Origin of the sequence: Nocardia sp. NPDC052001 (assembly GCF_040680615.1) — a bacterium.
Classification (GTDB): Bacteria; Actinomycetota; Actinomycetes; order Mycobacteriales; family Mycobacteriaceae; genus Nocardia.
The window spans coordinates 172617-230287 of sequence record NZ_JBFAXC010000003.1 but is presented as its reverse complement, the minus strand read 5'-3'; the positions used below and the strand labels follow the sequence as shown (position 1 = coordinate 230287).

General features: G+C 67.0%; 54 protein-coding genes (2 of these 54 cut by a window edge). 22 read left to right on the top strand and 32 right to left on the bottom strand.

Features of this window, described 5'->3' with window-relative positions; genetic code table 11:
- Positions 1-95, bottom strand: partial view of an NADP-dependent oxidoreductase gene (locus AB0L82_RS16490; RefSeq protein WP_364636595.1) — the start only. Its footprint begins 811 nt before the window's first position; the window shows 95 of its 906 coding nt (coding positions 1-95); it begins with the start codon at positions 93-95; its stop codon lies off the left edge, out of view.
- Positions 96-161: 66 nt separating this feature from the next.
- On the opposite strand from AB0L82_RS16490, the gene AB0L82_RS16485 reads away from it, so the two are divergent.
- Positions 162-584, top strand: a complete 423-nt coding sequence (locus AB0L82_RS16485) for a helix-turn-helix domain-containing protein (RefSeq protein ID WP_364636593.1) — start codon at positions 162-164, stop codon at positions 582-584.
- Here the strand turns inward: AB0L82_RS16485 and AB0L82_RS16480 are convergent.
- Together AB0L82_RS16480 and AB0L82_RS16475 are read right to left on the bottom strand one after the other, a co-directional pair.
- Positions 574-1221 (bottom strand): class I SAM-dependent methyltransferase, encoded by a 648-nt coding sequence (locus tag AB0L82_RS16480; RefSeq protein ID WP_364636591.1) that lies wholly within the window; start codon positions 1219-1221, stop codon positions 574-576. The two genes, AB0L82_RS16485 and AB0L82_RS16480, sit on opposite strands and share 11 nt — an antisense overlap.
- Before the next feature lie 26 nt (positions 1222-1247).
- Complete coding sequence (locus AB0L82_RS16475) at positions 1248-3146, bottom strand: DUF6301 family protein (RefSeq protein WP_364636589.1); 1899 nt, start codon at positions 3144-3146, stop codon at positions 1248-1250.
- A gap of 274 nt (positions 3147-3420) precedes the next feature.
- Here AB0L82_RS16475 and AB0L82_RS16470 point away from each other — a divergent pair, with 274 nt between their 5' ends.
- Entirely contained in the window at positions 3421-5103 is a 1683-nt protein-coding gene (locus tag AB0L82_RS16470; RefSeq protein WP_364637930.1) for a penicillin-binding transpeptidase domain-containing protein, read from the top strand.
- A 148-nt stretch (positions 5104-5251) separates the two neighbouring features.
- Positions 5252-6916 carry a cutinase family protein gene (locus AB0L82_RS16465; RefSeq protein ID WP_364637928.1) on the top strand — a complete coding sequence of 555 codons (1665 nt, stop codon included), beginning with the start codon at positions 5252-5254 and terminating at the stop codon, positions 6914-6916.
- Positions 6917-7001: 85 nt separating this feature from the next.
- Here AB0L82_RS16465 and dnaB read toward each other — a convergent pair whose 3' ends face one another.
- The 5 genes from dnaB to rpsF form a co-directional block, all read right to left on the bottom strand.
- Positions 7002-9647: a replicative DNA helicase gene (gene dnaB, locus AB0L82_RS16460; RefSeq protein ID WP_364636587.1), complete on the bottom strand. Its 2646-nt coding sequence runs from the start codon at positions 9645-9647 to the stop codon at positions 7002-7004.
- 501 nt (positions 9648-10148) lie between these two features.
- Complete coding sequence (gene rplI, locus AB0L82_RS16455) at positions 10149-10604, bottom strand: 50S ribosomal protein L9 (protein WP_364636585.1); 456 nt, start codon at positions 10602-10604, stop codon at positions 10149-10151.
- Between the two features lie 17 nt (positions 10605-10621).
- Positions 10622-10873 carry a 30S ribosomal protein S18 gene (gene rpsR / locus AB0L82_RS16450; RefSeq protein WP_067567655.1) on the bottom strand — a complete coding sequence of 84 codons (252 nt, stop codon included), beginning with the start codon at positions 10871-10873 and terminating at the stop codon, positions 10622-10624.
- Positions 10874-10928: 55 nt separating this feature from the next.
- The gene (locus tag AB0L82_RS16445; RefSeq protein WP_364636583.1) at positions 10929-11495 is read right to left on the bottom strand and encodes a single-stranded DNA-binding protein; all 567 of its coding nucleotides are present in this window, start codon (positions 11493-11495) and stop codon (positions 10929-10931) included.
- A 104-nt stretch (positions 11496-11599) separates the two neighbouring features.
- The gene (gene rpsF / locus AB0L82_RS16440; protein ID WP_330185601.1) at positions 11600-11890 is read right to left on the bottom strand and encodes a 30S ribosomal protein S6; all 291 of its coding nucleotides are present in this window, start codon (positions 11888-11890) and stop codon (positions 11600-11602) included.
- A 232-nt stretch (positions 11891-12122) separates the two neighbouring features.
- Here rpsF and AB0L82_RS16435 point away from each other — a divergent pair, with 232 nt between their 5' ends.
- Complete coding sequence (locus AB0L82_RS16435; RefSeq protein WP_364637926.1) at positions 12123-13460, top strand: hypothetical protein; 1338 nt, start codon at positions 12123-12125, stop codon at positions 13458-13460.
- A gap of 4 nt (positions 13461-13464) precedes the next feature.
- On the opposite strand, the gene AB0L82_RS16430 is transcribed toward AB0L82_RS16435, so the two are convergent.
- Positions 13465-14022, bottom strand: coding sequence for an ABATE domain-containing protein (locus tag AB0L82_RS16430; protein ID WP_364636580.1), 558 nt, complete (start codon positions 14020-14022; stop codon positions 13465-13467).
- An 88-nt stretch (positions 14023-14110) separates the two neighbouring features.
- Between AB0L82_RS16430 and AB0L82_RS16425 the strand changes: the two genes are divergently transcribed.
- Both AB0L82_RS16425 and AB0L82_RS16420 read left to right on the top strand, forming a co-directional pair.
- Positions 14111-15016, top strand: coding sequence for a DMT family transporter (locus AB0L82_RS16425; RefSeq protein ID WP_364636578.1), 906 nt, complete (start codon positions 14111-14113; stop codon positions 15014-15016).
- Between the two features lie 21 nt (positions 15017-15037).
- Positions 15038-16000, top strand: a complete 963-nt coding sequence (locus AB0L82_RS16420) for a DUF389 domain-containing protein (RefSeq protein ID WP_364636576.1) — start codon at positions 15038-15040, stop codon at positions 15998-16000.
- A gap of 110 nt (positions 16001-16110) precedes the next feature.
- On the opposite strand, the gene AB0L82_RS16415 is transcribed toward AB0L82_RS16420, so the two are convergent.
- Together AB0L82_RS16415 and AB0L82_RS16410 are read right to left on the bottom strand one after the other, a co-directional pair.
- Entirely contained in the window at positions 16111-17223 is a 1113-nt protein-coding gene (locus AB0L82_RS16415; protein ID WP_364636574.1) for a DUF475 domain-containing protein, read from the bottom strand.
- Between the two features lie 107 nt (positions 17224-17330).
- On the bottom strand, positions 17331-17906 hold the full coding sequence (locus tag AB0L82_RS16410) for a TerD family protein (RefSeq protein WP_364636572.1): 576 nt from the start codon (positions 17904-17906) through the stop codon (positions 17331-17333).
- Between the two features lie 212 nt (positions 17907-18118).
- On the opposite strand from AB0L82_RS16410, the gene AB0L82_RS16405 reads away from it, so the two are divergent.
- From AB0L82_RS16405 to AB0L82_RS16390, 4 genes are all read left to right on the top strand, one after another.
- Positions 18119-19318: a hypothetical protein gene (locus tag AB0L82_RS16405; RefSeq protein WP_364636570.1), complete on the top strand. Its 1200-nt coding sequence runs from the start codon at positions 18119-18121 to the stop codon at positions 19316-19318.
- Positions 19319-19412: 94 nt separating this feature from the next.
- Positions 19413-20570 (top strand): HpcH/HpaI aldolase/citrate lyase family protein, encoded by a 1158-nt coding sequence (locus tag AB0L82_RS16400; protein ID WP_364637924.1) that lies wholly within the window; start codon positions 19413-19415, stop codon positions 20568-20570.
- The gene (locus AB0L82_RS16395; protein WP_364636568.1) at positions 20567-23107 is read left to right on the top strand and encodes a phosphoribosyltransferase; all 2541 of its coding nucleotides are present in this window, start codon (positions 20567-20569) and stop codon (positions 23105-23107) included. Before AB0L82_RS16400 ends, AB0L82_RS16395 begins: the two co-directional genes overlap by 4 nt.
- Before the next feature lie 59 nt (positions 23108-23166).
- Positions 23167-23982, top strand: coding sequence for an HAD family hydrolase (locus AB0L82_RS16390; protein ID WP_364637922.1), 816 nt, complete (start codon positions 23167-23169; stop codon positions 23980-23982).
- Here AB0L82_RS16390 and AB0L82_RS16385 read toward each other — a convergent pair.
- The 8 genes from AB0L82_RS16385 to AB0L82_RS16350 all read right to left on the bottom strand — a co-directional run bounded on the left by AB0L82_RS16385 (position 23979) and on the right by AB0L82_RS16350 (position 30197).
- Entirely contained in the window at positions 23979-24731 is a 753-nt protein-coding gene (locus AB0L82_RS16385) for an isocitrate lyase/phosphoenolpyruvate mutase family protein (protein WP_364636566.1), read from the bottom strand. The two genes, AB0L82_RS16390 and AB0L82_RS16385, sit on opposite strands and share 4 nt — an antisense overlap.
- 115 nt (positions 24732-24846) lie before the next feature.
- The gene (dhaM, locus tag AB0L82_RS16380) at positions 24847-25584 is read right to left on the bottom strand and encodes a dihydroxyacetone kinase phosphoryl donor subunit DhaM (protein WP_364636564.1); all 738 of its coding nucleotides are present in this window, start codon (positions 25582-25584) and stop codon (positions 24847-24849) included.
- Between the two features lie 8 nt (positions 25585-25592).
- Positions 25593-26225 carry a dihydroxyacetone kinase subunit DhaL gene (gene dhaL / locus AB0L82_RS16375; RefSeq protein ID WP_364636562.1) on the bottom strand — a complete coding sequence of 211 codons (633 nt, stop codon included), beginning with the start codon at positions 26223-26225 and terminating at the stop codon, positions 25593-25595.
- Positions 26225-27226 carry a dihydroxyacetone kinase subunit DhaK gene (gene dhaK / locus AB0L82_RS16370; protein WP_364636560.1) on the bottom strand — a complete coding sequence of 334 codons (1002 nt, stop codon included), beginning with the start codon at positions 27224-27226 and terminating at the stop codon, positions 26225-26227. The genes dhaL and dhaK overlap by 1 nt, the downstream gene beginning before the upstream one ends.
- A 29-nt stretch (positions 27227-27255) precedes the next feature.
- Positions 27256-27990, bottom strand: coding sequence for a hypothetical protein (locus AB0L82_RS16365; RefSeq protein ID WP_364636558.1), 735 nt, complete (start codon positions 27988-27990; stop codon positions 27256-27258).
- A gap of 99 nt (positions 27991-28089) precedes the next feature.
- Positions 28090-28851 carry an AIM24 family protein gene (locus tag AB0L82_RS16360; RefSeq protein WP_364636556.1) on the bottom strand — a complete coding sequence of 254 codons (762 nt, stop codon included), beginning with the start codon at positions 28849-28851 and terminating at the stop codon, positions 28090-28092.
- A 7-nt stretch (positions 28852-28858) separates the two neighbouring features.
- Positions 28859-29563 (bottom strand): AIM24 family protein, encoded by a 705-nt coding sequence (locus tag AB0L82_RS16355; protein ID WP_364636554.1) that lies wholly within the window; start codon positions 29561-29563, stop codon positions 28859-28861.
- A gap of 10 nt (positions 29564-29573) precedes the next feature.
- Positions 29574-30197 (bottom strand): AIM24 family protein, encoded by a 624-nt coding sequence (locus AB0L82_RS16350; RefSeq protein ID WP_364636552.1) that lies wholly within the window; start codon positions 30195-30197, stop codon positions 29574-29576.
- A gap of 113 nt (positions 30198-30310) precedes the next feature.
- Here AB0L82_RS16350 and AB0L82_RS16345 point away from each other — a divergent pair, with 113 nt between their 5' ends.
- Positions 30311-31585 carry a TerD family protein gene (locus AB0L82_RS16345; RefSeq protein ID WP_364636550.1) on the top strand — a complete coding sequence of 425 codons (1275 nt, stop codon included), beginning with the start codon at positions 30311-30313 and terminating at the stop codon, positions 31583-31585.
- 54 nt (positions 31586-31639) lie between these two features.
- On the opposite strand, the gene AB0L82_RS16340 is transcribed toward AB0L82_RS16345, so the two are convergent.
- From AB0L82_RS16340 to AB0L82_RS16330, 3 genes are all read right to left on the bottom strand, one after another.
- Positions 31640-33214 (bottom strand): glycosyltransferase 87 family protein, encoded by a 1575-nt coding sequence (locus AB0L82_RS16340; RefSeq protein WP_364637920.1) that lies wholly within the window; start codon positions 33212-33214, stop codon positions 31640-31642.
- A gap of 93 nt (positions 33215-33307) precedes the next feature.
- Complete coding sequence (locus AB0L82_RS16335; RefSeq protein ID WP_364637918.1) at positions 33308-35491, bottom strand: transglycosylase domain-containing protein; 2184 nt, start codon at positions 35489-35491, stop codon at positions 33308-33310.
- A gap of 756 nt (positions 35492-36247) precedes the next feature.
- Complete coding sequence (locus AB0L82_RS16330; RefSeq protein ID WP_364636548.1) at positions 36248-36658, bottom strand: DUF5318 domain-containing protein; 411 nt, start codon at positions 36656-36658, stop codon at positions 36248-36250.
- A gap of 262 nt (positions 36659-36920) precedes the next feature.
- Between AB0L82_RS16330 and AB0L82_RS16325 the strand changes: the two genes are divergently transcribed.
- Positions 36921-37478 carry a PadR family transcriptional regulator gene (locus AB0L82_RS16325; RefSeq protein WP_364636546.1) on the top strand — a complete coding sequence of 186 codons (558 nt, stop codon included), beginning with the start codon at positions 36921-36923 and terminating at the stop codon, positions 37476-37478.
- Positions 37471-38556 carry an inositol-3-phosphate synthase gene (locus AB0L82_RS16320; protein ID WP_364636544.1) on the top strand — a complete coding sequence of 362 codons (1086 nt, stop codon included), beginning with the start codon at positions 37471-37473 and terminating at the stop codon, positions 38554-38556. Before AB0L82_RS16325 ends, AB0L82_RS16320 begins: the two co-directional genes overlap by 8 nt.
- A gap of 81 nt (positions 38557-38637) precedes the next feature.
- Here AB0L82_RS16320 and AB0L82_RS16315 read toward each other — a convergent pair whose 3' ends face one another.
- From AB0L82_RS16315 to AB0L82_RS16290, 6 genes are all read right to left on the bottom strand, one after another.
- The gene (locus AB0L82_RS16315) at positions 38638-39063 is read right to left on the bottom strand and encodes a GyrI-like domain-containing protein (RefSeq protein WP_364636542.1); all 426 of its coding nucleotides are present in this window, start codon (positions 39061-39063) and stop codon (positions 38638-38640) included.
- A gap of 5 nt (positions 39064-39068) precedes the next feature.
- The gene (locus AB0L82_RS16310) at positions 39069-39524 is read right to left on the bottom strand and encodes a GyrI-like domain-containing protein (protein ID WP_364636540.1); all 456 of its coding nucleotides are present in this window, start codon (positions 39522-39524) and stop codon (positions 39069-39071) included.
- A 154-nt stretch (positions 39525-39678) separates the two neighbouring features.
- Positions 39679-41877: a transglycosylase domain-containing protein gene (locus AB0L82_RS16305; protein WP_364636538.1), complete on the bottom strand. Its 2199-nt coding sequence runs from the start codon at positions 41875-41877 to the stop codon at positions 39679-39681.
- 86 nt (positions 41878-41963) lie between these two features.
- Complete coding sequence (locus AB0L82_RS16300) at positions 41964-42863, bottom strand: carbohydrate ABC transporter permease (protein WP_364636536.1); 900 nt, start codon at positions 42861-42863, stop codon at positions 41964-41966.
- Positions 42863-43837 (bottom strand): sugar ABC transporter permease, encoded by a 975-nt coding sequence (locus AB0L82_RS16295; RefSeq protein WP_364637916.1) that lies wholly within the window; start codon positions 43835-43837, stop codon positions 42863-42865. The genes AB0L82_RS16300 and AB0L82_RS16295 overlap by 1 nt, the downstream gene beginning before the upstream one ends.
- Before the next feature lie 92 nt (positions 43838-43929).
- The gene (locus AB0L82_RS16290; RefSeq protein WP_364636534.1) at positions 43930-45231 is read right to left on the bottom strand and encodes an ABC transporter substrate-binding protein; all 1302 of its coding nucleotides are present in this window, start codon (positions 45229-45231) and stop codon (positions 43930-43932) included.
- A 170-nt stretch (positions 45232-45401) separates the two neighbouring features.
- Here AB0L82_RS16290 and AB0L82_RS16285 point away from each other — a divergent pair, with 170 nt between their 5' ends.
- The 4 genes from AB0L82_RS16285 (at position 45402) to AB0L82_RS16270 (ending at position 48551) form a co-directional block, all read left to right on the top strand.
- The gene (locus AB0L82_RS16285; protein ID WP_364636532.1) at positions 45402-46232 is read left to right on the top strand and encodes a DUF2786 domain-containing protein; all 831 of its coding nucleotides are present in this window, start codon (positions 45402-45404) and stop codon (positions 46230-46232) included.
- An 8-nt stretch (positions 46233-46240) separates the two neighbouring features.
- Positions 46241-46747 (top strand): TIGR04338 family metallohydrolase, encoded by a 507-nt coding sequence (locus tag AB0L82_RS16280; protein ID WP_364636530.1) that lies wholly within the window; start codon positions 46241-46243, stop codon positions 46745-46747.
- A 96-nt stretch (positions 46748-46843) separates the two neighbouring features.
- Entirely contained in the window at positions 46844-48079 is a 1236-nt protein-coding gene (locus tag AB0L82_RS16275; RefSeq protein ID WP_364636528.1) for a DUF6745 domain-containing protein, read from the top strand.
- Between the two features lie 25 nt (positions 48080-48104).
- Positions 48105-48551 carry a hypothetical protein gene (locus tag AB0L82_RS16270; RefSeq protein WP_364636526.1) on the top strand — a complete coding sequence of 149 codons (447 nt, stop codon included), beginning with the start codon at positions 48105-48107 and terminating at the stop codon, positions 48549-48551.
- A gap of 103 nt (positions 48552-48654) precedes the next feature.
- Here AB0L82_RS16270 and AB0L82_RS16265 read toward each other — a convergent pair whose 3' ends face one another.
- Positions 48655-49650, bottom strand: coding sequence for an o-succinylbenzoate synthase (locus AB0L82_RS16265; RefSeq protein ID WP_364636524.1), 996 nt, complete (start codon positions 49648-49650; stop codon positions 48655-48657).
- Between the two features lie 267 nt (positions 49651-49917).
- Here AB0L82_RS16265 and AB0L82_RS16260 point away from each other — a divergent pair, with 267 nt between their 5' ends.
- Both AB0L82_RS16260 and AB0L82_RS16255 read left to right on the top strand, forming a co-directional pair.
- Positions 49918-51132 (top strand): hypothetical protein, encoded by a 1215-nt coding sequence (locus AB0L82_RS16260; RefSeq protein WP_364636522.1) that lies wholly within the window; start codon positions 49918-49920, stop codon positions 51130-51132.
- A 22-nt stretch (positions 51133-51154) separates the two neighbouring features.
- Positions 51155-51490, top strand: coding sequence for a hypothetical protein (locus tag AB0L82_RS16255; protein ID WP_364636520.1), 336 nt, complete (start codon positions 51155-51157; stop codon positions 51488-51490).
- A 9-nt stretch (positions 51491-51499) separates the two neighbouring features.
- Here AB0L82_RS16255 and AB0L82_RS16250 read toward each other — a convergent pair whose 3' ends face one another.
- Entirely contained in the window at positions 51500-52669 is a 1170-nt protein-coding gene (locus tag AB0L82_RS16250) for a thiolase family protein (RefSeq protein ID WP_364636518.1), read from the bottom strand.
- Positions 52670-52753: 84 nt separating this feature from the next.
- On the opposite strand from AB0L82_RS16250, the gene AB0L82_RS16245 reads away from it, so the two are divergent.
- A complete protein-coding gene (locus AB0L82_RS16245) occupies positions 52754-53254 on the top strand; it encodes a helix-turn-helix domain-containing protein (RefSeq protein WP_364637914.1) in 501 nt (166 codons plus the stop codon).
- 31 nt (positions 53255-53285) lie between these two features.
- Here the strand turns inward: AB0L82_RS16245 and ugpC are convergent, their stop codons facing one another.
- Entirely contained in the window at positions 53286-54356 is a 1071-nt protein-coding gene (gene ugpC / locus AB0L82_RS16240; protein ID WP_364636516.1) for a sn-glycerol-3-phosphate ABC transporter ATP-binding protein UgpC, read from the bottom strand.
- 124 nt (positions 54357-54480) lie between these two features.
- Positions 54481-56538 (bottom strand): heavy metal translocating P-type ATPase, encoded by a 2058-nt coding sequence (locus AB0L82_RS16235; protein ID WP_364636514.1) that lies wholly within the window; start codon positions 56536-56538, stop codon positions 54481-54483.
- A gap of 147 nt (positions 56539-56685) precedes the next feature.
- Here AB0L82_RS16235 and AB0L82_RS16230 point away from each other — a divergent pair, with 147 nt between their 5' ends.
- Both AB0L82_RS16230 and AB0L82_RS16225 read left to right on the top strand, forming a co-directional pair.
- A complete protein-coding gene (locus AB0L82_RS16230; protein ID WP_364636512.1) occupies positions 56686-57459 on the top strand; it encodes an LLM class F420-dependent oxidoreductase in 774 nt (257 codons plus the stop codon).
- Between the two features lie 140 nt (positions 57460-57599).
- On the top strand, positions 57600-57671 hold the start of the coding sequence (locus tag AB0L82_RS16225) for an ABC transporter substrate-binding protein/permease (protein ID WP_364636510.1). Its footprint extends 1701 nt past the window's final position; only the first 72 of its 1773 coding nucleotides appear in the window; its start codon is at positions 57600-57602; its stop codon lies beyond the right edge, outside the window.

Here is a 57671-nt window from a genome sequence, read left to right as displayed (position 1 = left end):
ACCAGGACCTCACCCGCACCGGGAGCAGGCCGTTCGATCTCCACGGTCTCCAGTACTTCCGGTCCGCCGACTGTATTCTGACTGATCGCTTTCATGGTGACGATTCTTCGGCCGGTAGTATCTTCTGGGAAGAAGGCACTAAATAGATCCCGAGGTACCTGATGGATACCGTCTTCGACCTGGAAGAATCCACCAACCTGGTGGAGGACTACCTCAAACGCTGTCCGGCGCGCGATGTGCTGGCGGTGCTGGCCGACAAATGGGTACTGCTGGTGCTGGGCGTACTGCGCGCCGGCGACGGCCCGATCCGCTTCAACGAACTGCGCCGCCGCCTCGACGGCATCACCCAGAAGGTGCTCACCCGCACCCTGCGCGATCTGGAACGCGATGGACTCGTGCGCCGCGCGGTCTACCCCACCGTGCCGCCGCGGGTCGAATACTCGCTCACCCCGATCGGGGCCGACCTCGGGCGGCTCACGCATGCCATGGGGCAGTGGGCGCTGGCGCACGTGGACGAAATCACCAGCGCCCGAGCCGAATTCGACGAACGCGCGGCGCGCCCGGTGGAACCGATCAGTTCTTGACGGCCAGCAGATAGCCCTGCGGGGTGCGCTCATCCTCGCGGGCGATCCGGGACATGCGCGCGGTCACGGTGAAACCGAGTTCCTCCAGGGTCGCGGCGAGCGTATCGGGAGCCCAGCGGTAGGACGTGGTGACCTTGTGGTCGTACTCCTGGATGCCGCGCGAATCATCGGCGGCCTGGAAACCGAACAGGGCGTGACCGCCCGGGCGCAGCACGCGCGCGAATTCGCCCAGCAGCGCCGGGATTCGGTGCGGCGGAGTGTGAATGATGGAGTACCAGGCCACGATTCCGCTCAGCGACGCATCGGTGAGATCCAGGTTCTCCATGGAACCGATCTCGAACCGCAGATGCGGCAGCGCGGATTGCGCGCGGGCGATCATCTCGGGGGATAGGTCCAGGCCGAAGACATTGAGCCCCAGCACATCCAGATAGCGTGCGGCTCGGCCCGGCCCGCAGCCCAGATCCGCGATCAACCCCGGCTCGGCATCGGCGGCGCGCACCGAGGCGGCGAACATATCCAGCATGGCCCGATCGAAGGGATTCTCCTCGATGCCTTCCCGGAAAGTGTTCGTGTACAGCTCCGCTACCTCGTCATAGCTTTCTCTGGTAACCCGGACATCGTCGATCTCGGTGGTCATGGCTCAAACTCTATGGCCGCGCACGGTCAGAAGCCGGTAGCCCCCGTCGACGGGGTGCGCAGATCGTGATCTTCCGTGCCCGACCGCACCCGCAATACCGTGTACGGGCCCATGCGGGTGCGCAGCGGCCACAGCGCGAACTCCACGAAATGCCGGAAATCGCGGTACAGCGCGGGGCGATAGAGGCCACACCGCCATACCGGGCGCGCCGCCTCGGGGCGCTGCCAGCCGTTCGCGCGCATCAGGCCGGTGATGCGCGGATGCAGGCCCAGCCCGGCCTCGGCGTCCAGGCTCACCCGCAGACCGTCCGCGTCGCGGTGGAAATGCGCGGTACCGCGATCACCGGCATCGACGGTGGCCTCGGCGTTCTCCGGCAGCTCCGCGACCACCACCGCGAGATCGTCGAAGAACTGCCGCCATTCGCGTTCGGCGGCGCGGCGGGCGGTCTGCTGCTGTTCGATGATCAACTGGCGGCCGCGTTCGGCCGGATTCACCAGGTACAGCTCGACCGTATTCTCATCCGGCACAATGCCTATGACCAGATTCTTCGATGCCCACACCGGGCCGTGCGCATGCCGGAGCGTGCCGTGCACGGGTGCGCCCAATTCCGCGCGCAGACCCTCCACCGCGCGAGTCACCGCCGCCGTCAACTGGTCTCGTACCTCGGCGGGCGGACCCTCCTCGTACAGCTGGGATTCGATGCTGTCGCTCAGGGTGATGCACACCGCCTCCAGGCGGTCGCCGCCGTAGCAGTAGCGTGCGCGCGAATGATCGATCCGCAGTTCGGTTTTCGCGTGCACCACGCGATCCGACGGACCGGGGTCGCCCTCCAGCCGCCAGCCCAGGCGCTCGGTGAACGCGGCGATATCGGCGCGCGACCAAGACCAATCGAAATCCTTTGCGGCACGCGCTATTTCGATACCGCCGGGCACATCCACGCGCAACGGGCCGATATCGAAACCGTACGGGGCGTTGCTGCGCAGGAATTCCGCGCGCTGCGTGCGCGCGGTCGCGTGCGGCGGAATGCCGAGCAGGGTGACATCGAGGTCCTCACCGCCCTCCACCCAGGCGTCGGCCACCAGATCCGTCACCGCGCGCACCTTCAGAATGCGCAGCGCCTGCACGGTATCGGCCGCGAAATGACTGACGGCGGTACGCCCGGCATTGCGCGGCAGGGTGCGCCACCAGTTCGCGTCCTCGGAGGGCTTCCAGCCCTGCGCCATCAGCTGATCGTCCACCTCGACGCCGTATCGCCAAGTGGGATCGATGAATTCGCTGCGGCTGAGCTCACTGGTGAACTCACCCGGCTCCACCGCGAATTGCACATAGCGACCGCCGGGCGCGGTCACCACCATGCGCGCGTCGGTGGTCAGCGACTCCAGATATTCGGCCAGATCCTCGGTGAAGCGGCCCCAGCCGCCCAGGCCCGCACGCCTGCGCGCGCCGTCATGCCGCTTATCCATCCAGAAGCGCTGATCGAGCGGATTCACCAGCATCAGATCCACGGTTTCCGGGCCGATCGTCAAGCCCACCAGCAGATTCGGGAACACCCAGGACGGTCCCTCATCCGGTCCCACACCCGATTCGGGCTCACCCCACACCTCGGCGAACGCGGCGCGCACCCGGGCCAGCGCGTCATCGAGCAGATCCCGATGCGCGGTCGCGGGACAGTCCGAGACCGGCACCCGCACATACTGGAGCCGCCGACCACTGCCCCAGAACATGGCCGAATCCCACCAGATATTCAGGCCGGTCCGGGAGAACACCGCGCCGCGGCGCATGGTGCCCACCGGCTCCGGGGTATCCCACCCCACCCGGCGCGCGAAACTCCGGACATCGGTGGCATCCCAGCCCCAGACGAACCGCACCGCGGCCCGGACGATCTCGATAGCGCCCGCACTGTCCACCCGAACCTCGAAACCCACGTGGCGACAGTAGCTGTTCCGCCTCCCCGAGACTTTGGCGCCGGACTAAGAAACTCAACGGTCCCATTCGCGTGCAGCGGTTAGGTGCGACGAAAGTTCCGGGGGTACCCCGGGAGTTACCCCGAACTCACGAAATACGTTGGCAGGGTCCGTGCTCACCGCACGATCGGCAGGTACCGTCGGGCCAATGCGCACCGGAACCAGACTGTTCGGAATGGTCGTCGCAACCGGCCTCGCACTGACCGCCTGCTCCGGCGATAAGACCGCCGACCACATGCAGGACGCGGCCGGCGGGTTCGCCGATGCGCTCAGCCGCGACGATGTCACCGCCGCGGCGGCCGCCACCACCGACGGCAAAAAGGCCACCGGCACCCTCACCGGGCTCTACGACGCACTCGGCAAGGATGTGAAATTCCAGGTCGGCAACGTCGAGAAGACCGACGGGGGCGGAACTTTCACCCTCACCGGCACCTGGAAACTCGGAAAAGACGGCCACAACACGTGGACGTACACCACCAACGGACAGCTCGACGATACGAGCGACGGGTGGAAGATCCACTGGAATCCGGCCACCGTCGCACCCGGGCTGGATATCGGGCCGCTGTCCTACAGCGCCGTGGATCCCGCGCCCGCCGCGCGCATACTCGACAGCACCGGCGCGGAATTCATGACACAGCAGGTCGTCACCCTCGTGAACCTGTCACCCGGGGTGGACACCGCGGCCGTCGCGGCGCTGCTGCAACCGGTGGCCGCCGATATCACCGCGGCCTCGCTGAATACCGAACTCGCAGGTGCGCAGGGCAAATCGATCACGGCCGTCACGCTGCGCGCGGCCGATATCGCGCCGATTCAGGATGCGCTGGCCGCACTGCCGAATGTCACACTGGCACCGCAGAATCGGCTGCTGACCACCGACAAGGCCCTCACCTCACCGTCCTGGTCCGGGCTCAGCGACCTCTGGCAGCAGGAGAACGACGCCGCCGCGGGCTGGGCGGTCCGGGCACGGGGGACCGACGGGACACAGCGGGTCGGCGGACAGGACGCCAAGCCGGTCAATGACATTCGCACCACCCTGGACCCGGCGCTACTGCGCGCCGCCGAAGGCGCGCTCGCCCCGATCCCGCAGGCCGCGACCATCGTGGCACTGCGACCGTCCACCGGCGATGTGCTCGCCATCGCGCAGAACGCGCCCGCCGACGCACAGGGACCGATCGGACTCACCGGGCTCTACCCGCCCGGCTCCACCTTCAAAACGGTGACCGTCTCGGCCGCACTGCAATCGGGCGCCGTCACCCCCGACACCGTGCTGCCCTGCCCGGGCACCGAGAACATCGAAGGACGGCAGATCCCCAACGACAACAACTTCGACCTCGGCAGCGTGCCGCTGCACACGGCCTTCGCCAAGTCCTGCAACACCACCATGGGACGGCTCGCGGTGAACCTGCCGCCCGACGGACTCACCAACGCCGCCAACCAATTGGGCCTCGGCATCGACTATGTGACACCCGCGCTGACCACCGTCACCGGCAAGGTGCCCGTCGCCGACACCTCCGCGCTGCGCGTGGAAGAGGGCATCGGACAGGGCAAGGTCACCGCCACCCCCTTCGGCATGGCATTGGTCGCCGCCGCGCTCGCACACGGATCGCCGCCGAATCCGGTGCTGGTGCAAGGCCGTCCCGGCACCCCCGACCACGCCGCCGCACCACTGCCCGCGGGCATCGCGGACCAGATCAAAACCATGATGCGCGAGACCGTCACCTCCGGCACCGCCACCCAGTTGGCGGACATCCCCGGACTGCTCGGCAAGACCGGAACCGCCGAATTCATCGACGACAAACACGCGCACGGCTGGTTCGTCGGAATCTCCGGCGATCTCGCGTTCGCGGTATTCATCAATGACGCCGGATCATCAACTCCGGCGGTCGACGCGGCGGGCCGGATGTTGCGCGCGCACTGACCGCTAGCTGCATAAACGGTAGCCGTAGTAACGATTCCCTTCCCCATTCCGACGTCCCCGGTGAATCACGGCCCGTCGGGGGGCCTATCCATCCACCGGAATGGGAATGGGAACCGGGACATTGGCTCTTCGAACTTATTTTGCGCGCATTCGATCGTTCCTCGGAAAGAACCGCCGCACCGCGATACCCGTTGCGGCACTCGCCGCACTCGGGCTGGTCGCGGCCATCGCGGCCTCCTGGGGTATCACCTCGAAGCCAGGCACAACCGAGACGCAGCTCACCTCATCGGTCATGGACTGCCATGACATGGTGACCATTTCGGTGGCCGGACGCAACGACACCCCCGTCTCCGGCACCACCGCCATGCTGGTCGACCGCAACGGCAACGAACTGCCCGCCGCGCTGTCCGGAGACCACAAGAGCGAATGGCTGGACCCGGTCGTGAACGCGGGCAGCAATGCCGTCGGCTCCGATTCCAACGCCGCCATCTACATCGCCTACCCCGCCAACCTGAACTCGGAAGAGGCCGCCGTCACCGCCGGCGTCGCCAACACCGAGAAGGTCATGCGCGAAATCTCCTCGGTCTGCCCGAACACCAAGTACTCCATCGTCGGCTACAGCGAAGGCTCGGACGTGGTCCGCCGCGTCGCCATGCAGATCGGCAACTCGCAGACCGATATCGACCCCGACAAGGTGCTCGGCGTCGTCATCCTCGCCGACCCGGGCCGCAAGGCGGGCGACGGCACCTTCATCGGCGCCCAGGACCCCAACCACCCGGACAACTTCGACACCAACTACGGCGGTAAGGGCGCCGGCGGTCAGGGCGCACTGCCCGACACCGGCGGCGACTTCGGCAAACTGAACGGCAAGATCGCCTCCTTCTGCTCCGACGGCGACCTCACCTGCTCTGCGCCGCAGAACATTTCGCTGCTGCAGCTGGCCATCAACGTCGGCCGCCAGATCAATATCGACTCGCTGCAGAACGACGGCCTCACCCCCGCGACCGGTCAGGACGTCGCCGTCAAACTCGGTGATATCGCGCTCAAGGCGTTCCAGTACATCGGCAACAACCCGAACTGGATGAAGAGCGACGAAACCTTCCTGCAGGTGCTGCTCAAGGTGTCCGCCCCCAGCTACAAGCCCGGCGCCGCCGCCGTCACCGCCGGACCCGTCTCCGCCGGGGACAGCGTCGCCACCAACGACATGTCGCCGCTGGCCTACCTGCCGCAGAAGGTCTTCAACGAGATCGTCGGCCTGATCGTCACCAACACCAACACGATCCCCGTCATCCTCAGCGATCCGTACCAGCAGACCCTCGGCCCCGACCACACCGGTCACCACTTCGACTACTGGAAAGACGCCGACCAGGCCAACGGCAAACCCCTCACCTCCGCCGAATACGCCGCCGCCTGGCTCACCCACCTGGCACAGCAGGCACAGAAGGGCGAACCGGTGACCACCGCCGCCAAGCCCGAACCGGCAGACCTCGCCGCCGCCTACAAGGCCGCCAAGCCCACCGTCGAATCCGCCTCCACCACAACAACTTCCCCGACCAAGGCCTCGGGCACCACCACCCCGGGCTCAACCACCCCGGCCACCACAACGCCGGGCACGACAACCCCGGGCACCACTACCCCCGCCCCGGTGACAACCACGCCCACCACCCCGGCTCCGACCACCGTCGCCCCGACGACCACGGATTCCGTACTGGCCCAGGCCCCCGTCACCACCACCCCACCCGCAACCACGGCACCCACCACCACGACAACCGTGCCGCCGACCACCACGGTCACCACCACCCCCAACCGCTAACCCGAAGTCCTTACCGGACAATCGAATACGAACAGTGCCCTCCCCGGATTTCGAATCCGGAGAGGGCACTGTCCGTGATGGTCGATCAGCCTCGGGCCATGTCGACGAAGCGACTCAGGTGCAGCTGGTGGGCGACGGTGATGGTGGCGGTGGGACCGTTTCGGTGTTTACCGACGATGAGGTCTGCTTCGCCGCCGCGGGGGTCGTCCCGTTCGAAGGCATCGGGGCGATGCAGCAGGATGACCATATCCGCATCCTGCTCGAGCGATCCAGATTCACGCAAATCGGACACCATGGGGCGCTTGTCCGTTCGCTGTTCCGGACCACGGTTCAGCTGGCTGATCGCGATTACCGGGACTTCCAATTCCTTGGCCATCAGCTTGAGGCTTCGGGAGAAATCCGAGACTTCCTGCTGGCGGGATTCCACCTTCTTGCCGGAGCTCATCAGCTGGAGGTAGTCGACCACGATCAGGCGTAGGTCGTGACGTTGCTTGAGGCGGCGGGCCTTCGCCCGGATCTCCATCATCGTGAGGTTCGGCGAATCATCCACGAAGAGCGGGGCTTCGCTGATCTCGCTCATGCGGCGGGCCAGGCGGGTCCAGTCGTCATCGCTCATGCGGCCCGAGCGCATATCACCGAGTTTGATCTTGGCTTCGGCGGATAGGAGGCGCATGACGATTTCGGTACGGCTCATTTCCAGGGAGAAGATGACGCTCGCCATGCCGTGTTTGATGGAGCAGCTGCGCATGAAATCCATACCGAGCGTGGAGTTGTGGGTCGGAACCATGGCTCGGCCCGCGAGGTAGAGGTGGTCGATATTGGCGACCTCCACGCAACGTACGGGGACACTCGCGACGGGGCGAACGTCCACGATGAAGCGAGAACTCGAGCGCGCGGTGTTGACTGCGCCACGACGCTTCTTGTGCAGCAGTTCTTTTCGGCTCAGGCCGAAGACCTCGTCCTCGGTCTGGAAGGTCAGCGTGTAGGCCGTCGATGATTCCTCGGTGCGGCCTCGCACCCTCTTGGTTGAGAGCTGGCAGCGATATCCGAGGCTGACGATCAACTCTTCGACATCGCGGACCAGGCGTTCGCTGGTCACCGCGAACTGAACCGATCCGCCCTTGGTCACCGTGCCGTCGGTGTCGAGCAGCCCGGCCAGGAGCGCGCGCCGCTGGGTTTCCGAGGCACGCAGGTAATCGACGGGGATGTGCTTATTGCCGAGCACACCGATCGTGCGCAGCCGCGCTTGCACGGAACCCACTGTGCTGCGGCAGGTTTGGCACATGCGAAGTCCGATGGACGGGCCACCGCAAACGGCGCAGGTTGGCGCGGGTACCGCGGCCGACACGAATCGGGCCTTGCCGCCGCAGGACTGTCCGCAGGTGCGGACTTCGCTGGTGAAGGGGATGAACTCGATGCCACACACCACGCACTCGCGCGCCGGAATGGCATCCTCGGCCGGCAAGCGGAGCTGATAGCGCAGTGCCGCCGACTTCGACTGCACCGTGACGATGCCTTCATCCTCGATGCGACCGAGGATTTCGGGGTCTGCGGTGGTCAGCTGTGCCGCCGCGGAGGTTCCGTCACCGAGCCAGGCACCCAGCGTGTACGGGGGTACCAGCAGTTCGCGCTCCGGAAGTCGCAGAGGCGCGGCGTTATTGACGCTGTGATTCAGGCGGCGATCCGCGGTCTCGCAGCGCAGCGTGGCCGAGATATCCGCCGTGGTTCGAACCTCGGCGAAAGTCCGCTGATTACGCGTCCGGTTGTAGCCGGTCGCCGCAGCCTGCGCGGACTTCCGGGAGGCCCGGGTATCGGTCAGCCACTGGTGCTGCTCATCCGCGACAATGACTGTGCCATCGGAGAATTCGACTTCGTAGCAGGGTCGGCCGGACATGATCTCGGTGGCGGCGACCACGCGAGTCGGGTTGCCGTTGGCATCCAGCAATAGATCGCCGACCTGAACCTCACCCATGGTGGTCCAGCCGGTCGGTGTCGGCAGCGGGGTGTCGAGTGCGAGCGCCTTGCCGACACCGGGTCGAGCCGCGACGATGATCATCTGGCCGGCGTGCAGGCCGTTGGTTAGTTCGTCCAATTCGGTGAAGCCGGTGGGGACGCCGAGGGAAATGCCGCCGCGGCTGGCGATGGAGTCGATTTCGTCCATTGTTGGCTGCAACAGCTCTTCAAGAGGGAGGAAGTCTTCGCTGGAGCGGCGTTCGGTTACTTCGTAGAGTTCGGCCTGGGCTCGGTCCACGACTTCGGCTACGTCTTGGCCGTCGGCGCCCGCGTAGCCGTATTGGACGATGCGGGTGCCCGCTTCGACGAGGCGGCGCAGGACGGACTTCTCGGCGACGATTTCGGCGTAGTAGCCGGCGTTGGCGGCGGTGGGGACCGTTTGGGTCAGGGTGACCAGGTACGGGGGGCCGCCGATGCGCTTGAGTTCACCGCGGCGGTCGAGGGTCGCGGAGACGGTTACCGGGTCGGCGGGTTCGCCGCGGCTGTAGAGGTCCAGGATGGCGTCGTAGACGGCCTGGTGCGCGGGGCGGTAGAAGTCGCCGGGGCGAATGACCTCGATGACGTCGGCGATGGCGTCCTTGGACAGCAGCATGCCGCCCAGGACGGATTGTTCGGCGGCCATATCGTGCGGGGGCTGGCGGCCGAAATCCTCACCGGGGGCTTCGCGGTACTCGGAGGGTCCGTTATCGTCGTGGCCGCGATCGTCGATGACTGCCATCTCGACCGTCCTCTCTCCTCCGGCCCGGATTCGACATCCCTCACCGTTTCTACGCCTGCACACCGACAGATTCGGGCTGCCACGCGGCGGGCGAACGCGCGTGGTGATGAGGACAACGATGCGAACCTAGGCGACCGAACAGGTACTCGCCAAACCGACCTGTGGATACACCTGTGGATAAAGTGGGTGTTGTTCACCAACCGTTGTGCACCCCCTGTGGATTACTTGGGGACAACAGTCGGCGGGATCGTACAATCGCCAGGTAGTGGCCTATTTCTCACTGTCGGCGACTGTGGATCAAAACGTTCCGGCGTGTCGCTGGACGTCCACCTTCGGGCGTGTTCGGTGAACAGCGATGAACCAGTTTGTGACCCGTCACACAAAGCGGAAGGTTGGTTTGTTCAACCATCCACAAGCCGGCACACAGCGATGCGCAGAAAAGAATCGGAGACCGCCCTCGCACCCGGAAGTACGAAGGCGGCCTCCGTTCTGACGCCGAAATTACTCGGCGGCGTTGACCTGCAGGTCGAACTTGGCAGCCACATCGGGGTGCAGGTGCACCACGACGTTGTGCTTGCCGGTGCTCTTGATGTGAGCCTTCGGCAGCTCGATGCTGCGCTTGTCCACAACCGGACCGCCGGCGGCCTTGATGGCGCCCGCGACGTCGGCGGTGGTGACCGAACCGAACAGCTTGCCGGTGCCCGCGGTCTTGACGGACAGCGCCACGCCGGTCAGGCCCTCGAGGGCCTGCTTCAGCTCGTTGGCGTGATCCAGGTCGCGCACCTTGCGCGCGTCCTGGGCACGACGGATGCCGGCAACCTGCTTCTCGGCGCCACGGGTGGCGACGATCGCCAGGCCGCGGGGCAGCAGGAAGTTACGGCCGTAACCGTCCTTGACCTCAACGGTGTCGCCGGGCGCACCGAGGTGATCCACATCAGCAGTAAGGATCAACTTCATTGCTGTGTCTTCCCTTCTCAGCGAGCCGTGGAGACGTAAGGCAGCAGTGCCACCTCACGAGAGTTCTTGACGGCAACGGCGACGTCGCGCTGATGCTGCACGCAGTTGCCGGTCACCCGGCGCGCGCGGATCTTGCCGCGATCGGACACGTACTTGCGCAGCAGCGCGGTGTCCTTGTAGTCGATGTTGACGGTGCCGGTCTTGGCTTCTTTGCAGAATGCGCAAGCCTTCTTCTTCAGCACCTTCTCGCGTGCCGGTGCTTTGGCCATGGGTTTTACTCCGTAATTCTGGGGGAGCTCTCAGGCTCCCTGCGAAAGCCGTTGTCTAGAACGGCGGTTCATCGTCCATCTGCTGCCCGCCCCCGAAGGAGCCGGCCGCGGGCGCACTGCCCCACGGGTCGTCGCCGGCACTCTGGCCGCCACGACCTCCGCCACCACCACTGCTGCCACCGCCGGAGAAACCGCCGCCGCCTTGGCCGCCACCCTGACCGCCGCCGCCCGAGAAGCCTCCGCCGCCACCGCCACGGGTGGTTTTGTTGATCTTCGCGGTCGCGTACTTCAGGGAGGGACCGACCTCTTCGACCTCGAGCTCGACCACTGTGCGCTTCTCACCCTCGCGGGTTTCATAGGAGCGCTGCTTCAGTCGTCCGCTCACGATCACCCGAGATCCACGGGTCAGGCTCTCGGCGACATTCTCCGCAGCTTCTCGCCAGATGTTGCAGCGCAGGAAAAGCGCTTCGCCGTCTTTCCATTCATTGGTATTACGGTCGAACACACGGGGAGTCGACGCGACCGTGAAGTTCGCGACGGCCGCTCCCGCGGGCGTGAATCGAAGCTCGGGGTCAGCCGTCAAGTTTCCGATGACGGTGATGACCGTGTCGCCTGCTGCCATGGTTCCTCCTGCTATCCGGTGCAGTCCGCAGTGCACTCGCCTGTTGCGCTCAGCCTAGAGACACAGACCGACGCATTGTGAGCGCACATGCGGGAGGGCAGGACCTACTTCTTGCCGAGGCGCAGCACCTTGGTGCGCAGCACCGACTCGTTCAGTCCCAGCTGGCGATCGAGCTCGCTGACCGTGGCGGACTCGGCGGTCAGCTTGACCACCGCGTAGATGCCTTCGGCCTGCTTGGCGATCTCGTAAGCGAGACGACGCTTGCCCCAGATGTCGACGTTGTCGACCTTGCCGCCTTCTGAACCAACCACGCCGAGCATGGTGTTCAGGTTCGGGCCAACGGTGCGCTCGTCCAGACTCGGATCGAGGATAACCATCACTTCATAATGACGCACGGACCTCATCACCTCCTATGGGCTTAAACGGCCACGGACGATCCGTGGCAGGAGGGTTCGTTGCGTCAGCAACCCGCCAAGGCTACATGAGCGGCTGTGAGCAGCGAAATCGGGCCCGGACAAGGGTTTGCCGGGCCGGAACCCGGCCGAGCCGCTTAGGGTGGTGGCCATGTTGAACCGACCCGTCGGCAATGAGCCGGTCGCCGGCCGCGCGGTCGCGGACCGTTCATCGATGGGGTTGATCGCCGTACTGGTGTGCGCGGTCACACTTTTGGTGGCCTACTTCAACAAGGCGCGCTGTGCGGGCGCGCCCTTCAATGAGTTCGGCCGCAGCACCATCTTCGATTCGGTCAAGGATTCGAACGTCTGCTACTCGGACATCCAGTTCCTGTGGCTGGGCCGCGATATCAACGAGCACATCTTCCCGTACCTGACCGGCGGTATCACCCCGGACGGCGCGCTCACCGGCGGTGCGGTCGAATATCCGGTGCTGAGTGGGCTTTTCATGTGGCTGGGCGCGATCGGCGCGCACGATGACGCGGCGTTCCTGCTGCATTCGGCGCTGCTGCTGGCGCCGTTCGCGTTGTTGACCGCGTACATGCTGGGCCGGATGGGCGGGCGCGCGGCGCTGCTGTGGGCGGCCGGTCCGCCGCTGATCCTGTACGCCTTCCACAATTGGGAACTGCCGGTGGTGTGCACGGCGGTCGGCGCGGCCTACATCGTGTCCACGATGACGCGATATTCGTTGCGGGCGCGCGGAATCGCCGCCGCGGTACTGCTGGGCATCGGGTTCTGCCTGAAGCTGTATCCGGGAATCTTCGTGCTGCCCTTGCTTTTATACGTGCTGGTCGGTGAGCCGCGGCCGGGTGAGGACGCGCGGGTGCCGCGCCGCTTCGATGTGCGCGGCGCGCTGCTGGTGGCGGGGACCGCGATCGTGACCGTGATCGCGGTGAATCTGCCGTTCGCGCTGGCCGGCTATGAGGGCTGGCGGGCGTCGATCACCTTCCAGCAGTTGCGACAGGCCGATATCACCACCAATTCGATCTGGTACTGGGGTCTGCGCCCGGTGTTCGGCAATACCGCCGCCGATGAGGCCAACTTCCAGGATGTGGTGTCGGCGGCGTCTCCGTTGCTGATCGTGCTGGCGTTCGCGGTGGCGGGCTGGCTGGGCTGGCGGCAGTTCGCGATCACCGGGCTGTACCCGTGGATCGGGGTGAGCGGGGCCATGCTGTGCGGATTCCTGCTGTTCCACAAGGTGCATTCACCGCAGTACACGCTGTGGCTGATTCCGTTCCTGGTGCTGCTGGAGGTGCCGTGGACGCTGGTGGGGGTGTACCTGCTGGCCGATGCCGCGATCGGGATCGGGGTGTTCCGGTACTTCTACGCGCTGGGTTCCGGGCATGCGCCGGAGCTGGCCGAGAATGTGGTGCAGTTCGGGGTGTGGGGCCGGGCGGTGTTGCTGCTGGTGTTCTTCTTCCTGTTCATTCGGGCCAGGCCGCGCGTAAGGGATAGCGCGGCAACACGATTCGAGGAGAATCCGGCGCCGGTGCTGGCGTATTCGGCGCTCTGAGCGTCTAATGCGCTGCCGCGGTATCGGTTTCGGTGCCGCGGGCGCGAAAGGCCGCGCTCTTGGCGCGATTTCCGCACACGGTCATATCGCACCAGCGCCGCGATCCGGCGCGTGAGGTGTCGACGTAGAGGCGGGTGCAGTCCGCGCGCCCGCATTCGCGGACCCGGTTCCGGTCCGCGCCGCCGACCAGTTCGATGGCCGAGCGCGCGATCGCGGCGAGCACGGATTCGCTTGTGCCGCTGCGCTGTAGGCCCCCGGCGGGGGTGAGTTCGACGCCGGGCAGCGGGCCGTGCGCGATGTCGTTGACGAGTCGTCGATCGGCGTCGTCGATCGGCGCGCCGTCGATGATGGCCAGGGTCATGCGCCAGGTGGCTTCGCGCAGTGCGGTGGCGCGTTCGAGTTCGGTGGCGTCGGCGGTCGGCGCGCTGTCCAGCAGTTCGGCCGCGACGGCCCATGCGCCCAGGTCGTCCGGTGTTTCGAGGAGGTCCTCGAATCGGGCGCGCCGGGCTTTGACCGTGCCGATGAAGTCCAGTGCCAGATTGCCGCTGACGAAGGTGAACATATCTTCCACAATAACCCCCTTGACAGGTTACTGCTAGCGGGTGAAGTCTGATAACCGTCTTAAGGGGTTACGCCGACGGGAGATGGCCATGCCGGACCGATTCATGAACGGGGTCGTACAGCCACTGTTCGTCCTCATGTGGAGCAGCGCGTTCATCGTCGGAATCATCGGTGTGGGCGCGGCCCCGCCGATGGTGGTGCTGCTCGGTCGCTATGCCATCGCCGGACCACTGCTGCTGCTGTACGGCCTTGCGGTACACGCCGTCTGGCCGCGCGGACGACAGCTGCGGCACGTCATGATCGCCGGCCTGCTCATGCAGATCGTGCAGTTCGGCGCCTTCTACACCGCCATGGGCGAACACGTCTCGGCCGCCGTCATCTCCCTCATGCAGGGCCTGAATCCCGTTGTCATCGCGCTGTTCTCGGGCGTCCTGGGCGAGCATGTCAGCAAACGGCAGTGGCTCGGCTTCGGCATCGGCGGCGTCGGTGTGGCCTTCGCGGTCAGCGATCAATCCAATTTCTCCTGGCTGGGCCTGCTGCTGTGCGTGATCGGACTGCTCGGCCTGAGCCTGGGCACCGTCTACCAGAAGAAATTCACCCCCACCGTGGACTCGCGCGCCGCGACCGCCGTGCATCAGCTGGTCAGCGCGCCCTTCGCCGGACTGCTGGTGCTGGTGAGCGGCGACTTCCACATCAGCGATCCCGGCCGCTTCGGCATCGCCCTCACCTGGATGGTGCTGATCAACTCGATGGGCGCGTTCCTGCTGCTCAACGCCATGCTGCGCCGCTGGGACGCCACCCGGGTCGGCCGCCTGTTCTTCGCCACCCCGGTCACCACGGCCGTGCTGGCCTGGCTTTTCATCGCACAACCGTTGCACCCCTTGACGATCGCGGGTCTGGCCGTCGGCGTCCTCGGCATGATCCTGGCCGCGCGCAAGGCTCCCGCGTCCCGGCCGGAACCGATCGTCGCCGTGCCGGAGCCGGTGCGCGCCTAGAACACCCGGCAGACTGTGCGCATGCTGCACCTGCGGATCACGGCCCCCGCCACCCTGACCGATGACATCCTCGGCGCACTCGAGCACGACGACGCGGTGACCGGTCTCGCGGTCTTCCGCGGCGTCGCGCTCAAACCGCCGGGTGATGTGGTGACCGCCCAGGTGGCCCGCGAGGCCGCCAATGACATCGTCGACCGATTGCGCGCCTTGAAGGTGCATCGCGAGGGCAGTATCGAGATCGAACAGGTGGGAACTTGGATGTCCCGCAGCGGTTTCGACGCCGAGGTCCGCACCCCGGGCAGCAGCGCCGATTCGGTGGTGTGGGCCGAGGTGACGCAGCGGTCCTATGACGAGACCGAACTGAACTGGACGTTTCTGAGCTTCCTGACGCTGGCGACGGTCATCGCGAGCATCGCCATCATCACCGATTCACAGATTCTGACCGTCGGCGCGATGGTGCTCGGCCCGGAATTCGGTCCGATCGCCGCCCTGGGCGTCGCGCTGGTGCGCCGTCGATTCGTGCTGTTGCAGTTGGCGATTCGCACGCTGGTATCCGGTTTCGTGATCGCCATCGCGGCGACCATCGTGCTGGCGCTGCTGGGCCGGGCGCTGGGCTGGATCACCCTCGACGATGTGATCGGCCCGCGTCCCGGCACGGCGTTCATCTACACCCCGGACAAGTGGTCGTTCATTGTCGCGGTGGTCGCGGGCGCGGCCGGGGTGCTGTCCATGACATCGGCGAAATCGGTTGGGCTGGCCGGGGTTTTCATCTCGGTCACCACGGTGCCCGCCGCGGGCAATATCGCGCTCGGGGTGGCGTTCGGTGCTGGTTCGACGATCTGGGGCAGTGTGGCGCAGCTGTTCCTGAATGTCGCCGGTATGGCGCTGGCGGGCTGGGTGACCCTGGCGGTGCAGCAGTCGGTGTGGTCGCGCATATCGGTGCGGCGATCCCGGCGGCTGACCGCGCAGCGCCGCATGCTCTGACCTATTTGCTGCCCGCCTGCCATTTCATGCCCGAGCCGTAGGCGCGGTCGATACGACCGCGCCCGCCACGCGAATTCGCGTGCCGGGCGCGGGAAGTGGAGTTATGCGGTTCAGGCTACCGGGGTGGGTTCCTGGGTTGTCACGCTTTTGGAGTCGTCGTCATCGCCCAGCCGGCGATTGCGAATGATGCTGGTGATGAACGCCGCTCCGATGAACGCCACACCCACCAGACCGGTGATGACCTCGTTGATGTGCACGCCGATCGAGACCAGCAGGATGATCGCCAGCGCGCCGATGGCCCAGTGCGCGCCGTGCTCCAGGTACACGTACTCGGACAGCGTGCCCTTGCGGACCAGGAACACCGTGATGGACCGGACGAACATGGCGCCGATCAGGCCCAGGCCCAGGGCGATCAGGATCGGGTCCGAGGTGATGGCGAACGCGCCGATGACACCGTCGAAGGAGAACGAGGCGTCGAGCACTTCCAGGTACAGGAACAGGAAGAACGCGGCCTTACCGGTGGCCTTGACGACCCCGCTGGGCCCGGATTCGGCGCCCTCCTCGAGTTCGTCGGTGTGGAACATCGATCCGAGTCCGTCGACGAGTATGTACGTGACCACGCCCAGGATGCCGGACAGCAGTACGGTCCCGCGGTCGTCCGCGTCGGCAATCCATTCCGCGGCAATGACAATGGCGACCAGGGTGAGCACCACCGAGAGCATGTCGAGCTTGCCGAGTTTGGCCAGCGGCCGCTCGATCCAGCCCAGCCAGGTGATCTCATGCTCTTCGAGGATGAAGTTCAGGAACAGCAGCAGCAGGAACGCGCCACCGAAGGCGGCGATCTGCGGATGCGCGTCGGTGAGCAGCTTCTCGTAGGAGGGGCTGCCGTCCGGGAAGGTGAGCGCGTCGCCCTCGGGCGGGTTCATCGCGAGATCGAACGCGCGCTTGGGATCCAGGCCCGCGGTGACCCACACGATGGCGAGCGGGAAGACCAGGCGCATACCGAAGACGGCGATGACGACGCCGACGGTCAGGAAGATGCGCTGCCAGAAATCGCTCATCCGTTGCAGGACACTGGCATTGATCACGGCGTTGTCGAACGACAGCGACACCTCGAGGATGCCCAGGATGGCGCACAGTGCCAGCGCTGTCGGACCGCCGTACACGAATGCCGCGATGAGCGACACCACTGTGACGATGATGGAGAGGCCGAATATACGCACCGCTAGGGGGCCTTTCGTAGTGCCGGAACCGCTTTGAGGATCGGGTGATGCTCGCACGAGGAGGGGCTCATGCACCCGAGCCCCCCTGGCGCGTCGAAACTATGTGATTAGACGTTGACGCCGTAGTCGCGGGCGATACCGGACAGACCGGACGCGTAGCCCTGGCCGATGGCCCGGAACTTCCATTCGGCGCCATTGCGGTACAGCTCGCCGAAGACCATGGCGGTCTCGGTGGAGGCGTCCTCGGTGAGGTCGTAGCGGGCCAGTTCGGCGCCGTTGGCGCGGTCGACCACGCGGATGTAGGCGTTGCGGACCTGGCCGAAGCTCTGGCCGCGCTGATCCGCCTCGTAGATCGAGACCGGGAAGAAGATGGACTCGATGGTCGGCGGGGTGGCCGCGAGATCGATATTGATGATCTCGTCGTCGCCTTCGCCCTCACCGGTGAGGTTGTCGCCGGTGTGCACGATGGAGCCCTCGGGCGAGGTCAGGTTGTTGAAGAACACGAAGTGCTTGTCCGACACGACCTTCTTGTCGGCGCCGGTCGCGATGGCGCTGGCGTCCAGGTCGAAGTCGCTCCCGGTGGTGGTCCGCAGATCCCAGCCGAGGCCGACCGACACGGCGGTGAGGTTCGGGGCCTGCTTCGTCAGCGAAACATTGCCGCCCTTGGACAAACTGACACCCATGCGGGAATCCCTTCCGTTGGAAAGCGTTCAAACGTTCTTGTAGCGCGGCATGTCCGAATTGCCGGGGTCCGCAGGTACGACCCTAGTAGTTTTCCGCGAGCTTGTGCATGAACAAACCGAGGACATCCACCGGCACCAGCCTGTCACGCGACATGTCACCGGGTTCATCGTCACAGTCGCCCCGGGTGTGAACGGGCACTTAACATCGGGGCGTGGCAGGCCGTAGACGCGGATGGTTCCGCTCCGCACCCCCGAACACCGAATGGGTGGCGCAAGCCCGGACGGCGCTGACCGCGGCCTTCCTGGACATGGATACCCGGCAGAGCATCGCCGAGAACGCGGTCGCGGCATCGGCACAGGTGTTTCCCGAACGCGGGATGGCGGCGCAGTGGGATCGGGTGCGCGCCCGCTGCTATGACGCCGCGGGCTCCTATCTGGCCCTGAACGAGCGGCTGGACCAGGCCGAACGGGACGGCGGCATGATCCCGCAACCCGAGATCGAGGCGCAGGTGCGCAAGCTCGCGGATGCCGCGCGCGGGGTGGACGAGTTCTATCGCGGCAATCAGGCGCACCTCGAACACGCCGTCGCCATCTACGGTTCGGTGCCGCAATTGGTGGCGCAGGTGCGGTCGGCGGCACAGCAGGCGCGGCAGGCCGCGGACGCGTCGCCGTTCACCGGATATCCGTCGGTGCTGCTGTCCAAGGCGGCGGTGGATGAGGGTCTCGTCACATTGGAGGCGGCCGCCGCGGCCGGTGTCGGGGCCACCCGCGAGGCCGCGACGGAGCTGGACAATCGCACGCGCGCGTTGTCAAGGGCACTGGAAGACGCACCGGGCAAACAGCATTCGGCGACCACCGCATTGGCATCTGCGGGTACCCGGCTGGCGGCGGCCCAGCATCGCACCGAGCGACTCGCCCCGGCGCTGTCCGCCCTGCTCCGGGAGTTCAACGCTGCAAGTTCGGCGGATTTGGCGAACAATGAGCGGCAAGCCCACCGAGCCATCGACGCCGCAGCCGCGGAACTGTCCCGGGCCCGGGCCGCATTGCAGAACAACGACCCGGAGCAAACGCTTGAGTTGACCACATCCGCCCGCGGGCACCTCGCCTCCGCAGAGGAGCAGGCCGACGCTGTCACCGACCGGTTGACACTGTTGCGCGAGGTCCGCGAGAAGCCACAGGAGAAGGCCAAGACCGTACGGTTCAAACTGCGTGACGCGCAGATGCTGGCGGTGAACAACGGTCTCGTCCCCCAGTGGGGTTCGGTACTGGATGCCCAGTCCGAACGCCTGGATCGGGTGGTCGCCGGGCTCACCGGCCCGCATCCGGACTATTGGGCGTATATCTCCGAACTGGACGCCATCTCGGCGTTCCTTGCGGGTGTTGTCGAACGCATGCGAAATACCGATAGATAAACCGACCGAACAGTAGGAGGCACGGGGGACGATGACCGCGATTATCAGCACCTATCCGGAAGTCGCCCCCGTATCCCTGCACAAGCGCTTCCCCATGCGCCACTTCCCGCAGGTACCGGGGCCGGAACTGCGACTGCTCTTCCACTGCCTGCCCGAACCCTTCGGCGGCTCCAGCGACCGCGACCTGCTGTCGATGGCATTGGGCGCGACGCTCTACGTGCCCGCGACCCGCGACGACCTCACCGCCACCATCGTGCGCCGGGCCGAACGCGGGGTGTGCTCCATGGTCATCGACCTCGAGGACGCCGTCGCCGACCACGATCTGGAATTCGGGAAGAAACAGGCCGTCGCGACCCTGGACGAACTCGGCGCGGGCACCGCCACGCATCCGCTGCTGTTCGTGCGCGTGCGCGATGCCGAATCCGTCGGTGAGATCGTCGCCGCCCTGGGAACGGGCGCGCGGGCGCTCACCGGCTTCGTCTTCCCCAAATTCGACAGCACCTCCGGCGCGAAATACCTCGACGCCCTGGACCGGGCCTCGGAAGCGCTGGGGCGCACCGTCTTCGGCATGCCGGTGCTGGAATCGCCCGCGCTGGTGCACCGCCAGACCCGCGATCTGGAACTGCATCGCATCCAGGACATGCTCACCGCGCGCCGGGACAGCGTGCTCGCGGTGCGCATCGGGGCCACGGATATGTGCTCCACCTTCGGAATTCGGCGCGACCGCGATCTCACCATCTACGACGTGCGCGTGGTGGCCGACGTCATCGCGGACATCGTCAACTACCTCGGGCGAACGGACGGAACGGGATTCACCATCACCGGGCCGGTATGGGAGTACTTCGCGGACCACGAGCGGATGTTCCGTCCGCAGTTGCGCACCTCGCCCTTCTCCGAGGCCGACGCGGTGCCGTTCCGGCAATACCTGGTCAGCCGGGACCTGGACGGACTGCTGCGTGAGATAACCCTGGACCGTGCCAATGGAATTCAGGGCAAGACAGTTATTCACCCGTCCCATGTGGCGGTGGTGCACGCGCTGTCGGTGGTCACCCACGAGGAGTACTCCGACGCCCTCGACATCCTGCGCGAGGACTCCGGCGGCGTCGCGGCCTCGGAGTACCGCAACAAGATGAACGAGATGAAGCCGCACCGCAGCTGGGCTCGCCAAACCCTGCTGCGCGCCCGCGTATTCGGAGTCACCAATAAGGGCGTCTCCTTCGTAGACCTACTGAAAGTGCTGGTGGCATCGTGAGTGCGCGTCCCGAGGGCACAGTCACCACCGAGCCCGCGACGTCCGCCGCCACCGAACCGTGGGCCACCCGCGAACTCGGCCTGGGCCTGCGCCACGGCGACTCCCACGTCCCCGCCCCCGCCTGGGACATCCCCGACCTCATCGAACCCGGCCTGCGCCGCAACCCCCGCCGCGCCCACCTGCTGGTCTCCACCGTCCTGGGCAAACACCTCCCCACCGACCCGCACCGCGTCATCGACGCCGGAAACCGCCTTGGCGACTTGGTCTTGGAGACGCTGACGGCGCATGCAGGGCACGCCGCTGCGGCCGTCACGGCGAACAGTGTGGCCGCGGTTGTGCTCGGATTCGCCGAGACCGCGACGGGACTCGGGCACACGGTCGCGGCGCGCATCGGTGCGCGGTGCTATCTGCACTCCACTCGGCGTGATGTGCCCACCGCCGTAACCCTCACCGGGTTCGAAGAGGGGCATTCGCACGCCACCTCGCATCTGCTGCAGCCGATGCCCGCCGAGATCTTCCGCAATGAGCTACCCATGGTGCTCGTCGATGATGAGATCTCCACCGGCGCAACGGCGCTCGACGCCATTCGCGCGTTGCACGCGTTCACGCCGCGGCCGCACTACATTCTGGCGTCGCTGGTCGATATGCGGACCGATGCGGACAAGGCCGCGTTCGCCGCCACCGCCGCCGAACTCGGCGTCGAGATCGACGCGGTGTGCCTGGCGGCCGGGGAGACCCTCCTTCCCGCCGGGCTGGTCGAAGCCGTTGCCGCGCTGCCGGATCCGGAGTTGAACCCCGTCGCCGCGGTTCGCGGTGAGTTCTCGCGCCTCGAACTACCCTGGTCGCGAACGGTTCCCGAGGGTGGTCGGCATGGAATTCTCGACTCCGATACCCCTGCTTTCGATGCCGCCGTTTCGACCGCCACCGCCGCCCTGCGCGACCATCTGACCGAACTGCCCTGGGGCAGTGCTGAATCAGTGCTGCGACCGGTGATCGTGCTGGCGCACGAGGAGTTGATGTATCTGCCGCTGCGGTTGGCGGCGGCGCTGGCCGATGGGGGAGTGGCGGCGCGGTATCAGACCACCACGCGGTCACCGGCCTATGTGCTGGATGAGCCCGGGTATCCGCTGCGTCGTGGATTCCGTTTCACCGCACCGGAACTCGGTGAGGACGCGCCTCGCTTCGTGTACAACGCGCAGTGGCCCGAGCCGATCGCTATGGAGCCGATTCTGCTGGTTGTGATCGATGAGCCCGCCGATACCGAGCGTCTCACCGAGGCCGGTGGCCTGATCGATGTGCTGACCGCGTCCGGTGCGGATGTCGTGCTGGCCGTGCTGCCGGGTGTCGATCCGCAGGCGCTGCGGGCCACCCGCTCCGCCGGTGCGGTCGCGGGAGTCGCAGCGCCTTCCGGGGCCGAGCGGACGCTGCCGGAACCGTTGCGGGGACCCGAGTTCGGGTCGTATGCGGCCGATGAGGTCGTTTGGCTGTTGAAGGATTTGTCCGGGGCGGATCTGGAAGCCGATGTGGCGGAGCGGGAACGGCGGATTCAGGCCGGGGTCGCGCATTACGCGGAGTCGCTGCCGGTCGAGTATCAGCCGGATGCCGCCTATCGGGAGCTGTTCGACAAGGTGCTCGCCGAAAGCGCGGAGCGGTTGGCGCTGGCCGTGGCCACGGTGTCCGAAGTCGTGGTGGCCGAGCGCGGGAACGATATCGTGCTGGTGTCGCTGGCGCGGGCCGGAACTCCGGTCGGGGTGCTGATGCGGCGGTGGCTGGCCACCCGGGGGCTGGATGTGCCGCATTACGCGGTGTCGATCGTGCGTGATCGCGGTATCGACGCGGTGGCGCTGGATTATCTTGCCGCGCACCATGACCCGGCGAATATCGTGTTCGTGGACGGCTGGACCGGCAAGGGCGCGATCACACATGAGCTGGCCGAGGCGCTCGACGCGTACGCCGCCGCGGGTGGTGCGCGCTTCAATCCGGAACTGGTCGTGCTCGCCGATCCGGGCGCGTGCGTGCGCACCTACGGCACCCGCGACGACTTCCTGATCGCGTCGGCCTGCCTGAATTCCACGGTGTCCGGACTGGTTTCGCGCACGGTGCTCAATGACACGCTGATCGGCCCGGGCGATTTCCACGGTGCGAAGTTCTACGCCGAACTCGCCGCCGACGATGTGTCCGGCCGCCTGCTCGATGCCGTCACCGCGGCCTTCGATACGGTGCGCCCACAGGTCCCCGCGCAGGTCGAAGCCGTGCTGACCTCCGACCGCACCCCCACCTGGGCCGGGTGGGCCTCGGTGGAGAAGGTGCGCGAAGCGTACGGCGTCGCCAGCGTGAACTTCGTGAAACCCGGTGTGGGAGAGACGACCCGGGTGCTGCTGCGCCGCGTGCCCTGGCGGGTGCTGGTGCGCGAGGCGGACGCTCCCGAGCACGCGCATATCCGCATGCTGGCCGCCGCCCGCGATGTCCCCGTCGAAGTGGTGCCCGAACTCGCGTACGCGTGCATGGGCCTGATCAAGGATGTGGCCGAGCAGTGACCGGACGGAAGCCGCTGTCGCGCAGGGAAATCCTGATCGCGACCGATCTGGACCGCACCATGATCTACTCCCGCAACGCTTCCCGCGATGCTTCCGGCGCGACCCCGGACCTGCCCTCGGTGTGCGTCGAGCACTATCAGGGCGCCCCGCTGTCGTTCATGACGGTCATCGCGACCGAACGCCTGCGGGCCCTCGCCGAAGTGGCGGCGGTCATCCCGACCACCACGCGAACCATCAAGCAGTTCAAGCGAATCGGCCTCCCGGGTGCGCCGTGGCGCTTCGCCGTCACCACCAACGGCGGCAATATCCTCGACAACGGGGTCCCCGATACCCGCTGGCGCAGTTCACTGGACGCCGAGGTCCGCTCGGGCGGCGCCACCCTGTCTCAGGTGAATGCCGAATTGCTTTCTCGCATAGACGATTCCTGGGCGACCAAGTTCCGCGTGGCCGACCATCTCTTCAACTACCTGGTCGTGGACATGGCCCGGCAGCCCGCCGATTTCCTGGCCGAATGGGATGCCTGGTGCCGCGCACGCGGCTGGTCCGCTTCGCAGCAGGGCCGCAAGATCTACAGCATGCCCGATGCGGTCTGCAAGAGCCGCGCGGTCGCCGAAGTGCGCCGCCGCCTGCAGGATTCGGGTGAACTCGCCCCCGAGGCCCGGTTGCTGGCGGCCGGTGACGGCGCCCTCGACGCGGAAATGCTCCGCACCGCCGACGCCGCCATCCGTCCCCGGCACGGCGAACTCGAACAGCTCGGCTGGACCAGCCCCAACCTGACCCTCACCCCGTCGGCGGGCATTCTCGCCGGTGTGGAGATCCTGGACTGGTTCCTGGCCGGGGCCGCGTTCGCGACCCCGGAACCGGTGCTCTCCTAGCGCCAGATGCCGAACAGCCCGTTGGCGTATTCGGTGAGCGCGTTCTGCAGAAACGGCCCGAAACTCACTCGCGCCACCCCCAATTCGGCGAAGTAGGCGCGCCCGTCCTGCGCGGGAATGCCGATCGAGTTGACCGGCAGCGGCAGCTCACTGGTGAGCCGCCGCAGCACCTCGGGCTCATGCCGTCCGACCGGGTACAGCACATCGGCTCCGGCGGCAGCGGCCAGTTTCATCCGCTCCAGCGCGCTGTCCAGCCGTTCGGCCGGTGTCCCGGTATCGGGCCGCATGAAGACGTCGGTGCGCGCGTTCACGACCACGTGCACGCCCGCCGCGTCGGCGGCCTGCCGCAGTTCCCCGACCAGATCGGCGTGCTCCTGCGGCGCCCGCAGCCGCTTACCCTCGCTGTGCACGGTGTCCTCGATATTGAGTCCCACCGCCCCCGCCTCCAACAGCCCTTCGATCAGGGTGGCGGGCTTCTGCGCGTACCCGGACTCGATATCCACCGACACCGGAATGTCCACCGCCGCGGTGATCTCCTTGATCCGCGCGGTCACCTCGGTGAAGGTCATCCCCTCGTTATCCGCCCGCCCCAGCGAATTGGCGAGCGGATGACTGCCGACGGTGATCGCCGAGAACCCGGACTCCTGTACCAGTTTCGCGGACCAGGCATCCCACACGGTAGGCAGAATCACCGGATTCCCCGGCTGATGAAGTGCGAGAAACGTTTCGGCGTGCTCCTTCAATGTCATCCCCCGATCCTGCCCCTCCCCGCCACCGCGCGAAAGGCGGCCCACGTCACTCACGACTCCGGCCTGCCGCTCACCCTGGTGACGGCGATTCGGCTGGGCCGAATATGCGGCCGTCTCAGCGTCCGGTGACGGCGGCGCGCACCCGATCGATCGCCGCGGCCGCATCGGGGCCGAGCGCGGACACCTCGAGCCGGTGACCGGGTAGCACGCCCAGCGTCAGGAGTCTGGTGAGACTGTCGGCGGGGATGGGGCCGGTTCCGGTGCTGAGATTGCGGAGTTGCACATCGCCATCCAGATCGCGGAGTGCGGCGATGAGTTCGGCGGCGGGGCGGGCATGCAGGCCGTGTGGATCGGTGACCTCGAAGGCCGCCACCGTCCACGCGGTGGCGGCCGGTTGTGCGGAGGCTTGCGGTGGTCCGGCGGCCTCGGCGCCGGGTTCTTCGCTCGACCCGGGATGTGCGTCGCCGGCACCGAGTTGGGCGTGTTTGGCGTCGAGTGCCCCTTCCGCCTCCCGCGCGACCTGCTCCAGGTCCGCGCCGCCACCCGCTGTCGCCAATGCGGCGATCAGCCCTTCCACGAAGGGGGCTGCGCAGAGCCGCACGCGCACAGGCGATTCCAGCAGTTCGAGTGCGGTCTCGGCGGATAGTACGGCGCTGCCGAGATCCATGAGTACGAGGACGCCGTCGCCGGTGTCGGCGGCGCTGATCGCCTCCGCCACCGCGACCGCGTCGGTGCCGAGGGCGTTTTCGTATGTGCCCGCGGCGATTTCGATGCGGACGGGCTGGTGGGGGAGTAGTTCGGTGGCCAGGGCGACGGCGGCGCGGGCGAGCGGGCGGCTGTGCGACACGACCACCAGGCCGATCATCGCAGGGCCTGCCGGGCGGCGCGGACCAGCAGAGCGGCACTAGTCGCGCCTGGATCCTGGTGTCCCGCACTGCGTTCGCCGAGGTAGGAGGCGCGGCCCTTGCGGGCGGTGAGGGGTGTGGTCGCGTCCCGGCCGGATTCGGCGGCGGTGACCGCCGCGTCCAGGACCGCCTGTGGGGTGTCGGCGGTACTCGCTTGTTTCTCCAGCGCATCGGCGGCCGGGGCCAGGGCGTCGATCATGGTTTTGTCGCCGGGCTCGGCTTTGCCGCGGGCGATGACGCCGTCGAGAGCGGTTCGGAAGGCGCGGGCGAAATCGGTGATACCGGTGGTGGTTTCGAGCTCTGGGCCGTTGGCGAGGGCGGTCGCGAGGCGCAGGAAGAAGGTGCCGTACAGCGGGCCGCTGGCACCGCCGATGGTGCGGATCAACACCATGGCCGTCTGCTTGTAGATCTCGGCCGCCGTGGCGGGCGTCGAATCATCCAGTGCCGCAACGGCCGCCGTCATTCCTCGGCGCATATTGGTGCCGTGGTCGGCGTCGCCGATCGCGGCGTCGAGGGCGGTCAGTTCATCGGCGTGCTCGTCGATCAGCGCGGCGAAGGCTCGGATCCAGGCCGCCGCGTCGACCCGCATCAGATGCCCCACCGCAGTGCCGGGGTGCGAACCGGTGCGTCCCACAGTGTCGTGAGTTCCTCGTCGAGCCGGGTCAGGGTGACCGAGCATCCGGCCATATCGAGTGAGGTGATGTACGAACCGACCAGGGAGCGTTCGATTTCCACTCCCTGACCGCGCAGTAGTCGAGCCACTTCGTCGAACATGAGGTACAGCTCCAGCAGCGGTGTCCCGCCCATGCCGTTGACGAAGCACAGCACGCGATCACCCCGCTGAAACGGCAGATCGGTGAGAATCGGCTCGACCAGCATGGCGGCGATATCGCGCGCGGGAGCGAGCGGGACGCGCCGGCGGCCGGGTTCGCCGTGAATCCCGATGCCGATCTCCATCTCGTCATCGCCGAGTTCGAAGGTGGGATGCCCGACGGCGGGCACCGTGCCGGAGGTCAAAGCCATTCCCATACTGCGTGATTCGACGCTCACCCGGGTGGCGATACCCGCCACCTCGACCAGCGGCCGCCTCGCCGCCGCGGCGGCACCGGCCATTTTCTCCACGATGACGGTGGCCCCGACACCGCGCCGACCGGCGGTGTACAGGCTGTCCTGCACCGCCACATCGTCGTTCACCACGACGGAGATCACCTGCACCCCCGTCTCGGCGGCCGCGAGTTCGGCGGCCATCTCGAAATTCAGCACATCGCCGGTGTAGTTCTTCACGATGTGCAGCACCCCCGCCCCGGCGTCGGCGGCGGTGGTGGCGGCCAGGATCTGATCGGGCACGGGTGAGGTGAAGATCTCTCCTGCGCAGGCGGCGTCGAGCATGCCGTGGCCGACGAATCCGGCGTGCAGCGGTTCATGTCCGGAGCCGCCGCCGGACACCAGGCCCACCTTGCCGGGCACGGGTGCGTCGGCCCGGATGACCAGCCGCTGTTTCGCGTCGATGCGCAATTCCGGATGCGCGGCGGCCATTCCGGCCAGTGCCGCGTCGACCACATCGGCCGGATCATTGATGAGCTTCTTCACCGAATCGTTCTCCTCCGCAGCCAACGGCGTCAGGCGGTCGCGTCCTCTTCCAGTGTGCGCGCCAATTCGATATCGGTGACCAACTGCACCATCAGCTCCCGTAATTCGCAGTCGGGGAGATGGTGTGCCGCGAATTCGAACGGTTCGGACACGTCCAGGCCGCCCTTGGTGGCCTCCAGGATCACCCACGGGATGCCGACGTCGGCGACGCCGAGGCGGTCGCGCACCAGATCGGTGGTGTCCTCGATCAATCCGGTGCGCGCGGCGACGGCGGCGGTCATCTGCTCGTCGAGTTCCACCCGGCGCGCTTCGAGCGCACCCAGATCAGCCCCGATCTCCTGGGAGACGGTGGTGCGCACCGATCCGTCGTCGAAGACCTGGAAGCCCTCGTTCACAGCCGTTGTGCCGAGCGCGATCTCGGCCTCGGCGAGATCGGGCAGCGTGCGCAGGCAGTCCAGCACCGCGTCCAGCGCGACTACGAGCCGGTCTCGAATGTCACGGCGGTGCAACAATTCCTGCTCGGCTTGTTCACGTTCGGTGAGCACCTGCTCCACCGCGCGCCCGATCTGGAATGCCATGGCGGTGGATTCGGGCGCCCAGCCGCCCTGCGGCACGAATTCACCCTCGCCGGGAGTGATGGTGTCCAGGAAGCCGTTCACGGCGTCGAGGAGGTCCTCGAGCTGCGTCCGGGACACGGCGGGATGCCGGAAGGCGCGCAAATACTGTTCGTGCGCTTCCGCGGGTTCTACCTCACCGTCGCTCACGAAACCGATCCTGCCACGGGTGAGCGGCGCCGCGCAGTAATGGCAGCAAACCTCTGGCGTGCCCTGTTCAGTGTGCCCCGGGCGGTGTCGGTCACGCGCTCAGTAGCTCTGCTGGCCACCCAGTTGCTGAGTGACCACGCTCTGGATGCGCTGCAGGCCGGTCGGGGTGATGCCGCTCTGCAACTGACCCTCGATGGTGCGCACCAGATGCGAGTCGTCCATGATCTTCTCGCTGGACTGGATGAGCACCGTACCCGCGCCGGTGAAGTCGAATTGCCGTTCCTCACCTGAGTTCACGCCGAATCGCGCGGCCCCGGCGGCCAGGAAACTCGATACCCAGCGCTGGTCGTAATGATGACTCGGCGACGGGCAGTCGGCCCAGCCGACAAGCGCTTCCGGGTCCACCCGCAGCGGCGGTTCGGCGAACATGACCGGCCCGTTGGAGGACGCCAGGAACCTGCCGGTGCCGATGAGCGTGAGAAAACCGGGCACGATGGACTGATTCAGCGACAGACCGGGTTCGAATGCCAGCAAATTCGCCGCACGGATGGTGAGATTGCCCTCGTCCAGGTCATAGGAGTTGATGTTGTAACCGCGATCGCCGATGATCAATTTTCCGTGACCTTCGGCAATCACGTAGTCACCGGTGAATAATGGAGCTGAAAACTGTTGCGACACCATGTGTAGCAACCCGCCCTGCAGTCCATGAGTCAGCGCCCGGAACTCCATTTGCCCGTAGTAGGCGATCATCGCTCCCCGGCGCATGAACCACGGTTGGCGCAGATCAATGCTGTAGGCATAATCGTTGCCCGGAAGATTATCGCTTTCAACAAGATTCATCGGATTGAGAAGGGTGCTCATGGCAGTCTCACAGCTTCTGTTCGGAGGCTTGCACGTACACGACGCCCTGGCCGGCGCAGTGCAATTGCATAGCCTCACCGGACCCGCGGCCGACCGCGTCCCGCCAGCTCAACGCGGTTTTCAATTCCGTCTGCACATTCCCGTAGGCCGCTACGAAAGCCTGCGGGTCGACGACGACGGGGTACTGCCCGCCGACCGGTAGTTCGAAGAACCCACCGTGCGCGAGCAAGACGGCACTGCCCTGCCCGGACAGCTGGGTGGTGAACATGCCCGCGCCGGTGAGCATTCCGCTCGCCGCGCCGCGCAGCGCGCCCATCAGGCCGCCACCGCGACCGCCCGAGCCGCCGCCCGAACTCGCCACCGAGACAACCGAACTCTGTAATCCGGCGGTACTGGCGAGCAGCCGTGAGGCTTCCACGCGCAGCACCGCGCCCGGCTGCATCTGCACCACGTGGGTCTCCAAACCCGCGAAACCGTAATGCACTTCACCGTTGCCCTGCGCCAGCATGGTGCGTTCGTGCTCACCGGCCATCATGCGCCCGGCCATACCGGCGAGCCCGCTCATACCGCCCATCGCGCCCGCGCCGGGCACCTGATGCGGTGAGAACGACACATCGCCGGTGTAGAAGAGCATCGCCCCGGTGCGCGCGATCACGCCGCCGGACTGCGCGACATCGACCTTCACGACTTTCGCGTTGACCTGTTCGAACATGTTCTCGCCCCTACCGTTCGGCGGGCTGGATCAACACCACGCCCTGCCCGTCCCAGCGCAGCGAGAACGCCTCCCCGCCACCCTGACCCATCACATCGCGCCACGACACGTCGGTGACGAAGGACTGATTCAGATTGCCGCGCGCGGCCACGAACGCATCCGGATCGACCACCAGCGGGTACTGCGGCGACACCTCCAGATGAATCAGCGGGCCGCCGGCCGACAGCAGCGCCACCTGACCCTGACCGCTCACCGTGGTGGTGAACAGGCCCGCGCCCGTGGTCGCGCCGCGCAGACCCGCGAAACTCACATTGGTGCGCAGGTTTCCGGCGAACGCCAGCAACTGCTGCGACTCCACCTGCAAGGTCTCGTTATTGATATCCACCACGGTCACGTGCTGGCCGTTGACCGCGAAGAACACCCGGCCCTGCCCGGAACACTCCATGAGCGAGAGCGATTCGCCGGTCGCGCGGCGTTTGATGCCCGCGACCAGGCCGTCACCGCCACCGAAACCGGCGCTCTTGAACTGCACATTGCCCTCGTAGGCGACCATGGACCCGGAGATCGCCCGCAGGCTGGTGCCGGACAGGTGTGCCTCGATCACCTTTTTGGACTTCTCGAACAGCTGCGCCAATGGATTCCCCGTACTCGAAACTTGCGGGCAACCCTAACCGATCGGGTGGCCGCCCGTGGTCGTCTATTTCTCGTAGAGTGGCAGCGACAACACCGACAAGCGAAGGGTCGACCTTGTCCGCAGCATTGGTGAAGGGCCAGAACGGTCCTTTGAATGTGAACGATGTGGTGATCAGCGTGCAGATCGCCGCGCCCGCGGATCTGTCCGCACTCCTGGTCACCGAGCACGGCAAGGTCCGCTCGGACGCCGATTTCGTGTTCTTCAATCAGCCCAGCGGGCCGGGGGTGAACCTGCAACCGGGTTCGTCCGGCCAGCCTGCCGCGCTGATGATCTCACTGGGTGCGGTGCCCGCCGGGATCGAGCAGATTCGTGCCGTGATCACCCTGGACGAGGCGGGCAACAACTTCGGACGGCTGCCCGCGCCGGTCGCCGTGGTTTCGGATCTCAGCGGAAATCCGTTGTTCGAGTACCGGATCGAGGGTCTGGATACCGAATCCATCGTCATCGCGCTGGAAGTGTATCGGCGCCAGGGCGGTTGGAAGGTGCGCGCGGTCGGCCAGGGCTACGCGGGCGGATTCGCCGCGCTGGTCACCGATCACGGCGTGCAGGTGAATCAGGCGCAGTCCCAGCCCGCCCCGGCGGCCGCGCCCACGGGCGGGTATCCCGAGCAGGCCGCGGGCGGGTATCCGCCGCCCGCCGGGGGCTATCCGCCTCCGGCCCAGGGTTATCCGCCGCAGGGCGGCGGTGCGCCACCCGCCTACAGTCCCGCCACCGATCCGAGCGCGGATCGCGATCTGCCCAAGGGCCAGTCGGTGAGCCTGGTCAAGGGTCAGCGCATCAATCTGCGCAAGGAGGGCGGCGGCGCCCTCACCTACGTGAAGATGGGGCTGGGCTGGGATCCGGTCAAGCGCGGCGGCATGTTCGGAAACCGCGCGCCCGATATCGATCTGGACGCCTCGGTGGTGCTGTTCGCCGATATGAGCCCGGTCGATGTCGTCTACTACGGCAGCCTGGCCTCCAAGGACGGTTCGATCCGGCATCAGGGCGATAACCTCACCGGTGAGGGCGAGGGCGACGACGAGGTGATCGTGGTCGACCTGACCCGCATCCCGACGCACGTCACCACGCTGCTGTTCATCGTCACCTCGTACAAGGGTCACACCTTCGAACAGGTGGCGAATGCCTTCTGCCGCATGGTGGACGGCACCAACAACGCCGAATTGGCGCGCTACACGATGACGGGCGGCATGTCCTTCACCGGTATGGCGATGGCCAAGGTCTACCGCCAGGGCGGCACCCAGGACTGGAAACTGGAAGCGCTCGGCGAGGGCTTCCAGGCCAAGCACCCGGGCGAGGCCGTACCCCAGCTCGGACGCTTCCTGCACTGAAGGCCGATACGAGAATCCCCGCTCTCGGATGAGGGCGGGGGTTCTGTTGTCGCGCTAGGTGATGACGGCCGGCCGTGGCCTCAGCAGCGGCGGCAGCCAGGGGTGGTCGGGGTCGGGGGCGCGGTCGAGGATGCCTCCGGCCGGATCGTCAACGCCGTCGCGGCGGATCGGGTCGTCCTCCGGGTGATAGATCTGCCGGATTATCAAGCCGCACAGGATGATCACCGCGATATCGCGGATGGCGACGGTGCCCGTGAACCATTGTTCGGGTATGCCCTTGTGGTCGGTGCCGAGGTAGTAATACATCCGCGGCACCCAGACCAGAGCGTCGATCGTCATCCACGCCAACAGGATTCGGCGCTGCGGCAGTGCGAGCACGGCCAGCGGCACCAGCCACAGCGAATACTGCGGACTCCACACCTTATTGGTGAGCAGGAACGCCGCCACCACCAGAAACGCCAACTGCGCCAGCCGCGGCCGCCGCGCGGCGGTCAAGCCGATCCAGCCGATGCCCGCGCAGGCGGCGATGAACAGCAGCAGCGAGACGCTGTTCAGCATGGTCGGGGTCGCCCCGGAATCCAGCGCGCCGTCGAATCCCTTCCAGCCGGTGAACGAGGTGATGACGTTGTACACCGAATCCGGATCGGCGTGCCGTTCGGTATTGAGCCGGAAGAACTCTCGCCACCCCTTGCCGTAGAGCACCGCGATCGGCGCGTTCACCGCCAGCCAGGTGATCACGGCCCCGGCGACGGCGGACAGGCCCGCCCGCAGCGGACGCATTCCGCCCCAGACGTTTTCGCCCTCGTGCCAGCGTTCGGCGCGCAGGCACAGCACCAGGATCGGGCCGAGCAGCAGCAGCGGATACAGCTTCGCCGCCCCGCCGAGCCCGAGCAGTATGCCCGCCAGCCACGGTCGCCGCCGCCCCCACGCCAGCAGTCCACCGGCCGCGAAAGCCGTTGCGAGGGTGTCGAAATTGGTGAACGCGTGCACCAGCACCAGCGGTGACAGCGCGACCAGCGCGGCATCCCACACCCGCCGCCCCGCCAATTGCGCGGAGGCCCAGATGGTCACCAGCCACGCCAGCGCGAGTCCGACCGCGACCACATTGAAGTAGATGACCACTTCCAGCGCGCCGGGCAGATGAGATTGCTTCCACGCCTTGGCGATTCCCATGGCGCCGTACTGGTAGAGCCCGGACAGCACCGGATACTCCATGTAGCGCGTCTGCGGTTTACCGTCGGAGCCGAAGTCGGTCCACTGCTTCTTGTACGGGAACGCGCCCTCGTTCAAATGTTCCGCGCCGTACAGCGGCACCGTGTCCGAGTAGCACATGGCCACGTATTGGCGGCCGTTGTTCCAGTCCAGGCCGATACCGCCGGAGCCGTCGGGGGCCTGCTGGATACAGCCCGCCTTGCCGAACCAGCTGAGTGCCAGGAACAGCACCGCGAAGGCGAACAGCACCCGCGTGGGCGTCCAGAATCGCACCCGTCCGATGAGCGCGTGATCGCCGACCGGTCCGCCGATCAGATCGCACAGCTGCGCGGTCAGGGTATCGGTGCGGCTGGGCTTGTCGCGGTCGTCGGCCGACCGCAGATCGGCTGCCAGCGGTGCGGGGGAGACGTATCGCACCGGTTCGGACGGGCCGGGTTCCGGTGCGGCACCGGCCGGCTCGCCGAGGGCGGCCGACCGGTGTGTCACTTCCTGCTCGATCACGCCTCGAGGCTACCGACCGCGTGGCGCCCCGTTGCCATTGCCGTTCCCATTGCCGTTGCCGTTCCCATTACCGTTCCCGCCGCCCGTACTGGGTGTGGTGGTCAGTGGTGAACCGTCTGCCGGTGCGACGGGTTGACCGGACATCGGACCCGCCCCCGGATCCTGCGTCGGCTGCGATTGCGCTCGCTGCTGATTCTGCGGATTCGGGGCCAGTCCCGGCACCGGAATCGTGATACCCGGCAGGATTTCCACCTGGCTCTGGGTGATCACCGGCGGCAGCACCGGCGAATCGGTGGTGGAGGGCGCGGTGTACGGCGCCGACCAGGACGGCACGCCGGCCTGTCCGGCGATGGTGCCCGGCTTGGGGAACTTGCTGTTCGGCACGCCCTTGAGCGCCCCGTCCATGGTGCCCTTCCAGATATCGGCGGGCAGGCCGGAGCCGTAGATCATGCCGCCGTTGGCATTTCGCAGTTTCACGCCCTGTTCGGTGCCCATCCAGACCGCGGTGGACAGCTCGGGGGTGTACCCGACCATCCAGGAGTCGCGGTTCTCGCCGGTGTCGCCGAGCTGGTTGGTACCGGTCTTGGTGGCCGAATCCCGGCCGCCCGCCAGGTTGTGATTACGCGACCAGGCCGCGATGGGCTTCATGGCATCGGTGACGTTATCCGCCACGGCCGCCGAAACCCGCTGCTCGCCGGCGGTTTCGCCGCGATCGAGCAGGACGGTGCCGTCCGAGGTGACGACCTTCTGCACGAAGTGCGGCGCGCGGTACATGCCCGAGGCGGCCAGGGTGGCGTACGCGGAGGCCATATCCAGCGGGCGCACCTGGTACTGACCCAGTACGACACCGTTATTGGGGCCGCTGCCGTCCGGTTCGGTGAGGGTCTTGCCGACGCCCGGAATGGTGTCCGGGATGCCGAGCTTATGCGCCATATCGGCGATCTTCTGCGGGCCGTTGCCCGGCATATCCAGCATCATGCGGTAGAAGCTGGTGTTCAGCGACCGCTTGAGCGCCTCGGCGATGGTGCACATACCGCACTGCTCGCCCTCGACGTTCGTGATCTTGATGCCGTTCACCGTCACCGGCGAGGAGTCGTACAGCGTCGACAGCGGCTTGCCCATCTCCAGGTTCTCGGCCAGGCCGAACACCTTGAACGACGAGCCCGGCGGCAGACCGGCATTGGCGAAGTCGTAGCCCTGACCGTCGGTGCCGCCGTAGTACGCGCGCACCGCACCGGTCTTGGGATCCACCGAAACCACCGCGGTGCGCAGGATGTCCGGCTCACCGTCCATGGTCTTGTTCACCGAATCGACCGCCGCCTGCTGCGCCTTCTGATCGATGGTGGTGGTGATCTGCAGACCCTCGGTGTTCAGCTCGTGCTCGCTGATGCCCGCGGCCTCGAGTTCCTTGAGCACCTGGGTCTTGATCAGGCCCTCCGGACCGCTGTCCATGGTCTTGTCACCGGCGGCCTGCGCGGCCGGAATCACCTGCGGGTACTGCATTCCCGCGCGCTGCGCGGCGGGCAGATTACCGCCGGAGACCATGCCGTCGAGCACATAGTTCCAGCGCGTCTGCGCGCCCTTGGGGTTCTTCTCCGGATCCAGGTTGGACGGCTGCTGAATCGTCGCCGCCAGCATCGCGCCCTCGGAGGGATCGAGTTCGGAGACCTTCTTGCCGAAGTACGCCTTGGCCGCCGCGTCGATGCCGTACGCGCCGCGACCGAAGTAAATGGTGTTCAGGTACGCGGTGAGAATGTCGTCCTTGGACCACTGTCGCGCCATCTTGGCCGAGATGACCAACTCGTGCAGCTTACGGCTGAGCGAGCGTTCATCACCGACCAGCGCGTTCTTCACGTACTGCTGCGTAATGGTGGAACCACCGCCGGCGCTGGCCTTGCCCATGACATTGTCACGCGCGGCGCGCACGAAGCCGGAGATGGAGAAGCCCGGATTGGTGTAGAAATCCCGGTCCTCGGCCGCGATCACCGCGTTGCGCACGTGCGGCGGGATCTGGTCGATGGTCACATCGGTCCGGTTGCCTTCCGGCGGAACCACTTTGGACAGCACCGAGGTGCCGTCCGCCATGAACATGGTGGCCACCTGATTGGTCTTCAGGTCACCGGCCTTGGGCACGTCCACGGTCGAATAGGCGATCAGGAAGATGGTGCTCGGCGTGACCAGGAACAGCGCCATCAGCACGTACGCCACGCGGCGGACGATCTTCCACGGCGACCTGCGCTTCGGACGACGGCTGCCGCCCCCGCTGCCGCCGGGGCCCTCACCGCCGGGACGCCGCGGCGGCGGACCGCCCGCGGTGCCACCCTGCGGTCGCCGGGCGGCCGCGGGGTTCGGGCCCGACGGCGGCCGGGTGCGGTCGTCATTGCGGGTGCGGTCGGCGACGCCCGCGCCGGCGCGAGCCTGCACGCGCGGATTGCGATCGGAAACCCGTTCGGCGCGATCGGAAGTCGCGGCCCGCTGCAGATGCGGGGGCACGGCCTGGCGACTGCCGGTATTCACCTTCTGGGTGGCGTCGGGTGCGGGCAGCTTGCGCGTCGCGTCCGGATTGGGCCGGCCCTGCGGCGGCGGACCCGGACGGCGCGGGGGCTGCTGGCCCTGCGGTACCGGACCGCGCATCGGCTGACCCTGCGGTCCGCGCGGGGGCTGCCCGCCGGGAGCCGGGCGGCCCGGCTGACCCGGGCCCATACCCGGCTGGCGCGCTCCTGGCGGCGGACCCTGCGGTCGCGGCGGCGGATATCCGCCGGGGCCGGGTTGCGAACCGCCACGCTGGGGGCGGCCGCCGTGCGGTCCGTCGTCATAGGGCGATGTCACAGCCTGGCTCTCCAATAGCTACTCGATACTTACGGTCCTAGCCCGGGGTGGTGGGTCCTTGCGGCAGTTGGCCGCTGCGGGCACGCGTGTACCCGCGTATTCAGCAGTCGGTGCGGCCTTTCACTCGGCCGCGCGACGGCGGGCGCCGGAACGACGGCGGCCCGGCGCGGGGGCCTGGCCCGCCACATAGGACTGCACCAGATGGTTCCAACTGCAGGTCCGGCACACCTCGACCACGTGCACCGAGAACTCCTCGCGCGTCTCGGCCAGCCGGATCAGCTCTTCCGGCGTGCGCGCGGAGCCGGCGGCCGGTCCCAGAGCGTCACCGTAGACCCACGATACGAGAGTCAACTGCTCTTTCCGGCAGATGGGGCATGTGACCTCGCTCCCGCGCCCATGGAATTTCGCCGCACGCAACAGGTACGGATTCGCATCGCACACCGACGAGACGTCCACGCGGCCCGCGTAGACGTCGGCCAGCAGCGACCGGCGCCGGAGCGCATAGTCCACTACCTGCCGCTGTATTCGCACGCGACCCAGAGTACTTGCGGCGGCACGCCCCCCGCACTCCTCTGTTCCGCCTCTCCGAATATTTAGCGCCCGGCTGAGAGCCGTCAACCGGCTCGCATGCGTGCTCGCGGTGGGTGCCGACCCGATTTCGGGGGTGCCCCAGGAGTTACCCGGATCTCACGAAATCAGTGCATCGGTTAGCAAAATATATCGGCGCGATATAGTTTGTAACTGCATCCATCGGTTAGGTCTGAAGACAACAGTCAGGAGGGGGTGAGGCCCGGTGCTCGAGTTGGCAATCCTCGGGCTGCTCCTCGAATCTCCGATGCACGGCTATGAGTTGCGTAAGCGGCTCACCGGTCTGCTCGGCCCGTTCCGGGCCTTCTCGTACGGGTCGCTGTATCCGACCCTCAAGCGCATGCAGACCGATCGCCTTATCGCGGAAGAGATTCCACCGGGGTTGACCACGCGGCGTGCGCGGCGGGTCTACCAGCTGACCGATCTCGGGCGGGAGCGGTTCGCCGAACTCCTGGCCGATACCGGACCACAGAACTACACCGACGACGGCTTCGGCGTTCACCTGGCTTTCTTCAGTCGCACCCCCGCGGAAGCGAGGATGCGGATTCTGGAAGGCCGGCGACGGCAGGTCGAAGAGCGCCGAGAAGGACTGCGGGAGGCGATCAAACGAGCCAGCGGGCAACTCGATCGCTACACCCGCCAGCTCCATCAGCTCGGTCTCGAATCAAGCGAGCGCGAAGTGCGCTGGCTCAACGAGTTGATTGCTGCGGAGCAATCGACGAAGGCGGCACCACAGAAAGAGGGAAATAGCGGCCATGAGTGAGAACAACACCGAAGTTCGGGTGGCCATCGTAGGTGTGGGTAACTGCGCGTCTTCCCTGGTTCAGGGTGTGCAGTACTACAAGGACGCTGACGAGACCGCGACCGTTCCAGGTCTCATGCACGTCAAGTTCGGCCCCTACCATGTCCGCGATGTGAAGTTCGTCGCCGCGTTCGATGTCGACGCGAAGAAGGTCGGCTTCGACCTCTCTGACGCGATCTTCGCCAGCGAGAACAACACCATCAAGATTTCCGATGTGCCGCCGGCCGATGTGCCCGTGCTGCGCGGTCCGACCCTGGACGGCATCGGCAAGTACTACGCCGAGACCATCGAGCTGTCCGAGGCCGAGCCGGTCGACGTGGTCAAGGCGCTCAAGGATGCCAAGGTCGACGTCCTCGTCTCCTACCTTCCGGTCGGTTCGGAAGAGGCCGACAAGTTCTACGCGCAGTGCGCCATCGACGCGGGCGTGGCCTTCGTCAACGCGCTGCCGGTCTTCATCGCCTCGGATCCGGTGTGGGCGCAGAAGTTCGTCGACGCGGGCATCCCGATCGTCGGCGACGACATCAAGTCCCAGGTCGGCGCGACCATCACGCACCGCGTGATGGCCAAGCTGTTCGAGGACCGCGGTGTGCAGCTGGACCGCACCATGCAGCTGAACGTCGGCGGCAACATGGACTTCAAGAACATGCTCGAGCGGGAGCGCCTGGAGTCCAAGAAGATCTCCAAGACCCAGGCCGTCACCAGCAACCTGAAGAAGGATCTGGGCGAGGGCAACGTGCACATCGGCCCGTCCGATCACGTGGGCTGGCTGGACGACCGCAAGTGGGCGTACGTGCGCCTCGAGGGCCGCGCCTTCGGTGACGTCCCGCTGAACCTGGAGTACAAGCTCGAGGTGTGGGACTCGCCGAACTCGGCCGGCATCATCATCGACGCCGTCCGCGCCGCCAAGATCGCCCTCGATCGCGGCATCGGCGGACCGGTCATCCCGGCCTCGGCCTACCTGATGAAGTCCCCGCCGAAGCAGCTCGCCGACGATGTCGCCCGTGAGCAGCTCGAAGCGTTCATCATCGGTGCGGAGTAAGTAGCGATCACCACCGGGTGAGGGAAGGGCGGGACCGCGATTCGCGGTCCCGCCCTTGGCTTTTGGAAGCTTGTGCCGGCGTCAGTCGAGGGAGACGTAAACCTCTACCGAGGTCGGGCCGGTGTAGCGCTCGATCTCGGCGGTGTGGGATCGGGTGATGGTGCCCGCGTTCTCGGCCTTGGCGACCTTGGCCCACGCGGTGCGGAGCAGGTCGTAGGGCTTGTCCGAGACCACGAATTTGGCGTAGCGACCGGTGGGGATTCGGGTCAGGACGTCACCGGTGTCGAGATCGTCCAGGCCCGAGAGTTCATAGCCGAGAACCGCCACGGCGTGATCGTTCTGCCCGATATAGGCCGCGACGCGCTCGGCCTTCTTCTCGCGGGCGAGATAGCGGTCCCAGGTGAAGTTCACCAGATCCAGATCCCGCGCGGTGACCTCGCGGCCCGCGAGCGGGATGGTCAGCCCGCCGACGAGAAACCCGTCGAGGGTGATGATTTCGAAATCCACAGCCCCTACCCCTCCGCGCCGGCGTGCAGCGCGACGAAAACCTCCACGGTCCGGGGATCCGGATACCGTTCGAAATCCCCGGTATACGCGCGGGTCAACGTGCCCGAGGCTTCCAGATCCCATACCGTGCGCCAGATGGAGGCGATGGTGTCGCCCAGGTTGTCGCCGGAGCGGGTGAAGCGCGCGAAGGTGCCCGCGGGAATCCGGGCGAGCACATCGCCAGGCAGCAGGTCGTTCAGGCTTTCACAGCGGTAGCCGACGATATGGGTCAGATAGGAGCCGATCTCGGGCGCGTGATCGACATACGCGGTCGCGGGTGGCCCGGGCAGGCTGCGGGCGAGGTTCTGTTTCCAGGCTTCCTCGACCTTGGCGCGGCGCGGTCCCTCGACCGCCAGCGCCGGGCTGCGTAGCACCGTTCCGGCCACCAGCGTCTCGTGGCGTTCAACTACATTGAAATCCACCGGCGTCGCCCCTAAGTCTCGTGCTGTCTCCGACCCCACCCTGCTCCCAACCCGCATCCTGCCACCGATGTCCGGAGTCGATGGCACCGGTGGCCGTTTCCACAATATCCGTGGCCGGGGGCGGATGGGTCCGGTAGTCGGGATTCATGATCAACTAGCCCGGAACCGGGATGCTGAGGCCGGGAAATATCTCCACCTGGCGTGGCTCCGGCGCGGGCGGAATGATCACCACCGGTTCCTGCTGCGGACCCGGACCCGGATTGAGAATGTCGTAATTGCCATTGCCGGGCGGCGCGCCGGGCAGGTCGGCCGGATTCGGGAACTGCTCCACCGGTGAGCCGTCCAACGCGCCGTCCATGGTCTGCTTCCAGATATCGGACGGCAGTCCGGAACCGTAGATGGCGGCGCCGCGCGCGGTCCGAATCGGTTGCGACTGTTCGGTTCCCACCCAGACCGCGGTGCACAGCGACGGGGTGAACCCGACCATCCAGGCATCCTTGTTCTGCCCGGTGTCGCCGAGCTGGGTGGTGCCGGTCTTGGCCGCGGACGGCCGCCCGGCGAGATTGTGATTGTTCGAGTACGCCGCGATGGGCAGCATGGCCTGGCTGACGGTATCGGCCACCGTGGCCTGGATGCGCTGTTCACCCTTCTGCGGATCGGGGCCGCGATCCAGCAGCACCCGGCCGTCCCCGGTCACCACCTTCTGCACGAAATACGGTGCGCGATAGGCACCCGAGGCGGCGATGGTCGCGTACGCCGAGGCCATATCAATCGGCCGCACCGAATACGCGCCGAGCACGATGGACGGCAGCGGCTGCCCGCCGTCCTCGGTCAGCGTCTTGCCCGCGACGCCCGGGATCTGATCGGGGATACCGGCCTGATGTGCCGCGTTCGCAATGGCTTTCGGCCCTTCGAACAGCGTCTGGGTGAGCCGGTAGAAGCTGGTGTTGAGTGAGCGTTTGAACGCCTCGCCGAGCGAGCAGGTGCCGCAGGATTCACCGCCGACGTTCTGGATCTTCTCGCCGTTGACGGTGAGCGGTGCGCTGTCGAGCTTGTAGGACAGTGAGATTCCCTGCTGGAGTGCGGCCAGTACCGCGAAAGTCTTGAAGGCGGAACCGGTTTGCAGCGGGGCCTGGGCGAAGTCGAAGCCGATGCCGTCCGGTCCGCCGTAGTAGGCGCGCACCGCACCCGAGCGCGGATCGATCGAGACCACCGCGCTGCGTAACTCGCCGGGCTGTCCGCCCATGGTGTTTCCGACCGCTCCGAGTGCGGCCTGCTGCGCCCGCGCGTCGATGGTCGTGAAGATCTGCAGCGCACCGGTATTGAGCTCTTGCTCGCTGATCCCGGAGGCGCGCAGTTCGCGCAGCACCTGCGCGCGGATCAGCCCCTCGGGCCCGCGCGGGATATTGTCGCCGACCTCGGTGGCGGGGACGATCTCCGGGAATTGCACGGCGGCCCGGTCGGTGCGGCTGAGCACTCCCATATCGACCATGCCGTCGAGCACGTATGCCCAGCGCGCCCGCAGCTGTGGCAGATGGGTTTCCGGATCCAGGATGGACGGGGTGCGCACCACCGATGCCAGCACCGCGCTCTCACCGAGGTTCAGTTCCGGAACCGGTTTGCCGAAATAGGCTTTCGCGGCCGCGGAGATGCCGTACGCGCCGCGACCGTAGTAAATGGTGTTCAGGTAGGCCGCGAGAATATCGTCCTTGCTCCACTGCCGGGACATCTTGGCGGCGATGATGAGCTCGCGCATTTTCCGGCTCAGGGTGCGTTCGGAGGTCAGGAAGGCGTTCTTCACATATTGCTGGGTGATGGTGGAGCCGCCGCCCGCATCGTCCTTACCGGTCAGATTGTCGCGGGCCGCGCGCAGGAACGCCGTGGTAGAGAATCCGGGATTGGTATAGAAATTGCGGTCCTCGGCCGAGAGCATCGCCAGCCGCATCGGCTGCGGCACATCGCTGAGCGGTATCGGGGTCCGATTGCCCTCGGGCGGAATGACCTTCGCGATGACGGTATTGCCGTCCGAGGTCAGGATGGTGGCGATCTGATTGGTCTGCACCGCCGACGGATCCGGGATCTCCGCGCTCCAATACGCGAGTCCGAGCAGCATGGCGGGCAGCACCAGGAAGATGACGACCAGCGTGGCGATCACCCGGCGGATGCGCTGACCGCGGGTGCGCGGCGGGCGCGTGGCCGATTCGGGCCGGCTCGGCGGCTTCGCGCGCCGGCGCGGTTTGCTGTGCGACGGTTGCCGCTGCAGCGGCACGGTCGGGAGCTCGTTCCACCCTGCCATGGTGGCGTACGGGGCCGGTTCGTTTCGGCGCCGTTTGCGGGACGAGCTCACGATCATCTCCTTCCGGAGCGTCGAAAAAGCTTGTGTACGTCAGAGCGCCGCAGGCGCGGCGCGACCCATGCTAATCGACGCTACCGTCAGGATCAGGACTTCACACCGCCCGCGGTGAGACCGGAAATGATGCGGCGCTGGAAGAGCAACACCATGATCACCAGCGGAATGGTGACGATGGTGCCCGCCGCCATGATGGCGGCATAGGGCTGCACCAGCGGATTATTACCGGAGAAACGCGCCACCGCGACGGTGACCGGTTCGGTCTTATCGCTGGAAAGCAGTCGCGCCAGCAGATATTCGTTCACCGCGGCGATGAAAGCCAGGATGGCCGTGGTGAATACGGCGGGCGCGGCCAGCGGCAGCATGATCAGCCGGAACGCCTGGAAGCGGGACGCGCCGTCGATGCGCGCGGCCTCTTCGAGTTCCCAGGGCAGTTCGGTGAAGAACGAGGCCAGGATGTACACGGTCATGGGCAGCACGAACGAGATGTTCGGGATGATCATGGCCTGGTAGTGCCCGATCCAGCCCAGGTCGGTGAACAGCTGGAACAGCGGTGTCACCAGCACCACGACCGGGAACATGGACGCGCTCAGGATGAGCCCGGAGACCACGTACTGGCCGCGGAAGGTCAAGCGCGCCAGGGCGTAAGCGGCCATGACACCGAGCACCAGTGCGATGACCGTGGTCACCGATCCGATGATCACGCTGTTCAGCAGTGCGCGCCCGAAGTCGTTGCCGCGGTTGGTGCTGAACGCGTCGCGGAAGTTGTCCAGGGTGACGTGCGTCGGCCAGGGCGTGTTGTCGAAGGTGTAGGCCGGATCGCGCAGTGCGGTGACGACCATCCAGTAGAACGGGCCCAGGCCCCACACCAGCACGATCAGCGCGCCGAGGTAGACGCGGCCGGAGGCGAGTCGCTTGGTCCACGGGACCGATTGCGCCACCGGCTTTTTCACGGGGGCGGCGGGCGCTTTACTCATATCGATGCTCATCAGTGCGCCTCCCGCTGTGCTTCCTGGGTGCGAACCGCGTTGGCGCCCAGCACCTTCACCAGCAGGAACGCCACCGCGAAGATGAGGAAGAAGGTGATCACCGACAGCGCCGAGGCGCTGTTGGGACCCTGGCGCACCTGATCGACCACCAGCATCGAGATGGTGCGGGTGTTCGGATTGGACTGGGTCAGGATCGCGGGCAGGTCGTACATGCGCAGCGCGTCCATGGTGCGGAACAGCACCGCCACCAGCAGGGCGGGCTTGAGCAGCGGCAGCGTGATCTGGGTGAAGCGCTGCCAGGCGGAGGCGCCGTCGACCTTGGCGGCCTCGTACACATCGGCCGGAATGACCTGCAGCCCGGCCAGAATCAGCAGCGCCATGAACGGGGTGGTCTTCCACACGTCGGCGATGATGACCGCGAAGCGGGAGGGCCACTGGTCGGCGGTCCACAGGATATGGGTGCCGAACACCCGGTTCACCACGCCGTCGTACTGGAACATGAACTCCCACAGGCGCGCCGTGACGGCGGTGGGGATGGCCCACGGAATCAGCACGGCGGCGCGCAGCAGGGCGCGGCCCTTGAACGTCTTGCCCATGATGACGGCCATGCCCAGGCCGATGGTGGCCTCCAGGGTCACGGTCACCACGGTGAAGAACAGCGTGACGCCGATGGCCAGCCAGAACTGCGAGCCGAGATTGCCGGTGGGGCAGTCGACCGTCTCGCCGAGCGAATTGGTGCACTGCTGCAGCAGCCAATGCGTGTAATTGTCGAACCCGGCGCTGCCGCCCTTGGTGAACATGCCGGTGGACTTGTCCAGTCCGGCGTCCTTCTGGAAGGACATGTACACCGCGCGGACCACCGGATACCCGACCACGACGGCCAGGGCGAGCAACACGGGCGTGACGAACAGCCACGGTTTGGCCGATCCGCCCGGGGCGAATCGGCGTTTACCTTGCGGCGGTGCGGGTTTCACGGGCTTGCCAGGCAGGTCGGGCGTCGCGACATCGGTCGCTCCCGAAGGACGTGACACCGTTTATCTTCTCCTACGGGGACGGACTCGTCGTACTACGAACCGGCGGTCTCGATGCCCTTCTGCATTCCGACAATGGCGTCGTCGACGGACTTCGTACCGGTCAGCGCAGCATATGCGTTGTCCTGGATGGCCTTCGACACCGCCGGGTAGAACGGGGTGACCGGACGCGGCACGGCGGAGGCGATGGAATCCTTCAGCGCGGGCAGGTACGGCATCTTGGCGATCAGCGCCGGATCGTCGTAGACCGAGGCGCGCACGGACGGCAGTGCGCCCTGGGCGATGATGTGCTGGGCGTCCTCGCTGATCAGGTAGCGCAGGAAGTCCAGCGCGGTGGCCTTGTTCTTGGAGAACGTGGAGATGGCCGCGTTGTAGCCACCGAGGGTGGAGGCGCCGATGCCGTCCTTACCGGGCAGCGGGGCGACACCGAACTTGTCCTTGACCGCGGAGGCGTCCGAGCCCGCGTCACCGAAGGACGACGGCCAGCCGCGCATGAACATGAGCTTGCCGGTGACGAACGCGTTCTGCGATTCCGGCTCCTTGAAGGAAATGCCTTCCTTCGGGATATCGCCGTTCTTGTACGAGTCCACCAGCACCTGCAGGCCGGCCTTGGCCTGCGGGGTGTTCACGGTGGGGGTTTTGCCGTCCGGGCCGACGAAGCTGCCGCCGAAGGCGTTGATGACCTCGGCGGTGTTCACGGTCAGGCCCTCGTAGGGCGCGAACTGCCCGGCATAGCAGCCGATTCCGGCTTCCTTGGCCTTGGGGCACTGGGCCAGCAGCTCGGTCCAGGTCTTGGGCGGTTCGGGGGACAGGTCCTTGCGGTAGAACAGCAGGCCGCCGTTGGTGTTTCGCGGTGCGGCGTACAGGGTGCCGTTGTAGGTGGCCGAGGCGACCGGCGGCGACAGCAGGGTGGAGGTGTCGATCGCGAAGGAGTCCTTCAGCGGCTGGATCCAGCCCTGCGCGGCGAATTCGGCGGTCCACGGCACGTCGAGCGCGACCACGTCGTAGTCCGAGGACTTGGCCTGCAGGTGCTGCTTCAGATCGTCGTACTGCTGGGAGGCGTCGTTGGATTGCTCCTTGAACGTCACCTTCTCATCCGGGTGCGCGGTGTTCCACCGGTCGATGAGTTGTTTGACCGCACCGGTTTCGGTGGTGTCCTTGCCCTCGACATAGGTGATCGGGCCGCGCCCGGTCAGGTTCTGCGAGGCGGCGTTACTCCCCGAGTCGCTCGAGCAACCCGCGGCGAATGTCGCGGTCAACAGCGCGGCCGAGGTGACAGCCACCGCGGCGCGCGGGACGAGCGACGATCGTAGGGACGACACCTTCTTCAAAACCATCGCGGATACTCCAGGGTCGAGACGTGAGCGGCAGCACACTCAGCCGGTTGCACAAGGGAAGATACATGGTGGATCTTCCCCGTGCCCGGACTACCTCGGTCTTCGCACCCCCGCCCGGTAGCTCCCCGCACCGAGTCATCGGATCATCCGCCCAGCTAGGCTGGGTGCCGATGTCTTCTCAGGACAAGTTACTCACACGTATCGGCGGGCTGCTGCGGCAGGCCGAGTCGACCGATAACGAGCACGAGGCCGAGGCGTTCCTGGCGGCCGCACAGAAGCTCGCCACCCGGTCCTCGGTGGATCTGACTGTCGCGCGGGCGCATATCGCGAGCCGGGAGCGGCGGCCGACGCCGATTCAGCGGGTGATCCCGATCGGTGAGCCGGGCAAGAAGGGATTGCGCACCTACGTACAGCTGTTCGTGGCGATCGCCGCGGCCAATGATGTGCGCTGCGATGTGGCGCGGTCCTCGACGACGGTCTACGCGTACGGGTTCGACTCCGATATCGACACCTGCGAGGCGCTGTACGGCAGTCTGCTGGTGCAGATGGTGCGGGCGTCGGATCAGTACATCAAATCCGGGGCGTACAAGAGCGCCACCACCGAGAAGATCGTCGCCGAAACCCGCTGGGGCCGAACGATCCAGAAGCGCGTACAGGCTCCGGTCGCGGCGGTGACCGCGCGCCTGAATTTCCAGATGGCCTTCGCGGCGCGTATCGGCCGCCGCCTGGCCGAGGTCAAAACCGAGGTGGAGGCGGAGGCGGTACGGACCGAAACCCTCTCCACCGGAACGGCTCTCGCGCTGCGCAATAAGGAGCTGGAGCTCACGGACTTCTACTCCAGCACCTCCGAGGCGCGCGGAACCTGGCGCGGGCCGCAGGCGTCGGCGGGCTACTCGGCCGCCGCCCGGCGCGCCGGTGACCGTGCCGGTCGGGCCGCGCGTCTGGGCACCGCGCCCGAATTGGGTGCGGGCCGTGGGCAATTACCGCGCGGTGAGGGCTGACATCCGCCGTGCGTGACGCGCAGCGGTCACGGGTGTACGACGCGGAAATGCTGGTGCGCGGCGTTTTTGAGCGTGCCGAGGAGTTCGGGGTGCGCACCGTGGAGGTGCTCGGCTCGCAGGTGACATTGCCGGTGGAACGAAAGTTCGCCTCGGTGGAATCCGTGCAGAACTATGTGGATCGCGTGCTCGCACTGAATTGGGTTGCCGCCCAGTGGAAACGGGCCGATGTGCCGGTCACGGTGCGGGCGCGGTCCGGAACGCGGGCCGCGCACTACGAGGCCGATGTCGCGGTGCTCGCGGTACCCCTGCACGTGCACGGAAAAGCCTGGGCGCTGCGGGAATTGGTGATTCTGCACGAGCTCGCGCACCACCTGGACGCCGATCACGCCCTGACCGCGCCGCACGGGCCGGAATTCTGCGGCCGCTATATCGAGCTCGTCGACGGTGTCGTCGGACCGGAAGCCGCGCTGTTGCTGCGCACCACCATGTATTCCTGTGGCGTGCGCGTACTTTGAGCGCCCGGCCGGATCGCGCTTGCGGCGACGCGAATTCGATGCCATGATCGGATTCATGATCTCCTTCTATGGAAAGGCGGCCACCGCCTTCGAGCGGTGACCGCGGTCGCCACCCCGCGCCGGCCCAGAGCCCGTGGGGTTTCCCTGGTAGAACCCGTCGAATTCGCGTGCCGATTACGCGATGAATGGCTGCGGACCGGTCTGTCCACCGCACCCGCCGATCGGGATATCGCACAGCGTGCCGTCACCGAGCTGTACGCGCTGGTCGGCGCAGCGCCACCGGAATTCGTCTGGGTGCCCTCGCCCGCGGCGGCGGTGGAAATACTGCGCGATGATCCGGACCGGCCACCGGGCGGAATCGGAATTCCACCCTCCGGTCAGCCTTTTCGAAACTGGCCGCTATTGCAGCGTCTGCTCGGAAACAAATCCGCCATGCGGCGGCGATTGATCGAACGCACCGAACCCGAGCGGGAATGGTGGTTGCGCGGCCGGTCATTGCCCGCGCACGAATGGTCCGCGATGTCGCCGCGAGAATTGCTGGCGGCGGGTATCTCCGCACCTCGGATTCTGGATAATCTGGTACATCTGCCTTTGCAGGAATCATTGCGGGACAGTATGTATCGGCCGATGCGCGCCGAATTGCTCGGTCCGGACGGGCGGCGCACCGATATCGCCGGATATGAGCAGTACGACACCTGGACCGTGGCCTTTCACGACCTGAATCGGGTCGCCGGATTGGCGCGATACCGCGATGACGATGCGCACCAGCTCGATCAGTGGGTGGCGCTGGCCCGGCATGCGGGCTGGTGGTGGCCCGGTCCGAAGCGCTGTGTGCTGTCCGAGCGTCCGGTCGCGGTGCATGCCGAACCGCAGGCGGTCGCCTGGTTCGGTGAGACGCGGCTGCACAATTCCAGCGGTCCTGCGGTCGAATTCGCCGATGGAGCAGGTGTTTTCGCGCTGCACGGCACCTTCGTGCCGGAGTGGGTGTTCAACGATCTGACGGTGGAACGCGTGCTGGCGGTGCGCAATATCGAGGTGCGGCGGGCCGCCATCGAACGGCTGGGCTGGGACGAATTCATCGATCGGGCCGGGCTCACCCTGCTGTCCGCGGCTCCCGATCCCGGCAATCCGGGCGCGGAACTGCGCCTCTACGACAATTGGCGCGATCGCACCCGAGTGCTGCTGGTGGTCAACGGTTCTCGGGAACGTGACGGCACCCGCCGCCGCTACGGCCTCAATGTTCCCGTCACCATCGACAATCCCGTGGCCGCCGCCGGTTGGTCCTACGGTCTGAGCGGTGCGCAGTACGCGCAGCTGCGCCGCCGCACCTGAAACTTCCTACACCAGAGGTGATCTCATGACCATTACCCTTGCCGAACTGACCTCCCGCACCGGTGTCGACGTCCTCGACCATCTGGAAACCCAGGTCGCGGTCCCGGCCGTTGCGGGCCTGCAAGCCCAGGGCGACCTGCTCGTCATCCCCATCGAGTTGGTCGCCAATGTCCGCGTCCCCGACAATCGCTGGATCGAGGTCCCGCTCGCGGGCATCGAAATCGTGCGCGGCGCGGCGGGAGCCAACCCGCACGTCCTGGTGGCCGATCCCGGCGTCTGCCGCTGGACCACCCGCGTCGCGGATCCGGAGGGCCTGGCGCTGGGCTGCCTCGACACCCGCGCCACCGCCTACCTACTGCACCCCGAACACGGCGGCAGCGGTATCGCCCCCGGCCGCTACCTCATCCGCCGCCAGCGCGAACGCACCCTGACCACCTCCGGCAGCATGCGCAACGCCCTGATCGCCGACTGAGCACAGCACCGCAACCGCGTTCGGCCACAGCGGTATCCGTGCACGCCGGGGCGACCGGCCGCGTGGACCGAGAGATGCCCGAGCCGCCGAACTGGGCCGCTCGCTATGGCAGGAGCGCCGCTACCCGCTCCAGGCGCTGCCGCCACCACCGTTCCCGTTCCGGGTCCGGGTGGCGGTAGCGCTCCATCAGCTCGGGATCCGGCGTAGGCGGGGAGGCCGGAACGGTGAGATATCCGTCCACGGGGCGCAGTGATTCGCTCACCAGATCACCGGTGAACAGTGACAGCGTGTCGAGACCGCACGCGAATTCGAGCTCGGGAAGGGTTGCGGCCAAACGTATCTGGGCGGCGAGTCCCACGCTGCTCTCCAGCGCCGACGACACGATGGCGGGCAGTCCGGCGGCCTCGGCTACCTGGAGCGCGCGCCGCACCCCGCCCAGCGGCGTGCATTTGAGCACCGCGACATCCGCGGCCCCCGCCACCGCTACCCGCATGGGATCCTCTGCGCGCCTGATGGATTCGTCGGCGGCGATCCGCACATTCACCCTGCGCCGCACCTGCGCCAATTCCTCGATCGTGCGGCAGGGCTGTTCGACGTACTCCAAGCCGCCCGCCGCCTTGTCGATCAATCCGATCCGCTCGACAGCGGTCTCCACATCCCAGACCGCATTGGCGTCGATCCGCACGGCACCATCCGGCCCGAGTGCCTCCCGGGTGGCGGCCACCCGATCCAGGTCCTCGGCAAGCGAATCCGGGTGATCGGCCACCTTCACCTTCGCGGTCCGGCATCCGGACCCCGCCACGATCTCGCGCGCGCGTTCCGGCCCCACCGCGGGCACGATGCAGTTCACCGGCACCCGATCCCGCACCGGTTCCGGCCACCCGAGGGTCGCCTGCTCGACCGCAGTGGCGAGCCAGGCCGCCGCCTCCCGATCGTCATACTCGGCGAACGCGCAGAACTCACCCCACCCCAGCGGACCGGGGATCAGCATCCCCTCGCGCACGGTGATTCCGCGAAACCGGGTCCGCATCGGTATGGCGTAGACGATCGCGGCGTCGAAATCCGGAGCCCCGGCCGACTGAATGGCGTGGTCGTTCATCACAGCCGAGCCTACCCAGCCGCACCGTCGGCCGATTCGAGACCGCGCTCGACAGGGCCGGGTCGCGAGGGCCGACCGCGCTCCGGTGCGAAAGTCCCTGTTTCCCAGCGGAGATGGGCGCACACTGGTGCGGAAGTGCGGCGGGAATGACGCGAACCCGGCCCGATGTTGTCGGTCTGGACCCGCGTCGCGATAACAAAGTGGCGGCCGGGTCGCGACGCGGCGACAATGCCGGAAGTAATCGATCGACCGGGGGAGCCCATCAGCATGTACCCACCCAATGAACCGCGTCGGACCGGCCCGGACGGCAGCCCGCCGAATTCCGGCCCCGTCCCCGGCGACCCGGGCCAGACGCGGCGACAGGGTGGACCCGGCGACCAGCAGGGCGATCCGAACCAATCCCGAGGCTCGGGCGGCCAGGGCTACCCACCCGGCCAGGTTCCGCCGCCGGGTCCCGGCGGTCCGCCGCCGCACGGCCCGGGTGGAGCCGGGCCGCAGCGCAACCCGGGCGGACCCGGCCGACCGCCGGGACCGGGCGGCTTCGGCGGCCCGGGTGGACGCGGCGGCGCACCGGGAGCCGGTGGTCCGGGCTCGGGCGGCCCGGGTTCCGGTGGTCCGGGAACTCCCGGGCCGGGCGGACCCGGTCAAGGTCGCGGGTCGGAAGATCCGGGTGCGCAACGCAACACCGGCGGGTCCGGACGGCCTCCGGGGCCGGTTCGGGGCCCGGGGGATCCGGCATCGCAGCGGAATTCGGGCCGGGGCCCGGGTCCGGGAGGCTCGGGTGGGCCGTACGGGACGGGGCAGCATGCGCCGTGGGGTCCGGAAGGTCCGCTGTCACAGCCGGTTCCGGGTCCGGGGCACGGTGCACCGCAGGGATCCGGGCAGCCGTGGGGTCCGGAAGGTCCGGCGTCGCAACCTGTTCCCGGTCCGGGTTTCGGTCCCGGCGGTGGGAATCCGCCGTATGGATCGGGTCCGGGCGATCAGGGTCCGGGCGAGCCGGGGCAGCCGTACGCGCCCGCCGACGGCGAGGAAACCGTGCGCCAAACCCTGCCCAAGGGCGAGAAGGCCGGTGCCCGCCGCTCGAAATCGGTTGCCGCCGAGTCGAATACCCCGGGTCCGAGGCCGCCCGTCAGCCGCAAGGACGCCGCCCTGGCCGCGGTGCTGTTCGCGGTCGATATCGCGATCGTGTCGCTGTTCTCCTACGACCTGTTCGGAAAAGCCTTCGGCCTGATTCGCAACCGCTGTACGGCCAAGAAGGATCTCTCGGTGCAGTGCACCGCGATTCGCCCCGGAGCCTCGGCCCTGTGGGGTCTGCTGATCGGTGGCGGCGGTATGTCCCTCGCCCTGGTCGCCGCGCTGGTGCTGGCGGCGGTGGCCGCCATGACCGGTCGCCGGGCCTGGTGGTGGACCCTGGCCGCGCTGCCGATCATCGCGATCTGCGGCGGTATCGGCCACGTCCTGGTCGGCAACGCCGTCGGCTGACAAATCGCGGCATGCTGGAGGTATGGCGGAGTGGTGGCGGCCGCCGGTTCGGCCGGTGGATCTTGTTGCCGCCGTGGTGATTTATCTCGCGGCGGTGGTTGCGGGGTGGGTGCTGGCGGCGTTCGTGCCGGATTATCGGGTGCTTGTCGGTGCGACCGGTGAGCACCGGTTTCTGCCGTTCGCCTATTTCGTGGGGTGGTTCGGGATTGTGGTGACGCTCATGGTGATTCCGCTGTGGGTGCAGCGGGCGGTGCGGTTGGGGCAGCGGGCGTGGCCTACCGCGCTGGTGGCCTTCCCGCTGCTCATCGAATCGTGGGTGCTGGGGTTGCTCACCGCGATTGTCGCGGTGTCCCTGTGACTTCCGGGGTCAGAGGCGTTCGTAGATGGTGGCGTTGGCCAGGCCGCCCGCCTCGCACATGGTTTGCAGGCCGAACCGTGCGCCGCGGTCGTGCATGGCGTGCACGAGGGTGGTGGCGATTCGGGAGCCCGATGCGCCGAGCGGGTGGCCGATGGCTATCGCGCCGCCGTTGACGTTGACCTTGGACAGGTCCGCGCCGGTGTCGTGCGCCCAGGCCAGGACCACCGAGGAGAAGGCCTCGTTCACCTCGAACAGGTCGATATCGGAGAGTCGCAGGCCGCTGCGCTGCAATACCTTTCGGGTCGCGGGAATCACGGCGGTCAGCATGAGCAGCGGATCGTCGCCCGCTACCGCGAAGCTGTGCAGGCGGGCCAGGGGAGTGAGGCCGAGTTGGGCGGCACGCTCGCTGGTCATGATCAGCACCGCGGAGCTGCCGTCGTTGATCTGGCTGGCGTTGGCGGCGGTGATATTCCAGCCGATCTGCGGGAAGCGGGCGGCCATCTCCTCGCTGTAGAAGGCGGGGCGCAGGTTGCCGAGGGTTTCCAGGCTGCCGCCGAGGCGGATGCCCTCATCGGCGGTGAGTCCGGCCAAGGGTGCGAGCTGGGTGTCGAACGCGCCGTCTTTGGTTGCGCGAGCGGCCTTCTCGTGGCTGCCGAGCGCGAATTCGTCGAGCTGGGCGCGGGAGAGTCCCCACTTGGCGGCGATGAGTTCGGCGCTGATGCCCTGCGGAACCAGGCCCTCGGGATAGCGTTCGGCGAACCCGACACCCGCGATGTCCTGCGCGCCGATCAGGTTGGCGCCCATGGGCACTCGGCTCATGGATTCCACACCGCCCGCGACCACGATGTCGTACGCACCGGCGATGACGCCCTGCGCTGCGAAGTGAATGGCCTGCTGGCTGCTGCCGCATTGCCGGTCAACGGTGGTGGCGGGCACGGATTCGGGATATCCGGCGGCCAGGACCGCGCGGCGGGTGAGGTTGCTGCCCTGTTCGCCGACGGCGGTGACGACGCCGCCGATGACGTCGTCGATGAGTTCGGTATCGATGCCGCTGCGCCGGACCACTTCGCGCAGGCTGTGCGCGAACAGGTCGGCCGGATGCTGACCGTGCAGCGCGCCATTGGCCTTGCCCTTGCCGACCGGCGTACGGACCGCTTCGACGATGACTGCGTCTCTCATGGCTTTTCCTTTTCGGAGGAGCTGGCTTCATTGCCCTAAACCCAGGCTACGAGCTGGCCATAGTTGAGGCAAGTCAGCATGTGTATGATGTACGCCATGTCCGTCGTATTGGAAGGAAAGCTCAGGGACCTGAGCGCGTGGAAGCCCGAAGGGTGCTCCATCGCCAAGGCCCTCGATATCGTCGGCACCCGGTCGGCGATGCTCATCCTGCGCGAGGCCTACTACGGCGTCACCAGGTTCGACGGTTTCGCCACCCGCATCGGCATCACCGACGCGGCCGCCTCCAGCGCGCTGCGCAAACTCACCGATGCCGGACTGCTGGAGAAGCGCCCGTATCAGGAAGAGGGTAAGCGCACCCGGCACGAATACGTGCTCACCCCAATGGGTTCGGACCTACTGCCCGCCGTGCTCGCGCTGTGGCAGTGGGGTGATGAGTACCTCCAGAACGGCACCCCGCCGCTGGAGCGAGTGGAGGACGCGACCGGCGAACCGGTGCGCGTCGAGATCCGCTCCGCCTCGGGAAACGAAGTGCCACTGGAGAATCTGCGTGTCCGCGTCAACAAGAAATGGCGCCGCCCCGCGTAATGCGGTGCGACGCCAGTCGTTACGCCGGACGTCAGTTCAGCCGACGCCCGTCTTCGGGACCGAAGAAGTAGATGTGCTCCGCGTCCGTGGACAGGCTCAGCCGCGCGCCCTTGGCGGGCGGATTGCGCCAATCCGCGCGCGCCACAATGGTTTCCCCGTCGCCGAGGGTGCGGCCGTAGATGTACGCGTCGGAGCCGAGCTCCTCGACCACATCGACCTCCATGCCGATGCCCTGACCGTCCGCGACCGGTTCCAGATGCTCGGGCCGCACGCCCACGACGATATTCGGCCCGGTGGCCCCGGCGACCGTGCGCGGCAGTTCGAGCCGATGCCCGCCCAGGGTTACCCCGCCGTCCTGAACCGGCAGCGTGAACAGGTTCATGGCCGGCGATCCCATGAATCCGGCCACGAACAGATTCGCCGGATTGCGGTACAGATCGCGCGGTGACGCGCACTGCTGCAGCAGCCCGTCCTTGAGCACCGCGACCCGGTCGCCCATGGTCATGGCCTCGACCTGATCGTGCGTGACGTACACGGTGGTGGTGCCGAGCCGCCGCTGCAATTGCGCGATCTGGGTGCGGGTCTGCACGCGCAGTTTCGCGTCCAGGTTGGACAGCGGCTCATCCATCAGGAACACCTGCGGCTGCCGCACGATGGCGCGACCCATGGCCACGCGCTGGCGCTGACCGCCGGACAGCGCCTTGGGCTTGCGATCCAGGTACGGCTCCAGGTCCAGCAGTTTGGCGGCTTCCAGCACACGCTGCTGCCGCTCCTCCTTGGCGACCTTGGCCATCTTGAGCGCGAACCCCATATTCTCGGCGACGCTCATATGCGGGTACAGCGCGTAGTTCTGGAACACCATGGCGATATCGCGTTCCTTGGGCTCGGCGTGCGTGACATCGCGATCCCCGATGAGGATGCGTCCGTCACTCACCTCCTCGAGCCCCGCGAGCATGCGCAGCGAGGTGGACTTACCGCAGCCGGACGGACCGACCAGCACCAGGAATTCGCCATCGGCGATCTCCAGATTCAGTTCGTCGACGGCGGGTGTGGCCGAGCCCGGGTACAACCGGGTGGCCTTGTCGAAAGTGACCGTAGCCATGCGAAACGCATCCCTTCACCGGCAGGAACGTGCCGGACGATCCGTAGTAGAGGGGTTGGACCCGAGCCGGGGGCTCGGGTCCTGGGCACGATATCAGCCGGTGAACGGCCCTGCCGAGCCGTGATTACGCACCCGGGCGGGACTCGTGTTCGATGCCTTCATGTTCGGCCCCGCGCTGGAAGCGGAGCAGCCGCAGGGCGTTGGCCACCACGAACAGGGTGGAGCCCTCGTGGATGAAGACCGCCGGGCCGATGGGCAGGCCGATCAGGGTGGCGGGGACCAGGCCCGCGACGATGATCAGGGCGACGGTCAGGTTCTGGCGGATGATGGCGGCGGTGCGGCGGCTCAGGGCGACCGCGAAGGGGAGGCGGCCGATATCGTCGGTCATCAGCGCCACATCGGCGGTTTCCAGGGCGACGGCGGAACCGCTTGCGCCCATGGCGATTCCGACCGAGGCGTTGACCATGGCGGGCGCGTCGTTGACGCCGTCACCGACCATGGCGGTGCCGCCGTTGGCACTGAGGCGGCCGATCATCTCGACCTTGTCCTCGGGCAGCAGGCCACCGTGTGCGGCGTCCAGGCCGAGCCCGTCGGCGACCGCGTCCGCGACGCGCTGATTGTCACCGGAGATGACGATCAGATCGGAAATGCCCAGTGCGCGCAGCTTTTCCAGCACCGCGGCCGCTTCGGCACGCGGGGTGTCCATGACGCCGACCACGCCGAGATACCTGCCACCGCGTCGCACGATCATGGTGGTGCGTCCGGTCGCGTGCAGGCGGTCGACGGTTTCGGCGATCGCGACGGGCACCCCGTCCGGATCGATCTCGGCGAACATGGTGAGGTTGCCGATTTCGGTGGGACTGCCGTCGACCAGCGCGGTCACCCCGCGCCCGGTAACCGAATTCACCTGGGTGGCATCGGTTTCCGTCTCGGCGGGCACGAGCAGTTTCAGGTCGCGGGTGATGGCACTCGCGAGCGGGTGATCGCTGAACGACTCGACCGCGAACAGGGTGGCGATCAGGTCATCGCGCATTTCCGCCCGCGCGGGTTCGATATCGGTGACCCGGGGCTGTCCCCAGGTGAGCGTCCCGGTCTTGTCGAAGGCCATGGACCGCACTCGGCCGAGCGATTCGAGCGGCCCGCCGCCCTTGGCGAGCACGCCCGCCTGTGCGGCGCGCGCGACTCCGGCCAGTACGGCGCTGGGCGTGGCGATGGCGAGCGCACAGGGGCTGGCCGCGACCAGCACCACCATGGCGCGATAGAAACTGTCCGCGAACGGTTCGCTGAGAACGACAGCGCCGTAACCGATTACGGCGAGCACGCCGAGAATGACGGCGGGCACGTAGATCACCTGGAACCGGTCGATGAACCGCTGTGTCGGCGACTTCTGGGTGTCGGCGTCGCGCACCATGGCGATCACCCGCGCCAGGGTGCTGTCGGCGGACTTGCTGGTGACCATGATCTCCAGCACCCCGGAGCCGTTCAGGGTGCCCGCGAAAACGCGCTGTGATTCAGGTAGCGGGGTGCGGCTGGTGAGCGCGGCGGCCGGATCGTCCACGGCCCGCTTCTCGACCGGAATGCTCTCGCCGGTGACCGCGGATTCGTCGATGGCGCTCACCCCGGTGACTACGATGCCGTCCGCGCTGAGGCGCGAATTCGGCCGCACCACAACGATATCGCCGATCTCCAGATCCTCGACGTCGATCTCGGCGACGCTGTCCGGCCCGCGTCGCACCAGTGCGGTGCGGGGCGCGAGTTCGCCCAGCGCCTCGACGGAGCGCTTGGCCCGGCTCATGGCGAATTCCTCGAGCGCGTGGCCGAGGCTGAACAGGAACAGCAGCACCGAGCCCTCGGCCCATTTGCCGACCGCCGCCGCGCCGACGGCCGCGATCAGCATGAGGAAGTCGACCTCGAAGCGCCCGCGCCGCACGGTATCGATCGCGGTGCGCACGGTGAAGAAGCCGCCGAGCAGATAGGTGGCCCCGAACAGCGTGGCCGCGATCCACGGTGGGGTGTCCAGGAGGTAGCGGGCAACCATGCCGCCGGTATAGGTGACGCCGGAGCCGATGGCGAAGGCCATCTCCATGCGTGGTCCGAGCAGGCCGTGCCCGTGATCGCCGTCGCCCGCCGAGTGGCGGTCGGCACCGTTTGCGGTTCGCCGTTCGTTCGCCGTCGCGTTCATGCCTGCCACGATAACATCAACACATGCGAATGTCTGCATGTGTTTGACGGGGATATCTCTCCCGCGAGCTCGCGCGGCGGCCCGATCGGGACGGCGGTAGCCTCGGGAATCGGTACGAAAATCCAGTTCCACGAAAGGGAGAGCCACGTGAGCCGACCGGTTCGTATCGGAGTTCAGCTGCAACCACAGCACGCCCCCAACTACGGATTGATTCGCGACGCGGTGCGCCGATCCGAGGACGCCGGGGTGGATATCGTCTTCAACTGGGATCACTTCTATCCCCTGTACGGCGATCCCGAGGGCGCGCACTTCGAATGCTGGACGATGCTGGCCGCGGTCGCCGAACAGACCGAACGGGTGGAGCTGGGCGCACTCGTCACCGGCGGCGGCTACCGCAATCCCGAACTGCTCGCCGATATGGCGCGCACCGTCGACCACATCAGTGACGGTCGGCTCATCCTCGGCATCGGCGCGGGCTGGTTCCAGAAGGACTATGACCAGTACGGCTACGAATTCGGCACGGCCGGAAGCCGTTTGGCGCTGCTCAAGGAGAATATGGCGCGGCTGACCGACCGCCTGGCCAAATTGAATCCGCAGCCGGTGCGCGATATCCCGATCCTCATCGGCGGCGGTGGTGAGAAGAAGACGCTGCGCCTGGTCGCGCAGTACGCCGATATCTGGCACAGCTTCGCCGATCTCGACGTGCTGACGCGCAAGTCCGGCATCCTCGCCGAGCATTGCGCCGAGGTCGGCACCGAGGTGGCGAACATCGAGAAGTCGGTGGATTGGCCGGGCGCGGACAAGGCTCCCGATTTCGTGGCGCAGGGCGCGACCCTGTTCACCGTCGGCGTCGGCGGCCCGGACTACGACCTGAGCACCGTCGAACAGGCCATCGCCTGGCGCGACAGCATCTCGGCCTGACCCGCCGCCGACGGGCGGTCCTGGACTCTCGTTGATGGCAAGTCTGGTTTTACCGGCCACCCCCACTAGGGTGGTTTGTCATGGTTTGCTTGCGTACGACCAGGTCCGGGCGGTCCGGCCGCCGACCTCGCATGCTGTCGATGGCGGGGGTGTTGCTGGTCACCCTGGGTGCGGTCACCCTCGGTGCCGGACCGTCGGCCGCCGCACCCTCC

Bases quoted from the DNA above. Each gene is read 5' to 3' on its own strand.
- AB0L82_RS16485 (WP_364636593.1), top strand. From the start codon at position 162: ATGGATACCGTCTTCGACCTGGAAGAATCCACCAACCTGGTGGAGGAC.
- AB0L82_RS16480 (WP_364636591.1), bottom strand. From the start codon at position 1,221: ATGACCACCGAGATCGACGATGTCCGGGTTACCAGAGAAAGCTATGAC.
- AB0L82_RS16470 (WP_364637930.1), top strand. From the start codon at position 3,421: ATGCAGGACGCGGCCGGCGGGTTCGCCGATGCGCTCAGCCGCGACGAT.
- dnaB (WP_364636587.1), bottom strand. From the start codon at position 9,647: ATGGCAGTCATCGACGATCGCGGCCACGACGATAACGGACCCTCCGAG.
- rplI (WP_364636585.1), bottom strand. From the start codon at position 10,604: ATGAAGTTGATCCTTACTGCTGATGTGGATCACCTCGGTGCGCCCGGC.
- rpsR (WP_067567655.1), bottom strand. From the start codon at position 10,873: ATGGCCAAAGCACCGGCACGCGAGAAGGTGCTGAAGAAGAAGGCTTGC.
- AB0L82_RS16445 (WP_364636583.1), bottom strand. From the start codon at position 11,495: ATGGCAGCAGGCGACACGGTCATCACCGTCATCGGAAACTTGACGGCT.
- AB0L82_RS16435 (WP_364637926.1), top strand. From the start codon at position 12,123: ATGGGGTTGATCGCCGTACTGGTGTGCGCGGTCACACTTTTGGTGGCC.
- AB0L82_RS16430 (WP_364636580.1), bottom strand. From the start codon at position 14,022: ATGTTCACCTTCGTCAGCGGCAATCTGGCACTGGACTTCATCGGCACG.
- AB0L82_RS16425 (WP_364636578.1), top strand. From the start codon at position 14,111: ATGCCGGACCGATTCATGAACGGGGTCGTACAGCCACTGTTCGTCCTC.
- AB0L82_RS16420 (WP_364636576.1), top strand. From the start codon at position 15,038: ATGCTGCACCTGCGGATCACGGCCCCCGCCACCCTGACCGATGACATC.
- AB0L82_RS16410 (WP_364636572.1), bottom strand. From the start codon at position 17,906: ATGGGTGTCAGTTTGTCCAAGGGCGGCAATGTTTCGCTGACGAAGCAG.
- AB0L82_RS16400 (WP_364637924.1), top strand. From the start codon at position 19,413: ATGCGCCACTTCCCGCAGGTACCGGGGCCGGAACTGCGACTGCTCTTC.
- AB0L82_RS16390 (WP_364637922.1), top strand. From the start codon at position 23,167: ATGATCTACTCCCGCAACGCTTCCCGCGATGCTTCCGGCGCGACCCCG.
- AB0L82_RS16385 (WP_364636566.1), bottom strand. From the start codon at position 24,731: ATGACATTGAAGGAGCACGCCGAAACGTTTCTCGCACTTCATCAGCCG.
- dhaL (WP_364636562.1), bottom strand. From the start codon at position 26,225: ATGCGGGTCGACGCGGCGGCCTGGATCCGAGCCTTCGCCGCGCTGATC.
- AB0L82_RS16360 (WP_364636556.1), bottom strand. From the start codon at position 28,851: ATGAGCACCCTTCTCAATCCGATGAATCTTGTTGAAAGCGATAATCTT.
- AB0L82_RS16355 (WP_364636554.1), bottom strand. From the start codon at position 29,563: ATGTTCGAACAGGTCAACGCGAAAGTCGTGAAGGTCGATGTCGCGCAG.
- AB0L82_RS16335 (WP_364637918.1), bottom strand. From the start codon at position 35,491: ATGGCGCTGTTCCTGGTCACGCCGAGCACCATCTTCCTGATCGCCTAT.
- AB0L82_RS16320 (WP_364636544.1), top strand. From the start codon at position 37,471: ATGAGTGAGAACAACACCGAAGTTCGGGTGGCCATCGTAGGTGTGGGT.
- AB0L82_RS16305 (WP_364636538.1), bottom strand. From the start codon at position 41,877: ATGATCGTGAGCTCGTCCCGCAAACGGCGCCGAAACGAACCGGCCCCG.
- AB0L82_RS16300 (WP_364636536.1), bottom strand. From the start codon at position 42,863: ATGAGCATCGATATGAGTAAAGCGCCCGCCGCCCCCGTGAAAAAGCCG.
- AB0L82_RS16290 (WP_364636534.1), bottom strand. From the start codon at position 45,231: ATGGTTTTGAAGAAGGTGTCGTCCCTACGATCGTCGCTCGTCCCGCGC.
- AB0L82_RS16285 (WP_364636532.1), top strand. From the start codon at position 45,402: ATGTCTTCTCAGGACAAGTTACTCACACGTATCGGCGGGCTGCTGCGG.
- AB0L82_RS16270 (WP_364636526.1), top strand. From the start codon at position 48,105: ATGACCATTACCCTTGCCGAACTGACCTCCCGCACCGGTGTCGACGTC.
- AB0L82_RS16265 (WP_364636524.1), bottom strand. From the start codon at position 49,650: ATGAACGACCACGCCATTCAGTCGGCCGGGGCTCCGGATTTCGACGCC.
- AB0L82_RS16260 (WP_364636522.1), top strand. From the start codon at position 49,918: ATGTACCCACCCAATGAACCGCGTCGGACCGGCCCGGACGGCAGCCCG.
- AB0L82_RS16255 (WP_364636520.1), top strand. From the start codon at position 51,155: ATGGCGGAGTGGTGGCGGCCGCCGGTTCGGCCGGTGGATCTTGTTGCC.
- AB0L82_RS16250 (WP_364636518.1), bottom strand. From the start codon at position 52,669: ATGAGAGACGCAGTCATCGTCGAAGCGGTCCGTACGCCGGTCGGCAAG.
- AB0L82_RS16245 (WP_364637914.1), top strand. From the start codon at position 52,754: ATGATGTACGCCATGTCCGTCGTATTGGAAGGAAAGCTCAGGGACCTG.
- ugpC (WP_364636516.1), bottom strand. From the start codon at position 54,356: ATGGCTACGGTCACTTTCGACAAGGCCACCCGGTTGTACCCGGGCTCG.
- AB0L82_RS16235 (WP_364636514.1), bottom strand. From the start codon at position 56,538: ATGAACGCGACGGCGAACGAACGGCGAACCGCAAACGGTGCCGACCGC.